A 55,221-nucleotide genomic window follows, 5' to 3' on the forward strand; every position below is an offset into this window, starting at 1 on the left:
ATGCCCCACCAGCGCCGCCGCGTCCAGCAACTCTGGCTCGCCCTTGCTCACACCCTGCACCACACCAGTATCCCAGTCGAGCGTTAGCTCGACCGGGACAACCGCAGTTATTCAGTGCAGTCCTAGGGCACCCTCTTTCTTGCGGGCACCGATACGGTGCGCGTTGTTGAGTGCGGGAGCCGGGGTGACGTCTAGTTCGGTCGCTGGTTGAGGGCCTGCATGACACCACCGCCCCCGGCCCTGTCGGGGCCGCGGACCGGCAACAGGGAGATGCGCCGCAGAGCGCCGGTTCGTGACCGCCCGGGAGCCGGCCTCGTCGCTGCCACCGCAAGGAGCCATGTTGTCTGTTGCGCCGCCCCCCGCGCAGTTGTTCGCCGGACTGGACTGGGCCGCCGGGATCCACGCCGTCTGTGTGGTGGATCATGCCGGCAAGATCGCCGACCGGTTCACCATCGAGCACTCCGCCGACGGGATCGCCATGCTGATCGGCCGCCTGGCCCGCCTCGCCGAGGCCGCCGACGTGCACGTCGGGATCGAACGGCCCAACGGGCGGCTGGTCGACCTGCTGCTGGAGGCCGGGCACCCGGTCGTGCCCGTCAGCCCGAACGCGATCGAGACCTGGCGGGACGGTGAGGTGCTGTCCGGGGCCAAATCCGACGCCGGTGACGCCGCCATCATCGCCGAATACTTGCGGCTGCGTCGGCACCGGCTGCGCGTCGCCGTGCCCTACTGTGACGACACCCGCGCACTGCGGACCGTCGTACGCACCCGCACCGACCTGGTCGAGATGCGGGTCGCGGCCACCAACCAGCTCGCCGCGCTGCTGGAGGACCAATTTCTGACCCGCTACCCGACCCCGGCAGCGGCCCGCCACGTCGGCGGCAAACGCATGCAGGCGTTCATGACCAAGCACGGCTACTCCGGCCGCCGCAGCGCCGCCGACCTGCTGGAACGGCTGCGGTCGGCCCCGGCCGGAGCCACCGGCCAAGCCCTCACCGAGGCCCTGCGCGACGCGGTCCTGAGCCTGGTCACCGTCCTCAGAGCACTCAACACGGCCGTCAAGGATCTCGACCGCTCGACCGCCGCCCACCTCGGGGAGCATCCGGACGGCCAGATCGTCACGTCGCTGCCAAGATCGGGTCAGAGCAACGCCGCCCAGATACTCGCCGAGTGCGGCGACTGCCGCCAAGCCTACGCAACCCCCGACTCGGTCGCGGCCCTCGCAGGCTGCACGCCCGTGACCAAACAGTCCGGCAAACACCGGGCCGTGCACTTCCGCTGGGCCTGCAACAAACGCTTTCGCCTCGCCCTGACCACCTTCGCCGACAACAGCCGGCACGCCAGCCCCTGGGCCGCCCACATCTACAACCAGGCCCGCAAAAAGGGCAAGGACCACCCGCACGCGATCGCACGCGCCTGGATCCGCGTGATCTGGCACTGCTGGCTGGACGGCGTCCCCTACGACCCCGCCCAACACGGGGCCGCAGCCAAGCTCAACAAGCAAGTTGCCGCCTGAGGTTGACACAGGGAGTCATGCGGGCGGGTCGCCTTTACATGTCGGCGTTGGCATCTGGGGGCCGGCGCCCGTGGGTCATCGTTCTTGGGAGAAGGCAGCGGTGACCACGGCCTGGGCCAGGCCGGAGTACGGGGGGTGGAAGGCGGCGAGGGCGTCGTTCTCACCTCGGATGACCACGCCGCGGGCGTTGGAGAATTCGCGGAAACCCTCCACGCCGCGGTGACGACCGTAGCCGCTTGCGCCGCTGCCACCGAAGCCGAGCGAGGGCAGGGCGCCTTGGAGCGCGCAGGTGTTGACGCAGGCGCCACCGGAGATCGTGCGATCCAGGACGTCCCGGGCGATCGTGGCGTCGGGGGTGAAGACATAGAGGCCGAGCGGACGGTCACCGGCGTTGACGTAGTCGATGGCCTCGTCGAGGGACGTGTACGTCTTGACCGGAAGGATGGGACCGAAGATTTCTTCCCGCATCAGGCCCAGGTCGTCGTCCGGGTCGAGGACGAGGGTGAGGGGTATCCGGCGGGTGGCACGGTCGATTTCGGCGCCGGGTTCCAGGGTGATCACCTCGCAGCCGCTGTCCTTCGCCTCGTCCAGCAGAGCCAGCAGGCGGTCGAGGTGGCGGTCGGTGACGATGCCCGTGCAGTCCGGGGACCGGGAGTAGTCGTCGGCCACGTAGGACCTGGCGAGGTCGACGAACTCGGCGGCCTGCGCGGCGGGGACCAGGCAGTAGTCCGGTGCGATGCACACCTGGCCGCTTTTGACCATCTTGCCGCCCACGATCTGGGCGACGGTCTCGGCGTCCACGACCTCGACGATGGCCGGGTTCTTGCCGCCGAGTTCAAGGGTGAGCGGGGTGAGGTTGCGGGCGGCGGCGAGGGCGACCTCGCGGCCGACGGCGGCGTTGCCGGTGTAGAGGAGGTGGTCCCAGGGCAGTGTCGGGAATTGCCTGGCCAGTTGCAGGTCGCCGGTCACGACGGCGACGTGGTCGGGGGCGAAGGTCTCCGCGACCATGTCCCGGAGCAGCGCGGAACTGGCGGGGGTGTGCTCCGACGGTTTGATCAGCACCCGGTTGCCGGCGGCGAGCATGTCGATCAGCGGGCCGAGGGAGAGCAGGAAGGGGAAGTTCCACGGCGAGATGATGCCCGTGACGCCCTTGGGCTGGTACTCGATGGCGGCGGTCGCGGTGCCGGCCAGTGCCGGGTCGGCGGGACGCGGGTCGGGCTCCATCCATCCGGGTAGCTGCTCGATGGTGTAGGCGGCCTGCCCGGCGACGGCGAGCACCTCCGTCATGGCGGTGAGCTGCTCGGGGTGAACGGCGAAGTCCTCGGACATCGCGCGTTCGATACGGGTGCGGTTGGCCATGACCATTTCGGCGATCATGCCCAGATGGTCGCGGCGCTCGTCCAGGGTGGGGGCGGGCCTGCGGGCGGCGCGGCGTTGCGCCTCGAACAGGGATCGCAGGTCATCCATGGAAGTCCTCTTTCGCCAGGAAGTCGAGCAGTTCGGGGACGATGCGTTCGTGGGCGTCCTCCTGGAGGTAGTGGCCGGCCTCGTCCAGACGCACGACATCGGCGTCGGGGAAGGTCTCCAGCCACATCTCCCGCAGGACGTCCGGGGTGAAGCCCGGGTCCCGCATCGCCCAGACGATCTTGACCGGCCGGCCGCGGAAGTGCCGTTCCAGTCCCGCCTCCATCTGCGCGGCGAGCCTCGCCCAGGGCTGCTCGTCGGGCCGGACGGGGATCTCCCGCGGGAACACCAGCACGGCGGTCCGGCTGGACCAGGTGGGATGCGGAGCGAGATAGGCGTGCTTCACCAAAGGGGTCAGCCGCTCGGGGGCCATCACGCCGACCTTGAACAGGAAGAGGCGGTGGAAGGCGGCCAGGCCCTTGACCATCACCTCGCCGACGCCGGGCGCCCGGAACAAGGTGAGCGAGAACGGGACCTTGAACCTGCCGCGCGGGACGTGGACGGCCGTGTTGAGCAGGAACAGCCCGGCAACCCGCTCCGGATGGGCCACCGCCCAGGCCAGGCCGACCGGGCCGCCCCAGTCCTGCGGCACCACGACGGCGCCGTGCAGGTCGAGCGATTCCAGCAGTGCGTCCGCGCGCCGGATGTGCTCGCCGATCCGGTAGAGCGCGGGCCGGTCGGGCTTGTCCGAGCGTCCGAACCCGAGCATGTCCGGGACGATCACCCGGTGTCCGGCGTCCACGAGCGGGCCGATGAAGTTGCGGTAAAGGAATCCCCAGGTGGGGTTGCCGTGCAGCAGCACCACGGGACGTCCGTCGCGTGGGCCCTCGTCCACGTAGTGCAGCCTCCCGTCGGGGGTGTCGAACCATCGCGGCTCGTAGGGCCACAGCCCGCCGAACGTCCAGTCGGTCATCGTCCCTCCCTGTGCGCCAGGTCGAGCAGCTCGTCCACCGACCACTGGTCGTAGGCGTGCTCGCCGTACTTGTACGCCCGCACCCGGCCGTCCCCGCCGATCAGGAAGTCGCCGGGCAGGCCGAAACGGCCGCCCTCGGGGAACAGGGAGGGCACCGGCCGCCGGTGGCGGAGGATCCCCCACAGGCTCAGCAGCACGGCCCGCGCGATCGGCCCCCATACGCGGGGGTTCAGGATCGCCCGGCGCGCGGGCTCCACGCCGAACTCGGCGTACAGCCGTTTGCCCGGGTCGGCCACGACGGCGAACGGCAGGTCACCGGCGTGCTCGCGCAGCGAGTCCACCGTCGAGTGGAAGACCACGACCTCCCGGATGCCCGCCGCCTCGATCTCCGCGTGCCGGCGCACGACCGACCGCAGGTGGAGGTTGCAGACGGGGCATCCGGCGAAGCGCCGCAATTGCAGGTGGATGAGGCGTCCCGGCTCGGGAATCGGGACGGCGGCGCCATGGATGTCGGTCAGCGTCCGCTTTGTCACGACCGCGCCGGGCTTGATGGTCGTCCTGCCGCTCATCGGCTCACCTCTCCGCGCGAAGCACGGCCGTCGCCGCCTCGTCCACCGCGAGGTCATCGCCCGTCTGGGAGATGACGACCCCGTACGCCGCACGGGCCTGCTCCTGCGAGACGTATCCGGCCCGCACGTCGGCCAGCACCTGATCGACCGGACGGTCCTTCGGGTCGCCGTGGCCGCCGCCCCCGCCGAGCTCGATGACGTGGGCGTCCCCGGCGGCCAGGTCGAGCGCGGCGACCTTGCCGTTGGGAAAGGTGACCACCTCGCCGTCGGCGCGCTCGACCTTCACGTGGTTGCCGGCCGCCGCGTGTCCGCCCTCCAGCCCCCATGGTGCACAGGAGGTGCGTTCGATCCAGGTGTCCAGCTTGGCCGCGGTGTGGACGCGGATGCGCAGCCTGGTCCCCAGCCCCCCGCGGTGCCGCCCGGCTCCGCCCGAGTCCTGGACGAGTGCGTACTCCTCGATGGTGACCATCGGGGACTTGGCCTCCACCACCTCGACGGGGGCGTTGTGGGTGTCGCCGTCGTTGATGCACATCGTGGCGCTCTGCCCGTCCGCTTGTGAGGTGGCGCCCCAGCCGCCGCCCTGCGGCCCGCCGAAGAACTGGAAGAAGCGCCCGGTCGCCTCGTCCACGCCGTAGGTGTGCGACATCCCCAGATCGGCGTGGTGGCCGGCGATGGTGACGTCGGGCATGACCTCGGCCATCGCCCGGAAGACGCAGTCGACGACGGTCATCGGATAGGTCATCCACAGCCGCATCGCGGCCGGGCGGACCGCGCTGACGACCGTCCCCGGCGGCAGGACCACCTTCAGCGGGCGCAGCGACCCGTGGTTGATCGGGTACTCCTGCGGCGAGGTGAGGCATTTGAACGCGACCTGGGCGGCGGACCGCCCGGCCGTGGCGCCCGAGTTGAAGTAGCCGGCGACCTGCGGGCTCATCTCGCTGAGGTCAATGGTCATGGTGTCGTGCTCGACCACCACCCGCACCCGGATCGGGATCCGCTCGCCGACCTTCACCGCGTCGTCGTCCATGTGGGCCTCGGCGCGGTACTCGCCGTCCGGGATTCGCAGCACCGCCTGCCGGCTCAGCTCCTCGCCCCGCCGGAACACGTCGGCGATCCCTGCCTTGACGACGTCGGCGCCGTAGCGCTCCAGCATCGCGCGCAGCCGGGTCTCCCCGGTGCGGACGGCGGCGACCTGCGCCCGGAAGTCGCCCATCGCCAGGTCCTGGAACCGGACGTTCAGCGCGATCAGCCGGGTCAGCTCATCGTCCTGGACGCCCTCCTTGAAGATCTTCACGATCGGGACCTGAAGGCCCTCGGAGTAGATGTCGGTGGTGGTGCCGCCGAGCACGCCGCCCACGTCGATCCAGTGCGCCATCGACGAGGCGAACGCGATCAGCTCGCCCTCGTGGAAGATCGGCAGCGTGAAGATCATGTGGTTGAGGTGGCTGCCCATGATGTAGGCGTCGTTGGTGAGCAGGATGTCGCCGGGCCTGATCCCGTCCCGGCCGTAGAACGCCAGCTTCGCCTTGATGGCGTCGGACAGCCCGCCCACGAACATCGGCAGGCCGAGCCCCACCGAGATCGTGTCACCGTTGGCGTCGAACAGCCCCACGGTGAAGTCCTGGGCCTCGTAGATGATCAGGTTGTAGGCCGTGCGCATCAGGTTCGTCTTCATCTCCTCGGTGATCGCGACGAACCCGGCACGGATGATCTCGGCGGTGATCGGGTCGATCGCGCTCGCGTCGGACGCGGCGTCGGTGGTGCTCATGGTCGGGTTCCGATCTCCAGCAGCAGGTTTCCGTAGCCGTCGACCTCGGCGCGGTCGCCGGGGCGCAGCAGCGTGGTGGCGGTGGGTTCCTCGATGACGGCGGGCCCGGCGATCCGGTTGCCGGCACGTAGCGCGTCCCGTGCGTACACCGGGGTCGGGACCGCGCCGTCGGCCGGGACGAAGACGACGTCGCGGACGCCGGTCGCGGCCTCGTCCGGCGGCACCGGCGTCCCCTCGGGGATCTTGGTCAGTTGGGGCTTGCGGAGCCGGCCGACCGCGGAGACGCGCAGGCTGACGATCTGCGCGGGTTCGCCGGGCGCGCTGTGGCTGTAGCGGCGCTCGTGCTCGGCATCGAACGCGCGTTTCACGTCGCCGACATCGTCGAGGCCGGGCGGCACGTGCACGGTGACGGTGTGCTCCTGGCCGACGTACCGCATGTCGGCCGCGCGCAGGAACTCGATGGAGCCGAACTCCAGCTTGCCCTCGGCCAGCGCGCGCCCGCACTCGTCCTCCAGCTCCCGGTACGACGACTCGACCTCCGCTGCCGTCACGTCGCTCAGCGTCCGGACGCCGGTCTGGACGACGTCGATCCGCAGGTCCGCCATGAGCATGCCGAACGCCGAGAACAGGGCGGGGTTCGGCGGCACCACCACCCGCCGGATCGCCAGCTCGCGGGCGACCAGCGACACGTGCAGGGGGCCGTTGCCGCCGTAGGCGACCAGCACGAAGTCCCGCGGATCCAAGCCGCGCTCGGTGGTCACCGCACGGACCGAGTTCGCCATCGCGGCGGCGCCGATGGCCGTGATCCCGGCCGCGGTGGACGCCGTGTCCATGCCGAGCTCGGTGGCCAGGGCGCCCACCGCGCGCCGGGCGGCGTCACCGTCCAGTTCCAGTCCTCCGGCCAGCGTGCCCCGCGGCGCCAGATGCCCCAGCACCACCGAGGCGTCGGTGATGGTGGCCTGCGTGCCGCCCCGGCCATAGCAGGCGGGACCGGGGTCGGCGCCGGCGCTGTGCGGCCCCACGTGGACGCCACCGGCCTGGTCGAGCCAGGCGATGCTGCCGCCGCCCGTGCCGACCTCGACGATGTCCAGGCAGGGGATCCGGATCGGCAGTCCCGTGGCGTAGCCGCCGAGAAAGTAGTCGCTGGCCATCGGGAACGTCAGGTCGCGGATCACCGCCGACTTCGCCGTCGTACCGCCCATGTCGAACGCGATCGCCTCGCGGTGTCCCAGCGCCTCGCACAGCGCGATCGTGCCGACCACGCCTCCGGCCGGGCCGGACTCCAGCATCTGCACGCACTGGCCGGACGCGGTGACCACGTCGGACACGCCGCCGTTGGACTGCATCACCGCCAGGGCCGCGCCGGAGCCGCCCGCCCGCAGCCGGTCCTCCAGGCGTCCCAGGTAGTCGCTCACCAGCGGGCCCACGAACGCGTTGGCCACCACCGTGGACGTCCGCTCGAACTCGCGGTACTCGCGGCTGATCTCGTGGGACAGCGTGACGTACACCCCGGGCAGTTCCGCGCGCAGGATCTCGCCGACGCGGATCTCATGCGCGGGATCGCGGTAGGCGTGCAGCAGCACCACCGCCACCGACTCGACGCCGAGCGCGGCCAGCCGGCGGGCGATCTCCAGGGTGCGCGCCTCGTCGAGCGGCCTGGCGACCGTGCCGTCGGCCCGCAACCGCTCGGGGACCTCGTAGATCATCTCGCGGGGGATCAGCGGGCGATGCTTGGTGAAGGCGAGGTTGAACGCGTCCGGCCGGTTGATCCTGCCGATCTCGTAGACATCGCGGAACCCCTCGGTGGTCAGCAGCGCGGTCCGTGCGCCCTTGCGCTCGATCAGCGCGTTGACCACGACGGTGCTGCCATGGATGGCGAAGGCGAGCTCGTCCACCGGGATGTCGGCGGCGCGCAGGCCGCCGAACACGCCGTCGATGAGATCATGCGGGGTGCTGAGCGTCTTGCCCAGCATCAGCCTGCCCTTGACGTCGTCGTAGCCCACGACGTCGGTGAACGTCCCGCCGATGTCGACGGCGGCCCTAATCGGCATGGATGACTCTCCTTAGTCAGGGATGCCCCGATTTTCAGGGGTGCCTGCGCAGCGCGAGGCGTTCCAGCAGTTCGACCGCGGCGAAGACGAGGACGGCCAGCACGGCCAGGCTGATGACGCACGCGAACAGCAGCGGCACGTTCTGGTTGCCGCTCGCCGAGATGGTCAGGTAGCCCAGGCCCGCCCCCCCGACGATGAACTCGCCCACCACCACGCCGATCACGGCGAAGGTGATGGCGACCTTGAGCCCGGCCAGCACGCTGGGCAAGGCCGTGGGCAGGCGGACGAGCCGGAACAGCCGCCAGCGGGAGGCGCCCATCGAGCGGCCCAGCCGCACCAGGTCCGGGTCGATCGTGGTGAGCCCCAGCACGGTGTTGACGATGATCGGAAAGATGGCCACCGACACGGCGATCAGCACGTTGGTCATCAGCCCGAACCCGAACCACACGATGAACAGCGGGCCCAGCGCCACCTTCGGCACGGCCTGGGTCATCACCAGCAGCGGGTAGCCCAGCCGCTCGACCACCCGGGAAAAGGCCATCGGGATCGCCAGGAGCACGCCGAGCACCGCCGAGATCCCGAAGGCCAGTAGAATCCCGCGGAGCGTGACCCAGCCCTGCTTCAGCAGCGGCTCGCGGTAGTTGGACAGCGCCTCCACGACCTGGGCGGGGGTGGGCAGCAGGTAGTCGGGTGTGCGTCCCACCAGCACCGCCCCCTGCCACACGGCGACGACCAGCGCGATCGCCAGCACGTACCAGAAGGCGGTCTGCCCGCCGATCCACCGGCCGAGGCTAGACATCGGCCACCGTCCCTTCCTCCCGTTCGGCCAGCATGCGGCGGAGGCGGCCGGTGCGGGCGACGAACTCCGGCTCCTCGCGCACGGCCATCGACCGGGGACGCGGCAGATCGATCCGCACCTCACCGGCGATCCGGCCGGGCCGCGGCGACATCACCACCACCCTGTCGGCGAGGAAGGCCGCCTCGTCGATGCCATGGGTCACGAACAGGACGGAGGTCTGGGTGCGCGCGGCCAGCTCGCCCAGTTCGACGTTCAGGCTCTCCCTGGTGAGCGCGTCCAGGGCGCCGAACGGCTCGTCCATGAACAGCAGCGGCGGCCGGTGCACCAGCGCGCGGCAGAGCGCCACCCGCTGCCGCATGCCACCGGACAGCTCCCGCGGGAACCGCCGTGCGAACCGTGCCAGTCCCACCATCTCCAGCAGCTCGCGGGCCCGCCCGCGATAGGGCGCGGTCGGCAGGCCGCGCATCTGGAACTGGAGCAGGATGTTGTCCTCGCAGGTGCGCCATTCCAGCAGCAGGACGCGCTGGAACATCACGCCGGCCTCCAGCAGCGGCCCGGTCACCGCCCGCTCCCCGACCATCACCCGGCCCTTCGTCGGGGTGTCGAGACCGGCCAGGATCGTCAGCATCGTGCTCTTGCCGCAGCCGCTGGGGCCCAGCACGCTGACGAACTCGCCGGGGTCGAGGGTCAGGTCCACCCCGTCCAGCGCGGTGATGGGCCCCTCAGGGGAGGGGAACACCTTGGTCACGCCCGTGGCGCGCAGCGTGCGCGCGGCCGGGCCCGTCCGCCCTGTCATGGCGGTGCGGGCGCGCGCTTCAGCACGTCCCGGTGCCAAGGCCGTTCCCCTTCGTGAACAGGCTGTTGTCGAAGTAGGCCCGGCCGTCGGCGGGGCCCTGGAGACCGGCCGCCTTCCGCAGGCCGGCCACCGTGTTCGACCAGTCGGAAGGGGAGCTCTCCCCGTAGGGACGGCCCCGCTGGGCCGGCGAGCACATGAAGTCGAGCACCGACTTCAGCGTGCCGAGCGACTGCCCGCGATCGAGCTGAGGGTGTTCGGCGAGGATCGCGTCGATCGCCGCCTCCGGGTCGCGCCTGGCCGCCTGGAAGCCGCGCAACGTGGCACGGACGAAGCCGCGGACCACCTCCGGGCGCTCGCCGAGTGTGCCCTTGGAGACGATCAGCGCGTAGTCGGGCGGATTGAAGCCGGCATCCGACTGCATCAGGACGTTCGAGGGCCGCCGTGCCGCCTGGGGCGCGAAGTGCCGCACGGTGTACATCGCGTCCACCTTGCCGCTCACGTACGTCGTGATCAGGGCGTTCGGGTCCGCCACGACCGCCCTGACATCGGACTCGGCCAGGCCCGCCCCCGCCAGCGCCGCGTACATGTTCCGCTCCACCAGCGCCGTCACCGCGATGGACTTGCCGCGCAGGTCCTTGATCGAGGCGATGCCGGAATCCTTGGGGACGAAGAATCCGAAGCTGGTGCGCCCCAGGACGGTGGCCACGCCCGTGACCTGCTGGCCCTGCGCCACCGCCGTGATCAGATTGGTGACCGCGGCCATGCCCACGTCCGAGCCGCCGTTGCCGACATCCGTGATCGCCTGGGTGGAGCCCTTGCTGTCGCGGATCTCGACCTCCAGACCTTCCTGTTCGTAGTAGCCGAGCTTGGCGGCGTAGTAGAGGGGCGCGTCGGCGCCCGACGTCACGAACGGGCCTCGGTACGTGAGCTTGGTCAGTGGCTTCCCACCGGCCTGCCCTCCACCCCCGCATCCCGCGACCGCCAGTACGGCGGCCACCACCAATCCGCCCACCGAGGCTCTCGCTGCGACACCGAGACGACCGCCGTTCCGGCCGATTGCGACCACGGCCTTCACCGCCCTTCCGCTTGAGACTGGCCACAGTGGCTCGAAGACTGTATCCAGTTCTGTCAAAAGAATGTACAGTGGCGTCGCCATGTTGTACAGCGGCGGGTCTCGCCCGCGGCGAAGGGAGGACTCGGTGCGACTGACCACGATCCGTCTGCAGGACGGCGACGGCATGACGACCGCGGCGGGACGGCTCGACGGTGACCTGATCAGCGTCCTGCCGTATCCGGACGTCGGTGCGCTCCTGGCCGCCGGGCCCGACTGGCGAGAGCGGGCGGCGCAGGCCGGCGACCGGACCGTCCCGGTGTCCGAGGCGAGCTTCGCGCCGCTGGTACCGCGTCCCGAGAAGGTGCTGTGCGTCGGGGCCAACTACCGCGACCACATCGCCGAGGCCGGGATGGAGGTCCCGCGGTACCCCACGCTCTTCGCCAAGTACGCCCGTAGTCTCATCGGCCCGTACGACGACATCGTCCTGCCGGCCAACTCCGACGCGGTGGACTGGGAGGTCGAGCTGGGCGTGGTGATCGGCGAGGTCGCCCGGAACATCGACCGGGAGGCGGCGTGGGACGTGATCGCCGGTTACACCATCGTCAACGACATCAGCATGCGCGACTGGCAGCTCCGCACCTCGCAGTTCCTGCAGGGCAAGACGTTCGAGGCCAGCACGCCGGTCGGGCCCTACCTGGTCACGCCCGACGAGGTGGGACACGCGCGAGCGGCCGATCTGACCTGTGCCGTGGACGACGACGTGATGCAGAAGTCGGTGACCAGCGAGCTGGTCTTCTCCGCGGCGGAGATCGTCTCCTACATCAGCTCGTTCATCACGCTGGTGCCCGGCGACCTCATCGCCACCGGGACACCCGGCGGCGTGGGCGCCGCGCGCAAACCGCCGCTGTTCCTGACCGACGGCCAGACCCTCACCTCACGGATCGACGGGCTCGGCGAGCAGGTCAACCGCTGCGTCGCGGAGTCACGGTGAGGAGCGCGCGATGCAAGTGATCGAATTCTTCGACCGGGGCGCCGCCCTCAACCCCGGCGGCATCGCGTTCGTCCGTCCGGACGGGACCGGCGCGCTGACCTACGCCGAGGCCGCCGACCTCACCCACCGGGTCGCGTCCGCTCTGATCGAGAACGGCCTGAGCCCGGGGGCGCCGGTGGGCGTGCTCAGCGCCAACACCACGCGACTTTTCCCGTGCGTGCTCGGGGTGCTGCGCGCCGGCTGCGCATGGGTCGCGCTCAACGCGCGCTCCACGCCCGACGACCTGATCGCACTGCTGGACCTCGTCGGGGCGCGGGCGCTCCTGCACTCCGCGGACCTGGCCGACGTGGCCGAGCGGATCCGCGGGGCCGTGGGCACGCTCGAACAGGTCGTCGCGATCGACGACCTGGAGAAATGGGCGGCCCCGGCGGGCGTCCGCGTCCCACCGCCCCCGCTGGATCCGGAGGCGGTCGCCGGCTACTTCGGCACCGGCGGCACGACCGGCCGGCCCAAGGCGGTCGAGGTCCCCAACCGGGCCTTCGAGACGATGATCCACGCCTTCAACGCCCACATGCCCGAGCGCGATCCGGTGAACCTGGTCGCGGCGCCGATGACGCACGCGGCCGGCGCGCTGGTCTTCCCGGTCCTCGCCCTGGGCGGACGGAACATCGTGCATGACGGCGTCGTACCGGAGGAGATCGTCGAATCGATCGAGCGGAACGCGGTGACCCGCCTCTTCCTGCCGCCGACCGCCATCTACGCGCTGCTCGACCACTCCGGCACACGGCGGCGCGACCTGTCGAGCCTGCGCTACTTCATATACGGGGCGGCGCCGATGTCGGTGGCCAAGCTGGAAGAGGCGATGGACGTCTTCGGGCCGGTGATGGCCCAGTGCTACGGCCAGACCGAGCTCCCCATGATGTGCACCTACTTCGGGCCGGACGAGCACGCCGAGGCACGCGCCCGATCGCGGCTGCGTGCCCGGCTGGCGAGCTGCGGGCGGCCGTCCCTGGTCGCGAACGTGGCGGTCGTGGACGACGATGGCGCTCCCAGGCCCGTCGGCGAGCCCGGCGAGATCGTCGTCCGAAGCTCCCTGAGGATGAAGGGCTACCACAAGGCGCCCGACCAGACCGCGGCCGTCAGCCTCCCCGGCGGCTGGCTCGCCACCGGCGACGTCGGCAGATTCGACGAGGACGGCTACCTCTACATCGTCGACCGCAAGCGCGACCTCATCATCTCCGGCGGCTTCAACGTCTTCCCGAGCGAGGTCGAGCAGGTCCTCCTCGGCCATCCGGCCGTCCGGGACTGCGCCGTCATCGGCCTGCCGGACCGGAAGTGGGGCGAGCGCGTGACGGCCGTCGTGCAGCTCAAGGCGGGCGCCACCGCCGATCCCGACGACCTCATCGCCCTGTGCAAGAGCCGCTTGGGCAGCATCAAGGCACCCAAGGAGGTCATCTTCCGCGAACTGCCGAAATCACCCGTCGGCAAGGTGCTCAAGAGGGCCCTGCGCGATGATTACTGGCGCGGCCGCGACCGCATGGTGTGAGTCTGTGTACAATGCCTTTGAAATTGTGGACAGTAACTGGCATGGCCAGTCCGATCTAGCTGAACAGGGACCTCCGACGTGACCGCCAGTCCCGCGGACTCCAAAGCCGGAGCGGGAACCAGGAACGTGCACGACGTCCTGCGTCGCCTCATCATCGAAGGCGAACTCCCGCCCGGCTCCGAAATCTCCCAGCTCCAGCTCAGCCGCCGGCTCTCGGTCAGCCGCACCCCGCTGCGCGAGGCCCTGCGGCTTCTCGAACGGGAGGGCCTGGTCGAGGACGTCGGTCCGCACCGCTCGGTCCGGATCAGCCCGCTGAGCATGAACGACCTGGACGATCTGTACTCGCTCCGGGTCATGGGCGAGGGGCTGGCGGTCTGGCTCACGGTTCCGATGCTCCGCTCCAAGGATTTCGAGCAGATGGAGTGGGAACTGGAGCGCGCCGCCCCGGACGGCGACACCGAGGCGCACTCTCGCTTCCACGCCATCCTCCGCCAAGGCGCCGGGCCGCGGCTCCGCGACCACCTGGAGCGGCTCTTCGACCACGCCGAACGTTACCAGCGCGCGTTCATGGACCAGGAGCGCAACAGCGCGGTCTTCGACGCCAAGCTCGAGGAGCACCGCAAGCTGCTGGAGGCATGCCGTGCCGGCGACCGGCGGCTGGCGCGCGACCTGCTGGCCGACCACATCGCCGGCACGGCCATCACCCTCATGACCGCACAGCGCCACGCTCCCTTCGCCCTCCCCACCGCCCTCGCCATGGTGAAATCCGCTGAAGACCCCCCACGAACCCTCGGCCTCTGACACGACCGTGGCCCCCACCGGCGCACGTTCGGCCCCTCTTCGCGTCGACGCCGATGGACGGCTCTCCAGCGGACTGGTGCTGCCAGAGAACTCGCAGACCCGGTCGCGCAGGCAACTGCACTCGCAAGCGCACCAAGGCCCTCCGGGCCTACGACGCTTACCTGCGTCGGCCTACGGTGGTTGTCGAGTGGCTGATGTGAGTTAGTGGCCGAACAGGAGTCGCTGGTGGCCCGATGCCTGGGGCCTCGCGGCCCGAGGGCGCTCGTCGGCCGTTCGGGTGTGCTCAGGCGGCGAGGTGTCCCCCCGCGATGAAGGCCGCGAGCAGGAGGTAGACCAGAGTCACCATCACGAGCTTGGGCTGGCCCAGGCGGCCGTGGGTGACCATCGCGCCGACCATCAGCAGAATCCAGCAGATCGCGGTCACCGGCACCATGACCGGTGCGATGTCCAGCGCGGCGGGCAGGATCAGGCCCGCCGCGGCCAGAAGCTCAAGGATTCCCAGGGTCTTGACGAACCCGGCGCTGACGTTCTCCGCCCATTCGCCGCCGTGTTGCGTGGCCAGTTTCTCCTTGGGCACGAACGTCTTGGTGAAACCGCCGACCAGGGCGACCGACGCCAGCAGTCCGGCAGCGATCCACAACGCGACGTTCATGTGCTCCTCCTACTTCGCTCAGTGATTGGTGGAATGCCGTCGCCGTTCAGGGACGGGCGATGTCAAGGGCGTGGCGACCGTTCGGGGAGCCCGGCAGCGGAGTGGAGTCCCGGTACCTGACCTCGTAGACCCGTTCGCTGAACCTCCAGCCGTCGGGAGTCCGCTGGTAGCGGTCGTGGTACAGGGCGTAGTTCAGATGCGAGCCGCCGTCGCGCATCCGGCCGAACTCCTGGATGTACGCGCGGCCTAGGGCGGTGTCGCCGTTGAGCCGGATGATGCCCGGGTGGACGTTCTGCACGAAGAACTCCCACAGCCCCTGCCCCCACTCGATCCCCGCGCGGATCTCCTCCCGGCCGACGAACTCCTTGCCGATGTGCGGCCACCGCATCGCGCCCTGGGGGGTGAACAGCGATGCGACCCGGTCGTAGTCGCGCATCATCACCGCGTCGGTGATCTCTCCGCACAGCGCCTCGATCTCGACGCGATCGGCGATCGCCTGCATGTCGCTCATCTGTTTCCCCGCCTTGTCGATGGGCCCGTCAGACACCTGCGGCCTGTCGGGTGGTGACGCTTCCAGCATCGGCGCAGGTCAGCGGCGGAACAATGTAGAATTCGTGGGGCGATTCATAATGCAGAGGTTATTTATGGAGCTACGGGACATTGAGATCTTCCTGACGCTCGCCGAAGAGCTGCACTTCGGCCGCACCGCCGAACGGCTGCACGTGTCCCAGGCCCGCGTCAGCCAGGCCATCAGCAAGCAGGAACGGCGACTCGGCGTGGCCCTGTTCGACCGCACCAGCCGGCGCGTCGCCCTGACGCCCGTCGGCCGACGTCTCCGCGAAGACCTGCAACAGGCCATCGACCTTCTTCACGAAGGACTCGCCCGCGCCGAAGCGGCCGGGTTGGGCGCGGGTCGGACCCTACGGCTGGGCGTCTTCGGTCATGCCGGACACGAACTACGCCCCCTCATCGACGCGCTCCGAACCCGCCACCCCGGCATCGACGTCCAGTTCAACGAGATCAACGGCAGCGACCCGTTCACCGCTCTGCGCACCGGGGACAGCGATGTGAACGTGCTGTGGCTGCCCGTTGCCGAGCCCGACCTCACTGTCGGCCCCACCGTGCTCACCGGAGCCCGTGTCCTGGCCGTGTCGGCAGACCATCCCCTCGCCGAGCGCGGCACGGCGTCCTTGGAGGATCTCGCCGACAACCACGTCGTCGACCTCGGCCCCAACGCCCCCGAGTACTGGGTCGCGTCCATGGTCCCCACACGTACGCCAAGTGGCCGCCGCATCCCGCGCGGCCCGATCGCGCGGACCTTCCACGAGATCCTGTCCCTGGTCGCCAGCGGACAATGCGTGCACCCGCTGGGGGAGATCGCCGCCCGCTACAACAATCCCCCGGGCATCGTCTTCCTGCCCGTCCACGATGCCCCCACCCTCCAGTGGGCCCTGACCTGGCGTACCACTGACGACAGCCCTACCATCCGAGCACTGGCCCGGACCGCCGCCGAACTCGGCCCCATCTCGCTGTGACGGCGACAACGGACAACCGACCAGCACAGTGTGCGGAGTCCCCGCGCAGGGAGGACGTGGGCGAAGGGCAGCGCCTCCCACACTAAGGGGTCATAAAAATGTGCACGTGACGCGACATGGCCGCCATGCCCGGCGCCGACCTGCCCAGCGGCCAGGGGGTGGAATGGCCGCCCGTGCGGCCGTTCCTGCTGGCCGCGGTCGGGATTTGCGCCTTCACCGGGCTGGAGACCAGCGCCGAGCGGCGCGGCACGCTGAGCCGCTACTGATCGTTTAGAGGACGTGGGCCATCACCGTCCGGCGGACACCTTCGTCCTGCGTGGAAACTGCGCAGGAGCGCTTCGTCGACGCCGACGGGGGCCACATCAGGTTCGCGGACCAGGACGTGTCGGCGACGCCGCCGCATGAGCGGGCGAACCTGGGAATGGGACGAACTTTCCAGACACCACGTCCGCTACCGCGGTGCAGTGTCGAACGCAACGTGCGGATCTCGGCCCTCCACCAGCCCGGCCGCTCGGCGACCGCGCGTGCAGCGCTCCGGGCGACGGGATTGGGGGCCCGCGCCGGCGCCTCCGTCGGCGATCTGGACATCGGGGAACTCCGGCGCCTCGAACTGGCACGGGCCCTGGCCGGTAGGCCCGCCGTCTTGCTGGTCGACGAGATCCTGGCGGGGCTGAGCAGCGACCAGGCGGACGACATCGTGACCCTGTTGCGGGCCATCGCGGATCACGGAGTCGCCGTGATCCTGATCGAGCACACCATGGGCGCGATGCTCCGCCTCGCGGACCGGCTGGTCGTCCTTGAGGCCGGAACGTGATCACTTCCGGGCGGCCCCAGGCCGTCGTCGCGGATAGCCGTGTCGTGGCGGCCTACCTCGGATCCAAGTGGAGCAGCCATGCTTGAAGTCGCGGCACTGTCCGTCAGGTATTCCGGCCTGACCGCGCTCGACCACGTCGGCCTCACCGTGGCCCCAGGCGAGCTGGTGGTCGTGGTCGGCGCCAACGGCGCAGGCAAGTCGACACTGTTCAAAGCCATCTCTGGAACGGTCAGGCCGGTCGCTGGACGGATGTCGTTCGACTGCCGCGACCTTGAGCGGACCTCACCGGCGCAGCGCGCCCGGATGGGCATCGCCCATGTCTTGGAAGGCCGGCGGGTCTTCACCGATATGACCGTGGAGGAGAACCTCGCGGTCGGTGCCATGAGCCGCGGGCGGATCGCGGACCGCCTCCAGGAGATCTACGACCTGTTCCCGATGCTCTACGAGAAGCGGCGTGAGCATGCCGGCCGGCTCAGTGGCGGCCAGCAGCAGATGCTCGCCATAGGACGCGGGCTGATGTCGAGGCCGCGATTGATCCTTCTCGACGAGCCCTCGATGGGCCTGGCGCCCGCGGTCGTGGAAACGATTTTTCAGCGGATCGCGGAGATCCACGCCGCCGGTACCGCGGCCCTCCTGGTCGAGCAACGGGCGGACGAGGCGCTGGAGATCGCCGAGCGCGGCTATGTCCTGGAACGTGGTCGTGTCGTCCTCGAAGGCGACGGCGAGGCGCTCGCCACCGACAGGCGCGTTCAGACCGCCTATCTCGGAGGGTGAGCCGGATGCGAGCGTTCGTCGTCGCGAACCTGGGCGGACCGGAGCAGTTGCGGGAGCGCCCGGTTGACATCGCGCCCTCCACCCTGAGCCACCACTTCCGGGTCCTGCGCGAGGCCGGCATCATCCACCAGAGTCAGCGCGGCACCCGGCGTTGGACCTCCTTGCGGAGTGCGGAGTTCGACGAGCGCTTCCCGGGCCTCCTCCAGGCCGTGATGGCCCAGGAACGGTGAGCACCGGAGGCCGTCTGTAGCCGCCCCGCGCGGCGTGGTCATCGGGTGGAGGCCCGGCGGTGCCGCCGGCGACCACGGCGTCCCCTCCCGCGACCTGGTCGGGAACGCCGTGGCGTCTACGCTTCCGGGCGGAGCGCCGGTCAGTTCGGCCGGTAGTCCGGGGTGATCTTGGCGCGATAGAGGTCCGTGACCGGGACGAGGCCGCCCTTGACCGATGCGTCGACCTTGGTGATGAAGGTCTGGGTCGATGCGGGCGCGCCCGGGACGGTGAAGTCCATCGGGGCCATCAGTCCGCCGGTGTCGACGCTCTTCAGCTTCCGGTAGGCGGCCTGCATCCCCTCGCGGGTCAGGTTCTTGTCCGCGCACGCCTGCTTCAGCACCTCGCCGACCACCTGGGCGGAGGCATAGCCGTAGCCGACCAGCGCGTCGGCCTTGGCGTCCGGGTGCTTCGCCTCGAACGCGGCGGCCACCTCCTTCGGCCCGGGGGCGTCCGCCCCGTAGGGGGCGTAGGACGTCAGGACGGTCAGGTTTTTCTCCAGGCCGTCGCGGACGGGGGTGTCCAGCAGGGCGGGGTCGAAGCCGGGTGCCTGCGTCAGGACCGGCACGTCCATGCCGATCGAGCGCATCACGCCGATGACGGACGCCGTCTGGCGGGCGGAGGCGCTGAGCAGGATCGCCTTGACGCCCTCCGACTTCAGCCTGGTGACCTGGGCGGTGAGGTCCGCGTCGGTCGCCTTGATCTGGACGCCTCGCACGGTCAGGCCGAGCCGCTCCGCCGCCCAGGTGCTCCCCTTGAGCGCGTTCTCACCGTACTCGCCCTCGAAGTGGATGTGGCCGACCGTGTCGCCTTTGGCGAGCCTGCCCTCCTGCACGAAGTAGCCCAGGCCGTTGATCATGTCGATGTCGTAGGTGGTGCCCAGCACCGCCAGGTAGCCGCTCTTCAGCAGGGAGGAGGCGAACGAGGACGGCACGGTGAGCACCTTCTTCGCCTTGATCTCCGGTTCGAGCGCGGCGGTCATCGGCGAGCCGAGCAGGTGCGTGATGGCGAGCACGTCCGGCTCCAGCTCGCTGAACGCCACGGTGGCCTTCTGGACGTCGTAGCCGTGGTCCTTGACCACCAGTTCCAGCCGGCGTCCGCAGATGCCGCCGGCGGCGTTGACCTTGTCGATGTAGAGCTGGTTGCCCCGGATCTGCGTACGGCCGAGCGGGCCGAAGACGGCGCCGGACAGGTCGCTCATCGCGCCCAGCCGGATCGTCTTCGCGTTGACGCCGGGCCCGGTTTTGACGCCGTCGGCGCCCGCGCCGTCGCCGCTCTCAGCGGCCTTGCCGCTGCAGCCCGAGGCGAGGACCGCCAGGCAGAGCGCGCCGAGCACGGTCCAGTACGGTCGTGATCGCATTGGGTCTTCCCTTCTTGGCCGAACTGACGACGAACGCGACGATGGCCGCGCCGTAGAGCATGCGGACGGCGGTGGCGGCGTCGAGGCCGCCCTGGCCGGGCTCGGCGAACAGCCCGATCGCGCCGCTGTAGTGGGAGAGCACGAGGGGCAGGCCCGTGATGAAGGCGGCGCCCACGGCGGCGCCCCGGACCGAGCCCAGTCCGCCGATGACGACCATCGCGAGGTACTCGACCGACAGGACCAGGCCGAAGTGGTCGGGGACGACGCGCCGCGCGGTGAGCGCGAGCAGGATCCCGGCGAGCCCGGCGTACATGGCGGAGAACACGAACGCGCCCGCCCGGTAGCGGCGCAGCGGCACGCCCATGCAGGCGGCGGCGATCTCGTTCTGCCGCATGAGGCGCATGGCGCGGCCCGGCCTCCCGCGGACGATCCGCCGCGCGGCGACGTAGGCGGCCACGGTGCAGCCGAGGGCCACGTACCAGAGGCGCTCCCTGCCCCCGAACGGCACCCCGAGCAGCACCAGCTCGGGCTCCTCGCCGCTCAGCTCGAACCCGAGGACCGACAGCTCGGGGATCGAGCGCCCGTTGTAGCCGCCCGTGACGGGCCGGGCGTTGAACAGGACGTGCTGCCCGAGGAACACCAGCCCGAGCGAGGCGACACCCAGGTAGAGGCCGCTGAGCCGTCCGGCGACCGGGCTGAACGCCAGCCCGGCGCATCCCGCCAGGGCGATGGCGAGCAGCGCGGCGGCCAGGGGCGGCAGACCGGCGCCGGTCGGCGCGGCGCCGGCGGGCTCGCCCGCGAGGAAGGCGTAGCCGTACGCCCCGACGGCCAGGAAGAAGGCGTGCGCCAGCGAGAGCTGCCCGGCCGAGCCCACCAGGACGGTGAGCCCGATCGCGCCGATGATCGCGGCCATCGCGAACGTGCCGGCCTGGAGCCAGAACGCGTCGAGGTAGTAGGGGACGGCGAGCAGGGCCGCGGACACCGCGGCCGTCCCGGCGATGCGCGGGAACCTAGACACGTACGGCCTCCCTGCTCCCGAACAGCCCGGACGGCCGCCACAGCAGAACGAGGATCATCAGCAGGTAGGGCGTCACGTCACCGGCGCCCTGGCCGAGCACGCCCAGCTCGTCGGCGTATCCGGCGACCAGCGTCTCGGTGACGCCCACCGCCACGCCGCCCAGCACGGCGCCCTCGGGGGAGTCCAGCCCGCCGATGATCACGGCCGGGATGGCGCGCAGCGCCAGCAGCCCCGTGTGCGCCTCCACCCCGGTGCTCGGGAACGCCACGAGGAAGAGGCCCGCGAGCGTGGCGAGCGCGCCGCCGATCAGCCAGGAGGCCGCGCGGACGCGCCGCAGCCGGATGCCCATGAGCGTCGCCACCTCGGGATCCGCCGCGGCCGAGCGCCACGAGACGCCCCAGGTGGTACGCCTGAACACCGCGAACAGCAGCCCGATCACCAGCAGCGCCGACAGCAGGGCGGCGATGCGGGAGTGGGGGACGACCAGGCCGCCGAGCCGGGCGACCCCGTCCCCCAGGGGTCCCCTGTCGGCATCACCCGCGAGCCGATGCGACGGGCGAGCTCGGTGGCGAGCAGGACGTCCGCGCCGATGGTGAGGATCGACAGCGTCATGTGGTCGCCCTGCGGGACCAGGCTCACCAGCCCGTACAGCACGAGGCCGCACAGGGCGCCGGCCGCGAGCCCGATGCCGAGCGCGGGCCAGAAGCCCGTGTCCGGGGACAGCGCCGCGACGACGTAGGCGCCGAGCAGCAGGACCGAGCCCTGGGCGAAGTTCACCACCCGGGTGCCTTTGAAGATCACCGCGAAGCCCACGGCGACGAGCGCGTAGATGGACCCGAGCGAGACGCCGATGACGGCGAGCTCGAACAGTCGGCTCATGAGTGCTCTCCCAGGTAGGAGCGGAGGACGTCCGGATGCGTCCGGACGTGGTCCGGCGGCCCGTCCGCGATGACCCGGCCGAAGTCGAGCACCGTGATCCGGTCCGCCAGCCCCATGACGAGCGGCATGTCGTGCTCCACGAGGACGACCGAGACGCCGAGCGACTCGCGTGTCCGCCGGATCAGCGCGACGGTCGCCGCCTTCTCGTGGTGGGTCATGCCGGCGACGGGCTCGTCCAGCAGCAGCACCCGCGGTTCCGCCGCGAGCGCGCGGGCGAACTCGACCCGCTTGCGGACGCCGTAGGGCAGTTCGGCGACCGGGCGGTGCAGCTCGTCCGCCAGCCCGGTGAACTCCGCGATCTCGGCGACCCGCCGGCGGTGCCGGCTCTCCTCGCGGCGGACGCGGCGCAGGTTGAGGGCGGTGGCCGCGAACCCGGCCCGGGTGAGGTGGTGCCGGGCGACCATGAGGTTGTCCAGCACGGTGTCCGCGCCGCCGAGCGCGATGTTCTGGAACGCGCGTGCGACGCCCAGCCCGGCGATCGTGTGCGGCGGGAGCCCGGTCAGCTCCCGGTCGCCGAGGCGGATCGAACCGGCGACCGCGTAGAGACCGGAGATGGCGTTGAAGCACGAGCTCTTGCCCGCGCCGTTCGGCCCGATCACCGCGTGCACGCTGCCGGGCTCGACATCGAAGGAGACGGAGTCGAGCGCCTGCACGCCGCCGAAGCGCAGGCAGACCTCCCGCAGGCTGAGCCTCATGACGCCCACACGCTCAGCGAGCGTCCCTCATGGGTCGCCGCGGCCTCGGGCGCGTGGGGGTCCCCGAGGTACGCGTGGGGGTCCCCGAGGTAGCTGGCCCGCACCTCGTCGGACGCCTCAAGTTCGGCGGCGGAGCCTTCGAGCACCACCGACCCGGCCTCCATCACGTAGGCGTGGCCGGCGATCGACAGCGCCATGGCCGCGTTCTGCTCGACCAGCAGCACGGCGGTGCCCTGCTCCTGGATCTCGGAGATCACCCGTCCGATGTGCGCGACCATCTTGGGGGCGAGCCCGAGCGACGGCTCGTCGAGCAGCAGCAGGTCAGGCTCCGACATCAGGCCCCGGCCGATGGCGAGCATCTGCTGCTCGCCGCCCGACAGCAGGCTCGCCCGCTGCGCGCGGCGTTCGGCCAGGACCGGGAACAGGGCGTACACGCGCTCGTACGCCTGGGCGCGCACGGCACGCGAACCCGCCCGCACCGCTCCGGCCCGCAGGTTGTCCTCCACGGTCATCTCTGTGAAGACCCGCCGGCCCTCGGGGACCTGGACGACCCCCGCCGCCACGATGGCGGCCGGGTCGCGGCCGCTGATCACCTCCCCGCGGAAGCTGATGCGCCCCTGCGCGATGCGGCCGCCGTGGTGGTCGAGCACCCCGGAGATCGCCCGCATCAGCGTCGTCTTGCCTGCTCCGTTGCTGCCCAGCACCGCCACCACCCCCGAGGCGCGGCACGCGAGCGTGCATCGCCTGAGAGCGGTCATGTGCGGTCCGTACCGCACGGTCAGGTCCGTGACTTCCAGCATCTGGACAAGCCCTCCTCCACGGGGAGTACCTGGCTGTTCTGGAGACCGACTGTGAAGGAGCGCCCGAAACGGAGAAAGCGGATGTGCCGCTATGTGGCACGCGTGCGGGCATGCCTGGTGTGAGCAGGGGCTAGGGCCGCCGCGGGAGCTTCGTCGTGGCGGCCAGCGTGCGCGACGCCTGGTGCGCGACCCGACGCAGCGCCGGGGCGATCCGGCCCGGGTCGAACCTGCGGTCCGTGGTGGCGACGGAGAGCGCCGCGACCGGCCGTCCCCCGGCGCCCAGGATCGGGGTCGCCACGCAACTGAGGCCGACCACGGTCTCCTGGCGGTCGAACGCGATCCCGTTCTCCGCGACGCGCCGCAGTTCCCGCCGCAGTTCCTCGGGGGTGCGGATCGTGTACGGGGTGTACGCGGCGAGGGGTTCCGCGAGGACGGCTTCGGCCGCGTCGTAGTCGAAGGCGAGCAGGGCCTTCCCGATGCCGGTGGAGTGCGCCGGCATCCTGCCGCCGATCTCGGACGGTGCACGGGCCGCTCGGTGCCCGTGGAGCTTGTAGACGTACAGGACCTCGGTGCGGTGCAGCACGGCGAGATGGACGGTTTCGCGCGTCATCTCGTACAGGTCCACCAGGTGGGGGAGCAGCCGTTCGCGGAGCAGGCGGGGCGTCGGGCCGTAGGCGCTGGTGCCGATGTCGAGCAGCCGCAGGCTGAGCCGGTAGCCGCCGCTCGCCCGCTCGACGAGCCCGTTGCGCTCCAGGATGCCGAGCAGCCGGAAGGTGGTGGACTTGCTCAGCCGGGTGTGCCGGGCGAGCTCGCTCCCCGCGATCTCGGTGCCGTGCTCGGCGATCGACTTCAGCAGCATGACGGCCTTGTCGACCGCCGTCCGCCTGTCCTCGCAGGCGTCCTTCGCGGCGGTGACCAGGGAGAGGAGGGGTTCCCGGTCGGCCGCCCGCGGTCCCCCGCCGTCGGCTGCGACGCGTTGTCGAAGAGGTCCGGCCGCCATGGGGCATCACTTCCATCAGGCTGTCCGGCTTGCCGCACGTGCCGGCGCGCTGCGGGATCTCGTCAGCGGACCGTCCGTGGCGTGTGCCGGCCTGTTTCGGGGTGGTCAGGGAAGGGAGCCGGGGGAGGCAGCGCTCCTGTGCGGTCCGGGCGGGTGCCGTGCCGCGCGCACCCGCCCGTCCGCGTTCTCTCAGCGGGGCTCGGCGACCGGGGTCGGCCGCCCGTCCTCCGCCTCGACGGACGCGAGCACGGGGTGTCTGCGCAGCGCGATCCGGTCGATCTTGTTGGCGGGTGTCCGTGGCAGTTCGGGCAGGACCAGGATCCGGGCCGGCTGCTTGTACGCGGCGAGGTGCTCGGCGCAGTGGCGTTCGAGTTCGCTCACGTCGAGCGGCGTGTCGGGTGTGGTCGACACGAACGTGACGGGCCGTTCGCCCTTCCGCTCGTCCGGGACGCCGATGGTGGCGGACTCGGCCACCGCGGGGTGGGAGAGCAGCGTGTCGTCGATCTCGCGGGGGTAGACGTTGAAGCCGCCCACGATGATCATGTCTTTCACCCGGTCGACGATGCGCAGGTAGCCGTCGTCGTCGAAGCGTCCGATGTCCCCGGTGGGGAACCAGCCGTCCCGGTGCGCGGGGATGATCTCGCCGTCCAGGCCGCGGTAGTGGCGCAGCATGTGGGCGGCCTTGACCCTGATCTCGCCGGCCTCCCCGGGAGGAACGGGCATGCCGGTGTCGAGGTCGACGACCTCGACCTCGACGAGGGGTGAGGGGATCCCGACCGAGCCGGGGCGCGGCGGCCGCCCGACCGGGTTGTAGGTGATCGGCGCCAGCTCCGTCATCCCGTACGCCTCGTAGATCGGCAGCCCGGTGGCCGCCTGCCAACGTTCTTGCAGGTCGGCGGGGATGGCCGAGCCGCCGCCCTGGCACAGGCGCAGCGCCGTCAGGTCGGCGCGGGAGAGCTCGGGGGCGGCGAGGACGCCGCCGTAGATGGCCGCAGGCCCGCCACTGAAAACCGTCACGCGGTGCCGTTCCATTTCGGCCACGACCGTCGCGGGGACGAACCGCGGCACCATCACCAGTCCGCCGCGGCGGTAGACGGCGTGCAGGAAACCGATCGCCAGGCCCCAGATGTGGAACATCGGCGCCACGTTGAGCCAGATCTCCTCGTCCGGGCGCGTCGGCCAGCACATCTCGGCGCCCTCCACCGTGGTCAGCAGCGTCTCGTGGGTGTACTCCACGCCCTTCGGCAGACCGGTGGTGCCGCCGGTGAACAGCACCGCGGCCATGTCCTCGGGCGCGGGGCCCTCCGCCGGGACCGCCGGGTCCAGGGTGTCGGCCGGCCGAAGGTCGGCGTCGGTGACCCGCAGGACGTCCAGGCCCAATTCGGCGGCGGCCGCGAGCGGACCGGTCGCGGTGGCCTCGGCGTCGGTGAGGACGAACGCGGGCGCGGCCCCTTTCAGCAGGGGGACCAGCTCCGCCGGGGTGTAGCCGGGGTTGAGACAGGCGATGCTCCCGCCCGCCGTCCACACCGCGAAGATCGCGACCCCCATCCGGGGGCTGTTGGGCATGGCGATCGCGACCGTCGCTCCGCGCGCGCCCGCCGCGGCGAGCCGCGCGGCGAGGGCGTCGACCGCCCTGCCGTACTCGGCGTAGGTCAGCGTCTCGGCGCCGCAGGTCACGGCCGTGCGGTCGGGGGCCAGGGCGACGGCGTCGCGCAGCGCAGCCACCATCGTGGCCGGCCGACGCCCGCGCGTGCTCGAGGGGACGGTTCCATCCAGGGCATGCATGGCTGCACTCCTCTCAACCGGAGTGCTTTTTTCTATCGGTCTATCGATAGAACGTCAATAGCCCAGTTCAAAGCGGTGATGCCCGAAGGGGAGCGGGGAGCCGTCAGTCCCCGTTCGGCAGGCCGATCAGATCACAGAAGGCGGCGGCGACCTGATCGGGGTGGAACTCGTCCGGCTTGTACCACCAGTGCATCCAGCTCATCATCCCCAGGATCCCCTCGCTGATGATCCGGGTCGGATGCTCGGCCGGCAGGACGCCCTCCTTCTGCGCACGGGAGACGACCTCTTCGACTCGGGTGACGAAGTCACGCTCGTGCCCGCTGACCTCACGGCCGACGTCTTCCGGGAGGGCGCGGAACTCCTTCCAGTACACGGCGAACGTGCGCTGGTTGATGGCGAGGGAGCGGACGAAGGCGTCGATGACGCGGCGAAGCTGGGTCGCCGAGTCGGCGGGCACCGCGAAGGCGTCGTCCAGCGCCTTGGTGAAGTCGCGGTCGACCTGGCGGGCGATCTCCGACATGAGGACTTCCTTGGAGCCCACGTAGTGGTAGATCGTCGGCTGGCTCATCCCCGCGCGCTCGGCGATCTCCTTCGTCGTGCCCCGCTCGTAGCCGCGGATGAAGAAGACCTCCGCGGCGACGTCCAGGATCCGGCGCCGCTTGTCCTCCCAGTCGTCGTTGCGGCTGCCGGGCCTGCGCCCCGGGCGCCTGCGCGTCGTGGTCTCGCCCTGCCGTGCCGTGTCCTCTGCTGTCACGTCCCGATGGTAGCGGATCGGTCGATCGGCCGATCGACCGTGGTTGCGGTCCGGTGGCCCGGCTGGTACAGTCCGCGATTAAATCGATTGACCGATCGAATGAATGGGGGATGTCGTGGTGGGAGACCTACTCCTCGACCAGGGCGCCCAGGTGCACCGGATCCCCGCCGCGGGGCACCGGACCGCCTACCACGAGGCCGGCGACGGGCGGCCCGTCGTCCTGCTCCACGGGTCCGGCCCCGGCGTCACGGCCTGGTCGAACTGGTCCGGGGTGCTGCCCGCGCTCGCCGAGGGCCACCGGGTGCTCGCGCCCGACATCGCCGGGTTCGGCGGGACCGTCTTCCAGGAGGGGGCCGAGTACGGGATCAAGCTCTGGACACGGTGGCTCTTCGAGTTCCTCGACGCCCTGGACATCCCGTCCGCCGTGCTGGTGGGCAACAGCTTCGGCGGCGGCCTCGCGCTGGCCGCCGCCCTGCGCGACCCGTCCCGCGTGGACGGCCTCGTCCTGCTCGGCACGCCCGCCGGGACGTTCACGATGACCGAGGGGCTCCGGGCGGGCTGGCACTACGAGCCGGATCCGGACGAGATGAGGCGCGTCCTGCGGCTCTTCCCGTACGACAAGGACCTGGTCACCGACGAGATGGTGCGGGTGAGGTACGAGGCCAGCGCCGTTCCCGGCGCCCAAGAGGCGTACCGGAAACTGATCCCGGAACCGGGCCCTGGGGACACGCCGGTGAAAGGCGTCCCCGAGGACAGGCTCCGCACGATCGGCAAGCCCACGCTCATCGTCCACGGGCGCGAGGACCGGGTCATCCCGGTCGAGCTCGGCTGGCGCCTCGCCCGTTCGATCCCGGACTCCGAGCTCCACGTGTTCGGGCGATGCGGCCACTGGGTGCAGCTCGAACGGCCCGCCGCGTTCATCGCCCTCGTCCGCGACTTCGTCGGGAGGCTGCCATGAGCCTGAACGGCGTCGAGAAGGCGCTCTACGACCTGAACGTCGACCGGCGCGCCCGGGAGACCTTCATCGCATCCCCCGACCGGTTCGCCGGCCGGTACCGGCTGACCGAGGAGGAGGCGGCGATGCTGGCCGACCGGGACGTCCGCGGCCTCGCCGCGCTGCACGCGAACCCGATGCTCGTGTGGGGCTTCTGGCTGATGCTCGCGCCCAAGGGGGAGCGTGGCACGCCGGCCTACCTGGCCAGGCTGCGCGGTGAGACGCCCGCCCGGCGACCCGCCCGCGCGTCCGGTGACTCGGAGGGAGACTGACCATGGGCGCGATCGTCGGCGGCTTCCTGCTGCCCCACGACCCGATGATGTTCACGCACCCGGACGCGCCGGACGAGCCGGTGCGCGACCGCGTGCACGAGGCGTACCGGGAGATCTCCCGGCGGCTCGCCGCGCTGGACCCGACCACGGTCTTGATCATCGGCACCGACCACTACATTCTGTTCGGCCCCGGCTGCCTGCCCCAGTTGCTCATCGCCACCGGGGACCTGGACGGCCCGGTCGAGCGGCTGCCCGGCCTGGCGCGCGGCCCGCTGCCGGACAACGCGCCGCTGGCCCGGCACATCGCCGCGCACGGGCACCGGAACGGCGTCGACTGGGCGGTCGCGCCGACGTTCACCGCGGACCACTCCGTGGTCATCCCGTACCACCTGGTCGCCGAGCCGCTCGGCCTGCCGGTGATCCCCGTCTACCTCGCCTGCGGCGTCGAGCCGCTGCTGCCGCTCGCCCGCGCCGCCCGCGCCGGAGAGGCGATCCGGGAGGCGGTCGAGGCCGCCGGGGACGACGAGCGCGTCGCCGTCATCGGCAGCGGCGGCATCAGCCACTGGGTCGGGACCGCCGAGATGGGCCGGGTCGACACCGGCTTCGACCGGATGGTGCTCGACCGCGTCGCCGCCGGCGACACCGCCGCGCTGGCCGGCCTGGACGACGCCGAGATCCTGGCCCAGGCCGGGAACGGAGCGCTCGAAGTGCGCACGTTCGTCGCGGCGATGTCGGCCGTGGGTCCCTGCCGCGGGGACGTCATCGCCTACGAGGCCGTCCCGGAATGGATCACGGGTCTCGGGTTCGCCGAGCTGGTCCCGCTGGAGGCCGCCGATGTCCGCTGACCTCAAGAGCGCCGGACGCCGCGCGGTCCTGTGCGCGGCGGACGACGTGCCGCCCGGGCGGATGCTGCGCGTCCCCGTCGGCGACGAGGGGCCGCTGCTGGTCGCGAACGTGGACGGCACGATCCACGTCACCGACGACACCTGCACCCATGCCGAGGCGTCGCTGAGCGAGGGCGACCTGGAGGGGGGCCGGGTCGTCTGCCCCGTCCACTGGGCGGAGTTCGACCTGGCGACGGGCGAGGCCCTGTGCTTCCCCGCGTCCAAGCCGCTCGCCGTGCACCAGGCGGCCGTCGAGGACGGAATGGTCGTCGCGTATCTCGCGCGGAGGACGGGATGAGCGGCGTGCTGAACGACGAACTGCTCGCGCTGTACGACCTGGACGACGGCTGGCTCGACCGCCGCGTCTTCTGGGACCGGGACGTCTACGAGCTGGAGCTGGAGCGGATCTTCGCCCGGTGCTGGCTGTTCGTCGCCCACGAGTCCCAGCTGCCCAGGCCCGGTGCCTTCCTCACCACCTGGATGGGCGAGGACAACGTGCTCGTCGTCCGGCGGCGGGACGGCTCCATCGGCGCCTACCTCAACAGCTGCCCCCACCGCGGCAACCGCGTGTGCACCGCCGAGGCGGGGACGGCCCGCGGGTTCGTGTGCAACTATCACGGCTGGTCGTTCGGCCTCGACGGCGGGCTCACCGGCGTGCACGAGTCCGCGGCGTTCGGCCGGGAGCCGACCTTCGACCGCTCCCGGCTCGGGCTCACGCCCGTCGCCCAGCTCGACACCTACAAGGGGCTGGTGTTCGCCACGTTCGACCCCGCCGCGCCGCCGCTGCGGGACTACCTCGGCGACTTCGCCTTCTACCTCGACGTGATGCTCGACAACGACGAGGGCGGCACGGAGTTCGCGGGCGGCTCGATCAAGTCCGTCCTCGGCTGCAACTGGAAAATCGCGGCGGAGAACTTCGCCGGCGACGCGCTGCACGCCGGCTGGACCCACGCGTCCGGCGCGCAGGCCATGCTCGGCCGCGACGTCGCCGAGCTGGGCGCCGAGGACGCCGAGAGCTACCACGTCAACGTGAACGGCCACTGCTGGGAGTTCAACCTGGACGGCGTCGGGAACGCCGCCACCCTCGCCGACCCGCTGGTCATGGCCTACCTGCGCGACAACGAGAAGCGCTTCGCCGAGCGGCTCGGCCCCCTGCGGGCGCGGATGGTCGGCTCGATCAGCTCGGTGAACGTGTTCCCGAACTTCTCGTTCCTGCCCGGCCAGAACACCTTCCGGACATGGCAGCCGAAGGGGCCGCACCGCACCGAACTGCACACCTGGGTCCTGGTGAACCGGAACGCCCCGCAGGAGGTGAAGGACGCCTGGCGCAAGGGAGCCATGATGACCTTCTCCCCGTCCGGCGTCTTCGAGATGGACGACGGCGAGAACTGGGAGCTGTCCACCCGGTCCAACCAGGGCGTGGTGACGCGGAGGCAGCGGCTCTACTACGGCCTCGGGTCCGGTACGGCGATCGAGCACCCCGAACTCCCCGGCAATGTGCACCGCGGCCAGATCAACGACGCCAACCAACGGGCGTTCTACCGGCGCTGGTCGCAGCTCCTCCGCGCCCGCACCTGGGACGAGGTGGCGTCATGACCACGATGGAGACGTACTGGGAGGTCCAGACGTTCCTCGCCTACGAGGCGCGGCTGCTCGACGAGGAGCGGTACCCCGAATGGCTCGATCTCTTCACGGAGGACGCGCACTACTGGGTGCCCGGCGTGGAGAACCGGGGCCGGTCCGACGCGGAGGGCCCCTACGCGCCGTCCCGGATGGCCTACTTCGACGACCGCATCGAGGACCTGCGCCGCCGCGTCGTCCGTTTCACCGCGCCCACCGCGTGGGCGGAGGACCCGGCGACCCGGCACCTGCACGTCGTGTCCAACATCGAGGTGGAGCCGGCGGAGACGCCCGGTGAGCTGCTCGCCCGGTCGGTGATCGTCAACTACCGGGGCCAGGGCGACACCGACTCCGCGACCCTGTACGGGCGGCGGGAGGACGTCCTGCGCCGGGTCTCGGGCGAACTGCGGATCGCCCGTCGGCTCGTCCTCCTGCGGCACGCCGTCCTCCCCGCCAAGAACATCAACACCTTCTTCTAGGGACTTCCAGGGACCGCCACGAGATGACCGCGACAGGAACGGCACGGCTCGACGGCCGGGTCGCGCTGGTGACCGGCGGCGGAAGCGGCATCGGCCGCGCCGTCGTCGACCGCTTCGTCGCCGAGGGGGCCCGCGTGGGCGTTCTCGAACGCGACCCCCGCCGGGCCGAGGCGCTGACCCGCGACCACGGCGACCGGGTCACGGTCGAGGTCGGGGACGTCAGGGCACCCGAGGCGCACGCCGCTTCGGTGGCCCGCACGCTCGACGTCCACGGCCGCCTGGACGCCTATGTCGCCAACGCGGGCGTGTACGACTACTCGGCCCGTTTCGAGGAGCTCGGCGAGGACCGCATCATGGCCGGTTTCGCCGAGCTGTTCGAGACGAACGTCCTCGGCTACATGCTCGGCGCGAACGCGGCGCTCTCCGCGCTGCGCGACAGCGGCGGAAGCCTCATCTTCACCGTCTCCTCCAGCGGCCTGTACGCGGGCGGCGGCGGGGCGTTGTACGTCGCGTCCAAGCACGCGGTGGTCGGGCTGGTCCGCCAGCTCGCCCACGAACTGGCCCCCGACGTCCGGGTGAACGGCGTGGCCCCGGGCGCGACGCTGACGGCGCTCGGCGGGCTGGCCGCGCTCGGCACCGCCGACCGGCGCCTGGACGCCGACGTCGGCGGGCTCGGCCGGCACATCCCGCTGGGCTTCGTCAGCGACCCCGCCGACCACGCCGGCCTTTACGTCCTGCTCGCCGACCCACGCGACTCCGGCTTCATGACGGGTGCGATCCTGCCGAGCGACGGCGGACTCGAGGTCCGCGGCGCGGCGCGTCGAGCGAAAGGCGACCGATGAACGCGAAGCTGACGGTATCGCTCGGGCTGTGGCAGGACAGGCCCCCGCGGGAGGCGCTGGACACGGCCGCCCTCGCCGACGCGCTCGGCTTCCCCGAACTGTGGATCGGCGAGATGGCCACCTACGACGCGTTCGCCCTCGCGGTCGCGGTGGCCGCCCGGACGTCCTCGATCGGGCTGACGCCCGGCCCGCTGCCGGTCGCCGTCCGCGACCCCATGATGATCGCGATGGCGACGGCGTCCCTCGCCGACCTGACCGGCCGTGCCGCCGGCGTCGCGATCGGCAGCTCCAGCCCGCACGTCGTGGAGCGCTGGCACGGCCGCGAGCGCCGCGATCCACCGGCGGCCCTCGCCGAGTCCGCCGAGGTCCTGCGGCACCTGCTCGCCGGGGAGCGCGCGGCCTTCGACGGCCGCACCGTCCGCGTCCAGGACTACCGGCTGCGCCTTCCGGCGCCCCGCACCCCCATCACGATCGCCGCGTTCGGGGCCGCGGCGATCCGCGTCGCCGCTCGCCACGCCGATCGCATGGTGGTCAGCCTGGTCACGGCGGAGTCGGCGGGACGGCTCGCGGCGCGGCTGCACGCGGAGGCCGACGCGGCCGGCACCGGCGCGCCCCCGGTGGCGGCGTGGGTGCCGGTGGCCGTGGACGGCGGCCCGCAGGCGTGTGAGCAGGTCCGCCGGGCCGTCGTCGGCTACCTTGCCGCACCCGGGTACGCGCGGATGTTCGAGGAGGCGGGCTTCGGCGACGTGGTCGCCCTGGCGCGCCGCCGCCCCCACCCGTCCGAGCTGCTGGCCGCCGTCCCGGACGACCTGGTCCACGCGGTCGCGGCGCTCGGCGGGCCGGAGGAGGTCGCCGCGCGGCTCGCGTCCTACGCCGTCGACGAGATCGCCGTCCTGCCGTGCTGCACCGACGAGGACCCGGCGGGTGAGCACACCCTGCGCACCCTGGCCTCCTGGAGAACGCCGTGAACCGGCCCGCCCTCCGCCGGATCGTCGTCGTGGGCGGCGGCCTCGCCGGGCACACCGCCGCGACCACTCTGCGGGCCGAAGGCTACGACGGCGATCTGGTCCTGCTCACCGACGAGCCGTGCCCGCCCTACGACCGGCCGCCGCTGTCGAAGGAACTGCTCGCCGGGACGGTCGACGACACCGCGCTTCGCATCGATCACGACATCGAGGTGCGCACCGGCTCATGTGCCCTCCGGCTGTTCCCCGACGCCGTCGAGAGCACGACCGGCACCGAACCCTACGACGGGCTCGTTATCGCCACGGGCAGTTCCCCCGTCCGGCTCGCCGACCCGTCGCCGCGCGTCCACGAGCTGCGCACCGCGTCCGACGCGCTGCGTCTCCGGGAGGCGCTGCGCACCGCCTCCTCGGTGGCGGTCGTCGGCGCGGGCTGGATCGGCAACGAGGTCGCCACCCGGGCCGCGGCGCTGAACCTCAAGGTCACCGTGATCGACGCGGCGTCCGCCCCGCTCGCGCGGGCGCTTCCCGCCGCGCTCGCGGAGCACCTCGTCCCCTGGTACGCCGACCTTGACATCGACCTGCGCCTGAACACCCCGGTCGACGGGGTCGACGAACGCGGCGTGCACCTGGCCTGCGGCGGGCGCGTCGATGCGGATCTCGTCGTCATGGGGGCCGGCGCGCGTCCGGCCACCGCCTGGCTGCGCGGCAGCGGCGTCCCGCCGGCCCTCGACGGCGCCGTCGAGGCCGACGCGACCCTCCGCGCAGGCCCGGGTCGCGTCTTCGCCGCCGGGGACATCGTCCGCTGGCCGTCCCGGCTGTTCGGCGCCCGGCTCCGCGTCGAGCACTGGGAGCACGCCGCGGCCTCCGGCCGGGCCGCGGCCCGCAACCTCCTCGGCCTGGCCGAGCCCTATGACCCGGTGCCCTACTTCTGGTCGGACCAGCTCGGGCACCGGATCCAGTACGTGGGCCATCACCGCCCGGCGGACACCTTCGTCCTGCGGGGGAACCCCGCAGGAGCGGCCCCGTGGGCGGCCCTGTGGTTCGAGGGTCCGCGCCTGCGCGCCGCGCTCTGCATCGACGACCCGCGCACCGCCAGGGACGCGCGACGCCTCATCGCCGACCGTGTTCCCCTCTCCATCGACCGGGCCGCGGACCCGGACGTCCGCCTGAACCAAACCGCCCTCTAGTACGGAAGGCGCGTGGACATGGAGCGCGCACGCCGGGACGGCCGTTGGCGCGGCAGCGGCCGTCCCGGCGTGGCGCGGTCAGAAGATCGCGATTCCCGCGAGGGTGGACACGATCAGCCCGGCCATCACCGGCACGAACGAGCGGCGGACGAGGTCCAGCGCCGAGACCCGGGCGAACCCGGCCACGGCCAGCAGTGAGGACCAGGCGATCAGCACGCCGCCGCCCGACCAGATGCAGCCCATCTGGCCGATGGCGGCGAGCAGGGCGGGGTCGATCCCGGACGCGGGGCCGAGCGTTCCGGCCAGCGAGCCGGTGAGCGGCAGCCCGGAGAAGCCGGAGCCGTCCAGGCCGGTGATGATCCCGACCAGCAGCAGCGCCAGCCCGACGATGACGCCGCTGTGGGGGATCGCGCCCTCGATCTTCGCGGTCAGGTCGAACAGGAAGCCGGGGGCCTTCGCGTCCTCGCCGAGCGCCATGATCCGCCCGGCGAAGTCGGCGTTGCCGAGGAAGAAGAACCCCGCGATGGGGATCACGACGCCCATCGCCTTCATCGCGAAGACCAGCCCGTCCACCACGTGCTCGCCGCAGGACTCCAGGGCGTGCATCCGGTCCCGGGACAGCGCCGCGGCGACCAGCAGCAGGACGGCGGTGCCGCCGACGAGGGCGGCCGCGTCCGAGCCGGTGACCTCGGGGACGAGGCCGGTGAACTTGCCGAGCAACATGTAGCCGAGCAGCCCGGCCAGCACCACCGGGACGACGATCGCGTACACCTTCGACTTGAGGACGTGGCTCTCGTCGGGGGCGCTCCCGGCCGGACCGTCGTCGCCCGTCCCGCCGGGACCCGAGCCCGAGCCGCCGTCCAGGGCCGCCTGGGTCATGGCGTCGCCCGCCGGAGCCTGCGAGGCGTCCTTCTCGATCACCTCCTTGGTGGCGGCCGCCACGCGGCGCGGGGACAGCAGGCGCCGCCGGGGCCGCTCGGGCGTCGTGTCGGCGCCGGCCTCCCAGCGGGCCAGCAGCGCGACGTCGGGGGTGCGCATCTCGCCGCGGGTCATCAGGTAGCCGAGGACCAGCGCGACCACACCGGTGATGATCGACAGCACCATGGCGCGGTCGGCGACCTCCGGGGTGCCGACGCCCGCCGCCTTGGCGGACAGGCCGGGTGCCACCTGGAGGACGTAGTCGCTGGACAGCGCCATGCCCTGACCCGCGATCGCGATCGCGACCCCGGCCGAGATCGGGGGCAGCCCGGCGGCGATCGCGGCGGGCAGCAGCACGGCGCCGATCAGCGGCACCGCCGGGGTGGGCCAGAAGAACAGGCTGATCACGTAGGTGATGCCCGCGATGACCCAGAAGGAGGAGTGGCCGTTGCGCATGACGCGGCGGAACGGCGCGATCATCCGCCGGTCCGCGCCGATCCCGCGCAGCGCGCCCAGCAGCGCCGTGACCAGCGCGATGATCAGGAAGATGTTGAACAGTTCGGTGGCCGCGACGAGGCTGGCGTTGAACACGGCCTGGAGCCCGCGGACGGGGCTGCCGTCGTAGGCGAGCGCGGTGCAGAACGTGGCGACGATCGCGGGGATGACGACGTTCTTGCGGGCGATCATGACCGCGATGATCACGATGATGCCGGAGAGGAAGACCCAATGGGCGGCGCCTAGCTGCACGCCACCACCTCCTTGTCGACCGGACGGGGGGTAGGAGGCCCTGGCTGGTCAGGTTGCAGTGACCTTCCCTGATCGCCGGACACCGGACAATGAGGAAGCTGCACAGCGCATCCATGAGCGTTTTGTGCAGCGTGACGTGTGCGCTCCGAGGGGAACGGCGGCCTCCGGGACGCGGGCCAGCGGATTGTGCGACCTGCCCACGGATCATCGGCGATCTTCAGCGAAGCGTCCATTCCGGATGTCCGTGACCGATCCGGACACTGGGAACATGCACCCACCGCCGCCAGGCCACCCGGACGCCTCCGACCAGGCGCGAGCACCGGAACGCGGGCCGACGCTGTCGACTCGCGGGATGGTCGCGTCCAGCCACCCGGCGGTCAGCCAGGCCGGGGTCCGCGTCCTGGAGGACGGCGGCAACGCCGTGGACGCCGCGCTCGCCATGGCGGCGATGTCGTGGCTCGTGCTGCCCGGGCAGTGCGGGATCGGCGGTGACGCGTTCGCGCTGGTGCGCCGTCTTGACGGGACGGTCACCGCGTTCGGCGGCAGCGGCTTCGGCCCGGACGGCGGCGAACCCGCCTTCTACCGCGACCAGGGCCTGGACGCACTTCCGATGGACGGGCCGCTCGCCGTCGCCGTCCCGGGAGCGGTCGCCGCGCTCGCCGCGTTGCACGCCGACTCGGCGTCCTGGGAACTGACCAGGCTCTGGGGACCGGCCGCCGACCACGCCGAGCGCGGGCTGCCCTGCACCTACAAGACCCGGGGCGACATCCTCGAACGGCGCGCGGCCCTGTCCCGGGACGCCGGCACCGCGTCCGTCTTCCTCCCGGACGGCGTACCGCCGCGCGTGGGCGCGCCGCTCCGGCAACCGGAACTGGCCGCCACGATCCGCCGCGTCGCCGCCGATCCCTCGTCGTTCTACACCGGTGAGCCCGCCGAACGCGCCGTCGCCGCGCTGAACGAAGGCGGCGCCCCGTTCAGCGGCGAGGAGTGGGCCGCGTCCGGCGAGGCGCTCACCGGCGACGCCCTCACCTGCGTCTACCAGGGCCTGACCCTGCACCTGACGCCGCCTCCCACGCCCGGCTGGATGGTGATCCAGCAGGCGTTGCTGAACGACGGCGTCCTCGCGGAGGCGCCCTGGCTGTCGGCCGAGGCCGTCGGACGGGCCGCCGACGCCGCGCGGCTGGCCTTCGCCGACCGGTTCGCGGGGTGCGGATCGGACAACGACCACTGGCGGACGCTGCTCACCAAGGACGCCGTGGCCGCGGCGCGCGAACGCCTAGCCGCCCGTGACCTCCCGGCGCCCGCACGCCCGCACGTCCCGGTGGACGGCGACACGACCTCCATGGTCGCGGTCGACGCCGACGGCATGGCGGTGAGCCTGATCCATTCGCTCGCGTTCACGTTCGGCGCCCGCTTCACGGTGCCCGGGACGGGGATCGTCCTGAACAACCGGCTGGGACGCGGCGCGTACCTGATCGACGGCCATCCCAACGAGGTGCGGCCGCGCCGCCGTCCCCTGCACACCCTCAACGCGTGGCTGGTCACCGGCCAGGACGGCGCGCTCCGCCACGTCGGCAACACGCCCGGCGGGGACGGCCAGGTCCAGTGGAACATGCAGCTGATCTCGCATCTCCTCGACCATGGCCTCGACCCGGCCACGGCGGTGAGCGCGCCCCGCTTCACCGTCCACCCCGGCAGCGACGCCGACGTGGTCGGCGAGCCGCCGGAGCTGCGCGTCGAGTCCCGCCTCGGGACGGAACGCGTGGAACGGCTGCGCGAGCTGGGGCACGACGTCCGCGTCCAGGGGCCGTGGGCGGGCGGCGGAAGCGCGCAGGTCGTCTCGGCCGACCCCGGCACGGGCGCGCTGCTCGGAGCCTCCGATCCTCGTCAGGACGGGGTGGCGCTCGGTGTCCTCTGACGAATCCCTCGCGGCCCCGCGCCCGCAGGGCGACTACGTTCCGGCGGTCGTCGTCCCGTACGCCCCGGGTCTGCGCCTGGTGACCAGCGCGGGCATGACGCCGCGCCGCGACGGCGTGCTGACCGTGACGGGCCTTGTCGGCCACGAGGTCGATCCGGCCACGGCACGCGATGCCGCCGCGCTCGCCGCCCGCAACGCGGTCGCCGCCGTCGCGTCGGCCGCCGTCGCGTCGGCCTCCGGGCGGCCGGCGGCCGGTGGACGTGAACTCGTCCGCGCCTGGCTGCGCATGACCGTCTATGTCGCCTGCGTGGACGGCGTCACCGGACTGTCGGCCATCGCGGACGGCGCGTCCGCGACCCTCGCCTCCCTCACCCCGGACGTGCCGTTGCCCGCGCGCAGCGCCATCGGCGTCCGCGCCCTCCCCGGCGGCGCGCCCGTGGAGATCGAACTGACCGCGCTCGTCGCAGGCGACGAGCGACCCGGAACGGAGAACCGCTGAGCATGCCCTACAGCCGACCGGAGACCCGGCCACCGCACTCCGGGCTCAACCTCGTCGCGGGCGAGTGGACGCCCGCCGCCGACGGACGCCGGTTCGAGCGCCGCAACCCGGCCGACCTGAGCGACCTGGTCGGGACGTTCCCCGACTCGTCCGCCGACGACATGGCCGCCGCGATCGGAGCGGTGGAGGAGGGCGCGGAGGAGTGGGCCGCCGCGTCCCCCGAGCGTCGCGCGGGCGTCCTGGAGGCCGCGGCGCGCTGGCTGGAGGACCGGGCGGACGAGCTCACGGTCGAGCTCGTCCGGGAGGAGGGCAAGACCCGCGCCGAGGCCGCGATGGAGACCGGCCGCACGCCCAAGAACCTGCGGTTCTACGCGGGCGAGGCGCTCCGCATCACCGGGCGCAGCTACCCGGCGGACGACGGCGGCCTCGTCTACACGCGGCCCGAACCGGTCGGGGTGGTCGGTGCGATCACGCCGTGGAACTTCCCGCTGAACATCCCGTCGCGCAAGCTCGGGCCGGCGCTCGCCGCCGGGAACGGGGTGGTGTTCAAACCGTCACCGGTCACCCCGCTGCTCGCGCAGCGGCTGGTGGAGGCGCTGCTCGCGGGCGGGCTGCCGCCGCGTGCGATCGCCCTCGTCCAGGGCGGCGCGGCTCCCGGTGCCGCGCTCGCCGCCGACCCGCGCGTGGCGGCGGTGACGTTCACCGGCTCGACCGAGGTGGGACGCGCCATCCACGCGAGCGTCGGCCCGTCCCGGCGCGTCCAGTTGGAGATGGGCGGCAAGAACCCGGTGATCGTCCTGGACGACGCCGACCTCGACCGCGCCGCGCAGATCGTCGCCAAGGGCGCCTTCGGGCTCGGCGGCCAGGCGTGCACGGGCACCAGCCGCGTCATCGTCCACGAGTCCGTCCACGACGCGCTGCTGGAGAAGGTCGTCGCGCTCGCCGAGTCCCGGACGGTCGGCAACGGCCTGCACGACGGCGTCACCATGGGGCCGCTCGCCGCGGACTTCCAGCTCGCGAAGGTCCTGGAGTATGTCCGGATCGGACAGGACGAGGGCGCCAAGCTCGTCACCGGCGGCGCCAGGCTGGACGACGAAGCCGGATACTTCGTCTCCCCGGCGGTCTTCACCGACGTCACCCCGGAGATGCGGATCGCCCGCGAGGAGATCTTCGGCCCCGTGCTGGCGTTCCAGCGCGTGTCCGGCCTGGACGAGGCGATCGCGCTCGCCGACGCCACCCCCTACGGGCTGTCCGCCGGCATCGTCACCCGCGACATCGAGCGCGCCTTCGCCTTCGCCCGCCGGATCCGCACCGGCCTCGTCAAGATCAACCAGCCGACCACCGGAATGGCGATGACCGTTCCCTTCGGGGGCTTCAAGGAATCCAGCACGCAGACGTTCAAGGAGCAGGCCGGGGACTCGATGATGCTCTTCTACACGCAGGAGAAGAGCGTCTATCTCTCGCCGTGAGCGCCGCTGAACGGCCGCTGAACTCCCTGGTCGGGACGGTGCACAGTGCACACGGCGGTCCCGTCTCCGTGTGCGTTCCGGCCATGGCGGGCGCGCGCCGCCCACCCCTAGCGTGACACTGCGGAGAAAGGTCGAGAAAGGAGCCTTGAAATGGCGGAACTGCTGGCCAAGGAAGAATTCCGTGCGGAACTCCAGAATGCCATCAAGGGCCGGGAGGCGAAGAACGCCTCGTTCAGCCGCGCCTGGGCGGACGGTGAGCTGAAGCGCGAGCACTTCGCCCGCTGGGCGGAGAACCACTACCACTACGTGGGACCGTTCGCGGACTACCTGGCCTACGTCTACGCCAACATCCCCGACGAGTGCACCGGGGCCAAGGACTTCACGCTTCAGAACATGTACGAGGAGGAGCTGGCCGACATCCGGCACACCGACCTCCTCATCCGATTCGCCGAGGCGTGCGGCACCACCCGGGAGCGTGTCGAGGACCCGAACAACATGAACCCGGTCACCCGCGGCCTCCAGGCGTGGTGCTACTCGGTCGCGATGCGCGAGCACTTCGTCGTCGCCACCGCCGCGCTGGTGGTGGGGCTGGAGTCGCAGGTACCGAGCATCTACCGGAAGCAGATCGTGCCGCTGCGCGAGGTGTACGGGTTCACCGAGGACGAAATCGAGTTCTTCGACCTGCACATCACCTCGGACGTGGTGCACGGCGAGCGCGGCTACCAGATCGTGCTCGACCACGCCGACACCCCGCAGCTCCAGCAGCGCTGCCTGCAAATGTGCCGGTGGGGCGCGGAGATGAGGTTCTCCTACACGCAGGCCCTCTACGACACCTACGTCAAGCCCGACCTGGTCGGCGCCGAGGGCTGACCCGTCCGGTGACGCCCGGCGGCGGGACGCGCACCGCTCCCGCCGCCGGGCGTCCCGCGACCGCGAAACGCACGCGAAGGAACGACAGGGAGAGCGATGACGACGGACCACTGGGTGGAGGCCGCCGCCCTCGCGGACGTGCGGCGCCGCAAGCGGCTCGCGGTCACCGTGGAGGGACGGGACATCGGGCTGTTCCTGGTCGGCGAGACCGTGTACGCGCTGGACGACGTCTGCGTCCACAAGCAGCGGCGGCTGACCAAGGGGACACTGCTGGCCGGCCGGGTGATCTGCCCCGGGCACCAGTGGAAGATCGACCCCGCCACCGGCGAGATCGAGGACCGCGACGAGTGCCAGCCGACCTACCCCGTCCGCGTCGACGACGGCGTCGTCTACGTGGACCCGGGACCGCGCGCCGCCGCCCCCGCCCCCGCGCCCCAGCCCGTGTCCGCGCTCACAGAGGAACAGTCATGATCGAGTCCGTCATCGTCGTGGGGGCCGGGCAGACCGCCGCCGTGGCCGCCCGCACGCTGCGCCGTCGCGGTTTCGACGGCCGGCTCACCATCGCCGGGGACGAGCCCGAGCGCCCTTACCAGCGTCCGCCGCTGTCCAAGGAGTACCTGGCCGGCGACCACGACCGGGACGAGCTGTTCCTGCTCACCCCGGAGTGGTGCGAGGACAAGTCCATCGACCTGCGCGTGAGCACCCGGGTGACCGGTGTGAACCCCGCCGGCCGCGCGGTCGAGTACGCCGACGGGACGTCCGAGACCGCCGACGCCGTCCTGATCGCGACGGGCGGACGGCCGCGCCTCCTGCCCGGTGTGGAGGGCGCCCGCGTCCGGTATCTGCGGACCCTCGCCGACGCCGACCGGCTGCGCGCCGAGCTGCGCCCCGGTACCCGGCTGATCGTCATCGGGGCCGGATTCATCGGCTCGGAGATCGCGTCCACGGCGCGCGAGCTGGGCGCCGCCGTCACCGTGATCGAGCAGGCCGCCCAGCCCCTCGCCGCGACGATCGGCCGGACGATGGGGGACGCCCTCGCCGCCCTCCACCGCAGCGCCGGGGTCGACCTGCGCACGGGGGAGAAGGTCGAGTCGTACCGGGAGACGGGCGACGCCGCACTGGTCACCACGTCCGGCGGGACGACCGTCGAAGGCGACCTGGTGCTGGTCGGTATCGGCATGGTGCCCAACTCCGAGTTCCTCGCCGGCACGTCCATCGAGCTCACCGGCGACGGCGCCGTGGCGGTCGACGAGTACTGCCGCACGAATCAGCCGGGGATCTACGCGGCCGGTGACGTGACGGCCTTCCACCATCCGCTCTTCGGCCGGCGCGTCCGCGCCGAGCACTTCGACAACGCCAACGCCCAGGGCATGGCCGCCGCCAAGAACATCCTGGGAAGGCCGGCCGCGCACGCGACGTCCCCCTGGTTCTGGTCCGACCAGTTCGGACGGAACCTCCAGTACACCGGGCACCCGTCCGGCGCCGACCGGATGGTGGTGCGCGGCCGGGTCGACGACTTCGACTTCGTGGCCTACTACCTGGCCGGGGGCGTGCTGACGGCCGCCTTCGGCATCGACCGGGGTGGTGAGATCGCGGTCGCGCGCGAGCTGATCGCCGCCCGGCTGGCCCCCGACCCGGACGTCCTGCGCGACGAGGACGCCGACCTGACCGAACTGCTGGGCTGAGGGGCTCTCAACGTGGAGAACGAGCTGGAATTCCTGTACGTGGCGCGCTCGGGCCAGGTGCCCGAGGGCGTGGTGCGCCGCTTCTTCGTCGGGGACGACGACCAGTGGGAGATCGCCGTGGCCCGCTCCGAGGGCGAGGTGCACGCGATGTCGAACTACTGCACGCACCTGGACTGCCTGCTGTCGTCCGGCCGGGTCACCGAGGACGGCCTGCTGTGCTCCTGCCACGGCAGCGTCTTCGACTACGCCGACGGTGAGCCGCTCTCCCCGCCCGCGACCAAGCCGATCGAGATCTACCCGATCAAGGAGGAGGACGGGAGGATCTGGGTCGCGATCCCGCCGGGCACCCGCCCACCCGGCCCGCGCAGGCGGCGGGCGGGCAGTGGTCGCTGACGACCTCGCCGTGGAGGGCGGGCCGCGGAAGGGGCGCCCGGCGGCCCGCTGGACGGCGCTGCTCCCGCTGTCGCTCGCCACCTTCACCGGCACGCTCGCCAACACGATCGTCAACGTGCCGCTCAGCATGATCATGGACGAGCTGGGCGTGCCGGTCCCGGCGGGCTCCCTGCTCGTGGTCGGGTTCACCGTCACGTTCGCGGTGCTGCTGCCGATCTCCGGCTGGCTGGGCGACCGGTACGGGCACCGCCGCGTCCTCGTGGCCGCGACCGCCCTCCTGGGCCTGGCCTCGGCGACCGCCGCCCTGGCACACGGCCTTCCCGCGCTGGTCGCGATCCGGGCGGCGCAGGGCGCCGCGACCGCCGCGATCCTGCCGACCGTGATGTCGCTGATCGCCCAGCTCTTCGAGGGGGCGGGACGGGCACGGGCGCTGAGCGTGTGGGCCGCGATGAACGGCATCGGCCAGGCCGCCGGGCCGACGGTCGGCGGCACCCTCGCCACCGCGCTCGGCTGGCGCGCGGTGTTCTGGCCGATCCTGCCGCTCGGCCTGGCCTCGGCGGTCATGGCGTTCCGCCTGGTGCCGCGGGACCGTCCCCGTGCCGTCCCGCTCGAATGGCGGGGCGCGGTGCCCCTCACGCTCGCCGCCGGGTTCGGCCTGATGGCGGCATCGGCGGTGGCGCCGCTGGGGCTGGCCTCCCCGGCCGTCTGGGGCGGAGCGCTGGCGGGCGTCCTGGCCGGCGTGGTGTTCCTGCTGGCCGAACGCGGGCGCAAGGACGCCTTCCTCCCGCCCCGCCTCCTCCTGGAAGTCCGCTACCTGCGTTCCTGCCTGACCGTGCTGGCGCAGATGTTCTGCCTGGGCGCGTCACTGCTGGGCGTCCCGCTGTACCTGACGACCGAACGGGACGTGCCGACGATGACCGCCGGCTTCCTGCTCCTCTGCCTGCCCCTGGCGATGTCCCTCCTGGCCCCGGTCGTAGGGATCCTGCTGGGACGCCTGGGCGCGCGCCCCGTCCTGCGCACGGGCCTGGTCCTTCTGGCCGGAGGGCAGGCGCTCGCCGGCGCCGTCCTCACGACCCTGTACGGCGTGCCGCTCCTGCTGGCGGCGCTGCTCGTCACCGGGACGGGCGTGGCGCTGGTACAGACCCCGGCCGCCAACGGCGCGACCCGCTCCCGCGCCGGCCGGTACGGCGCGGGCCTCGGCCTGTTCAACCTGCTGCGCTTCGGCGGCTCGGCCCTCGGCGCGGCGTGGGTCGCGGCCGTCCTCGACCAGGGCCTCGGCTACGGCGTCGTCTTCGCGGGCTGCGCGGCGATCGCCGCCCTGGGCCTCCTCGGCTCCTTCGCGGGCGCCGACCCCGCCTAGCCTCAGCGCCGCGGGGCGGGCGGGGCCAGCTCGTCCGCCAGGCTCTGCGTCACCGAGCTGAGCGTCTCGATGTGGTGGGCCAGCCAGAACATGAACTGTGTCTCGGCCGCGCGGATGTCCATGCGGAGCGCCCGCGACGCCCGGTCCAGCTTGTAGAGCATCGTGTTGCGGTGCAGGTTCAGTGACCGGGCCGCCGCGTTCAGGTTCCCGGCCGCCTTGATGTAGGCCAGCACGATCGGTTCGAGGTCGCCGCCGCCCGCCTGCCGCAGCGGGGTGAGGGTCTCGGCCGCGAACGCCCGTGCCTCCGCGCTGCCCGCGACCTCCTTCAGCGCCGCGAACACCCGCAGGTCGTCGTAGCCGCAGACGTTCTCCGCGCCGGTCTGCCAGGCCAGCCCCATCGCCAGCCGCGCCTCGTAGTAGCTGGTCGCGACGCCTGCCGCGCCCTGTCCGGGACGTCCGTGCGTGACCCGCACGTCCTCGCCCAGCGCGGGCACCAGCCGGCGCCGCAGCCGCTGCGCGAACCGGCCCGCCTCCTGCCGTCCCTCCAGGGGTTCACCGGACGCGGCCACCTGCCGGATCACCACGATGTTCGAGCCGATCGCCGCCGTCAGGGTGATGCCGTCCGGCTCCATCGCCTGCGCGATCCGGATGGCGGCGACCTTGCGGCGCATGTAGTCGCGCCCGACCGGCAGCAGATCGGACGCCGCGACCACGTGCACCGCGTAGTGCCCGCCGACGTCGAAGCCGTGGTGCCGGGCCCGGGCGCCCAGCTCGTAGGGGTCGGCGAACCGGCCGTGCACCAGCGCCTCGACGAAGTCGCCGCGCGCCCGCTCCTCGGCGACCCGGACGGAGTGCTGGCGCAGCATCTCCGAGCCGGTCAGCGTGGCGCCGTGCTCGGCGATCACGCGGTGCTGGGCGAGGTCGTGGGCGTCCGGCGGCCAGGACCGTTCCACCAGCACCAGCCGCCCGTACGGGTCGCCGCCGAACACGATCGGCGTCACCAGCACCCGCACCGGGTCGGCGTCCGGGTCGGGACGCAGGTCGAGCTCGGCGGGACGGCCGTCCTCCCCGGTCACGTCCGGCGGGAGCACCACGAGGAGCGGATCGGGGTCGAACGGTTCGTCGCAATGGGGCTGCTCGCAGGCCAGGCGCTCGCCGTCGTCGTCCAGGATGAGCACCGGGCAGCGGGCCATGGTGGCGATCGCCCGCGCCATGGCCGGGACGCCCGCGCCCTGCGACAGCACGTCCCCCAGCGTCCGGTGCACGCGCGCACCGTACTCCAGGACGTGCGACGCCTGCGCCAGCGCCTTCTGCCCGACCAGCCGGCTCACCGCCCGGTAGTCGGCCTCCTCGCGCAGCGACAGCAGCGGCAGCCCGAGCCGGTCGGCGGTGCGGGCGGCGGCCTCCAGGTCGCACCGGATGCCCGGCTGCTGCCAGGCCAGCACCGCCGCCGCCCCGCGCCGCCACAGCTCACCGATCAGGGCGCTTGCGTCGTCCGCCGCCGCCAGCATCGGCGCGGGCAGATGGATCGCGATGCCACCGAGATCGGGGGAGCCGGCGTCCTCGGCGTACCGGCGGGTCTCCGACAGCGGCAGGCACCACGACACCGTGCGGTGCAGACCTTTCTCGCCCGCCACCAGCCCGCCCCGCAACAGCGGCTCGGCCAGCAGCGCCTCTACCGTGATCCCCCCGTCGCCCGCCCCGTCGGCGTGGTCGGTTTGTGCCATGTGCCCCCATCCCATCCCGGTGGTTCGGCAGAGTGTACATAGTCCGGTTTGACCGAAGTCCCGGAGACTTGCTGCCGTGGCCGCCCGACGGCGGGGCGCGGTGATGGAGGCGCATCCTTTTCATCGCCCTCCCATAATGCGGCACACATTAATGCCGGGCAATAGTCGAAACAAAAAGGAAACGGCGGCGAAACGGCGCCGGCCCGGCAATTGTCGGTGCGCAGAGGAAGAATGGATGGAGGACTGATGCAGACCGTTCATCGGCTGACCCTGGAGGACGCCCTGGTCCTGCTGGAGGCCGCCGAGGCCGAGGCGGAGCGGATCGGGGTCGCGGAGACGATCTGCATCGCCGACGACGGTGCGCACCCGATCGCGCTGCACCGGATGACCGGGGCGCGGCTCACCGGCGTCGAGATCGCGATCGCCAAGGCGTTCACCGCCGCCGGTCACCAGCGCGACACCCACAAGTTCAACGAGCCCCCGAACGGTCCCGCGCTGCCCGGCAACGAGGCGTTCGGCATCAACCAGATGCATCCCGGCAAGTTCGCGATCTTCGTGGGCGGCTTTCCGATCGTGTACGAGGGCCAGGTCATCGGGGCCGTCGGCGTCAGCGGCGGCAACGGCGAGCAGGACAAGGCCGTGGGCGCGGCCGCGCTGAAGGCGTTCGAGGAGAAGATCGCCCCGAAGGCCGCCACCACCTGAGGACCGCGCCGCGGGTCAGCGCCGCGGTGCCACCGAGGCCGAGGCCGGCGCCGCGGCCGCGGCCAGGACGCGCTCCGAGGCCGCGGCCGCGGCCAGGACGAGCGCGTCCTCGTGGCGGCGGCCGACGATCTGCAGGCCGACCGGGGCGCCGCCCGCCCACCCCGCCGGGACCGAGACCGCCGGATGCCCGGACAGGTTGAACGGGAACGTGACCGCCAGCGCGCCCCAATGGTCCACCGGACGGCCCGCGATCTCGGTCGGCATCGGGCCCTCGGCGGGAAATGCGGGCACCTGCGTCGCCGGGGTCAGCAGCAGGTCGAAACGCCCGAACGCCTCGGCCAGGGTCGCGACGAGCCGGTTCCGTGCCCGGTGCGCGTCCACCAGCGCGTCGGCGGTGAAAGCCGCCGCCGCGTCCCCGTAGCCGCGCACCGTCGGATGGACGTCCGCCAGCGTGCCGGGCGGGGCCGCGCGCAGTTCGGCGTGCACGTCCGGGACGGACAGCGTCCGGTACGCGGCACCGCACGCGCCGTCCACCCGCACATCCGCCGCCACGCGACGCATGCCCGTGTCCGCGATGAGCCTCCCGGCCGCCGCCTCGACCACGGCGGCCACCTCGGGATCGCAGGGCGCGTTGCCCAGGTCGGGCGTCCACGCCACGCGCAACCCGGCCAGTTCGACGCCGCTCAGCGACGCCTCGAACGGTTCCGAGGGCGCGGGCAGCGAGGCCCGGTCGTAGTCGTCCGTGCCGCACACGCAGTCGAGGACGCGAGCGGTGTCGGCCACCGTTCTCGTGAGGACGCCGCAGTGGTCGTTGTCCGCCGTCCCCCAATGGCGAGGGCCTCGGGGGACGCGTCCGAACGTCCCCTTGAACCCGACGAGCCCGCAGTACGAGGCGGGGATGCGCAGCGAACCGGCCCCGTCCGTGCCCGTCGCGACCGGGACCATCCCGGCGGCCACGGCGGCGGCCGAGCCACCGCTGGAACCGCCGGGCGTCAGGTCCCGGTTCCACGGGTTGCGGGTGACGCCGTGCAGTGCGGACGCGGTGAACGACGCGCGCCCGAACTCCGGTGACGCGGTCACCCCGACCGGGACGGCCCCGGCCGCGACGGCCCGCGCGACCAGCGTGGACGTGTGATCGGCGATCCGCCCGGCGTGCAGCGTGCTGCCCATCGCGAACGGCCAGCCCGCGACCGCGTGCAACTCCTTCACCCCGAGGGGGACACCGGCCAGCGGCCCGGGGTCCTCGCCCCGGGCCACCCGCTCGTCGATCTCGCGCGCCCGGGCGAGCGCGCCCTCCGCGTCCACGTGGACGAACGCGTTCAGCCCGGGGTCCAGCTCGGCGATCCTGGCCAGGGCCTCCCGGACGGCCTCGCGGGCGCCCAGCCTCCCGGCCCTGACCAGCTCCGCCGTCTCGATCACGGTGCGGCCCGCGGCCCTCTCCATCACGGGATCACCGACACGATCGCGGTCGCCACCACCAGCCCGGTCACCACCGGGACGAACAGCCGCCTGGCCAGGTCGACCACCGACACCCCGGTGAGCCCGGCGACCACGATCAGCGAGGACCAGATGACCAGCGTGCCGCCGCCCGTCCAACTGGCGCCGTTCTGCGCGATCGCGGCCAGGGTCGCCGGGTCGGCGCCCGAGCCGTCGCTCAGCGAGCTCGCGAGCTGACCGGTGAACGGCAACCCGGGCCAGCCGTTGCCGTCCAGGCCGATCACCATCCCGACCAGCAGCATGGCGAACGAGGCGACCAGCGGCACGTCCGGGATGTGCGGCTGGACGCGCGCGATCGCGTCCAGCAGGAAGGCGGGCGCCTTGGCGTCCTCCGGCAGGCCGAGGATCTCGCCGGAGTAGTCCGACAGGCCCACATAGACGAAGCCGGCGATCGGGATCACCATGCCCATCGTCCGGAACGCGAAGGCGATGCCCTCGGTGAAGTGCGAGCCCACCTCCTCCAGCCACCCCTTCCGGTTCGCGATGATCGCGATCACCACCAGTGCCAGCGCGGACGTGCCACCGACCAGCGGCGCCCCCGCGCCGTCGTCGATGTTCGGCACCAGCGAGGTGAACCGTCCCAGAAGCATGAACACCAGCAGGCCCGCGAACAGCACCGGCACGGCGATCGCCACCGTCCGCGCGGCCTTGGACGGGCGCACGGGTTCGCCGTCCCCGGACGCCACGTCCGGCCTGGTCAGCGTGGCGGTCCCGCCGCCCTCGCCGCCCGTCGCCACGACCGTCCCGGACACGGTGTTCTTGGACGCGGTCCCCGTACCCGCGGCGCCTCCGGTGGCCGTGGTCTCGGAGACCGGCAGGGTGATGGCGGCGGAGGCGATCGGATCCAGCATCTTCGTGCGCACGTCCCGCAGGTAGGCGACGGTCAGCGCGACCACCCCCGCGATCAGCGAGATGACCAGCGCCCGGTCGGCGATCGTCCCGGCCGCGACGTCCGCGCCCTCGGCGGACAGGCCCGGCGCCACGCCCATGATGTAGTCCGAGCCGAGCGCCATGCCCTGCCCGGTGATCGCGATGGCCAGGGCGGCGCCGAACGGGGCAAGCCCCGACCGCACGGCGGCGGGCAGCAGGATCGCGGCGATCAGCGGCAGCACGGGCGTCGGCCAGAACGACAGCGACAGCAGGAACGTCACCACCGCCAGCACCACGTACGAGATGTGCCCGTTGCGGAACAGCCCCCGCAGCGGGCGGATCATCAGGACGTCCGCGCCGAGCCCCCGCATCGCCCCCAGCATGGCGGTGACCGGCGCGATGATGATGAAGATGGACAGCAGTTCACGGGTGGCGACGATCGCGCCGGTGAAGACGGCGCCCAGCCCCGTGACGGCGCTGCCGGCATAGGCGGTGGCCGTGACGAAGGTGGCGACCACGGCGATGGCGACGACGTTCCGCTTCGCGACCACCGTGGCGATGATCGCGGCGAGTCCCAGGAGATAGATCCAGTGTGCTGCTGACAAGGCTTCACCTGTCCAAGTCGGGGGGAGGAGGCAGGGGCGCGGTCAAAGCCGAGTTGCGGGCGTGTTACGTTGGGTTTCGAGGGGGCTGGACGGAATTACTGTGGTGCGGTGACTCTCGCGGATCACTTTATCCGGCGACCATAAGAAAAACGCACAAAAGAAGCCCCGTGAATTGTGCATTATGCCGATGGTGCGGCCGGCGCGGGTTGTTCGCGAATGGAGCGCGAGCCGTCCCAGGCCACGGCTTCAGGTCGACATCAAGGACTCCGAGGAAGCGAGACGATTCGCGCGGATCGCCGGGCACAGGCCCACGATCGCGCCGACGCCGCCGTGGCGCCGACGCCGCCGGCGAGGACCCACGACGGCACGGTCGCGGGCCACCGCCGCATCATGGCGTACGTTCCCGTCACGAGACAGCCGAGCAGCGACTTTCGTGGCGCCGAGCGATCGATGCAGGTCGATCTTCGAGCGTTGTCTTGCCGGGCGGCGCGGTCGGCATGTCGGTGCCGAGTTTGGCGAGTGCTGGTCGAGGTCGGTGTTGCTGGAGGCGGAGATGCCGACCGCTGCGGTCATCGCGGCGCTGTCGATTGCGGTGCCCAGCGCTGAGGGCATGGCCCGCAGCGGACGCGACCGCAGGCGGTACCCGGCGAGCCGCGCCAGGTCCGACGTTCCGGTCCCGAGACAGCCGAGCAGCGACTTTCGTGGCGCCGAGCGATCGATGCAGGTCGATCTTCGAGCGTTGTCTTGCCGGGCGGCGCGGTCGGCATGTCGGTGCCGAGTTTGGCGAGTGCTGGTCGAGGTCGGTGTTGCTGGAGGCGGAGATGCCGACCGCCGCGGTGATCGCGGCGCTGTCGATTGCGGTGCCCAGCGCTGAGGGCATGGCCCGCAGCGGACGCGACCGCAGGCGGTACCCGGCGAGCCGCGCCAGGTCCGACGTTCCGGTCCCGAGACAGCCGAGCAGCGACTTTCGTGGCGCCGAGCGATCGATGCAGGTCGATCTTCGAGCGTCGTCTTGCCGGGCGGCGCGGTCGGCATGTCGGTGCCGAGTTTGGCGAGTGCTGGTCGAGGTCGGTGTTGTTGGAGGCGGAGATGCCGACCGCTGCGGTCATCGCGGCGCTGTCGATTGCGGTGCCCAGCGCTGAGGGCATGGCCCGCAGCGGACGCGACCGCAGGCGGTACCCGGCGAGCCACGCCAGGTCCGATGGGCGCAACCGGGCGGGCCGTAGCGGGCCTTCCGCCCGAGGGGACGGGGCTCAGACCACCTGTCCATCGCGCATCGACACCCGCCGCGGCAGGTCGTCCGCGATCTCGTGGTCGCGCGTGATGACCAGGATCGTGGTGCCCGCCTCGTTCAGCTCGCGCAGCACTTCCATCGCGCCGGCGCCTGAGGCCGAGTCGAGGTTTCCGGTCGGCTCGTCGGCGAGCGGCAGCGGCGGTTCGCCCGCGACCGCCCGGGCGATGGCCACCGTAAAGCCGGTGAGGGCGGTGGGTGAGCCGGTCGCCCAGTCCGATTCGCGCCAACGCGCTCCTGGCGCGCCACTCGCGTTCACCCTTGCCTAGGCCGGTGTAGAGCAGACCGTCGGCAAACGCCTGCGCGAGGCGGTCGAGGAGGCTGCCGATGTGTGTCCCATGCAGGTCATCACGATCGACGGATAGCCCTCGCGGGCCGTGAACAGCTGTCAGAATCTTCGACAATTCATTGACGCTAATCAACAAATGTGTATAACTTCACGCCATGAGGCTCTCCACGGTCGCGATACCCGTCGACCACGCCTGGACCTCGCCGTTCGTGCGCTGGCAAGGATCCCTCTCCGAGCAGAGCTCCATCGATCTGGCGGTCGACGTGACCGCCAGGGCACTGCGCGAACGGGGCCTCGATCCCGAGCCGATCTCCTTCACCGCGTTCGGGTCGACGGTGCCGCGGCTCGACCGCTTCTCCCTGGTCCCCACGTTCACCGTCCGGCTCGGAACCGCCGCGGTGACCGGAGGCCGCCCGGGTGCCAAAGGCCCCCGTGCCTGCGGCGCTGGCCGACGGGGGACTGAAGCGCGATGCCGTGGGCGCGGTGGTCACCCACAACCCGTTCGCGGTGAACGACGCCTACTTCTCGCGCGCGACAGGCTTCCCCATGGACTGGATGAACGTAGCCAGTTCCAGCCTGATCTATGGGCATCCGCAGGGTCCCACGGGCGCGCGGGCGGTGGCGGAGCTCATCGAGATCCTGCGGGCCAGGGGCGGCGGCATCGGGCTGTTCACCGGCTGCGCCGCCGGGGACACCGGGTAGCGCTCGTCCTGCGTGTGCGGGACTGACATGGGATCGGGACAGGTCCGAACCCTTTCATATGAGACAGATTCCTTGGCGGACGTCAATATCGCTGCGGACACCCCCCGGAGGTAAGTGATGGACCTGTTCGCGATACCCGAGACGCTGGCCGAACGGCGGGATGACGGCTCGGTCGTGCTGACTTCGGCCCTGCCGTTGGGGTCGTACTGGACGAACATGGTCGAGCCGTTTCGCGACACGGCGAGCGCCCATCCGGACCGGCTGCTTGCGGCGGACCGTGTCGGGGACGGCTGGCGGCGGGTAACCTACGGTGAGGCGGCGCGGCAGGTGGACGGGCTGGCCCAGGCCCTGCTGGATCGGGAGGCCGCCGGCCGCCCGGTGATGATCCTGTCGGGCAACTCGGTCGAGCACCTGCTGCTCACGCTGGCCTGCTACACGGCCGGGTCGCCGGTGGTGCCGGTGAGCACGGCGTACTCGCTGCTGGACGGCTCGCACGCCAAGCTGCGCCACATGGCCGCGCTGACCGAGCCCGCCGTCGTGTTCGCCGACGACCCGGATGCCTACCACGACGCGCTCGACGTCGTGCGCGGCATGACCGGCGCCCAGGTCATCGCCGGCCGGGAAGAGTTGGCGCGGTGGGCGTCGACACCATCGACGGCGGCCGTGGCGGAACGGCTCGCCGCGCTGGACGGTGACTCCGTGGCCAAGATCCTGTTCACCTCGGGGTCGACCGGCCTGCCCAAGGGTGTGATCAACACTCAGCGGATGCTGTGCGCCAACCAGCGGATGCTCCAGCGCATCTGGCCGTTCCTGACCGGGGAACCGCCGGTGCTGCTGGACTGGCTGCCCTGGAGCCACACCTTCGGCGGCAACCACAACCTCGGGCTGGCCCTGGCCAACGGCGGCACCATCTACATCGACGATGGCCGTCCCGGCCCGCAGATGATCGAACGCACGATCCGGAACCTGGCCGACGTTCACCCCACCGTGTACTTCAACGTTCCCGCTGGATACGCCTCGCTACTGCCGCACCTGGAGGCCGACCGCAGCCTGGCCGAGGCGTTCTTCGCCCGGATGCGGTTCGTGTTCTTCGCCGCGGCGGCGCTGCCGCAGACGTTGTGGGACGGGCTGTCGAAGCTCGCCGCGTCGGTGGGGTCGGCGGCGCCGATGACCACCTCCTGGGGCTGCACGGAGACCGCACCGGCCGCCACCTCCGCCTACTTCCCCTCCGGCCGCAGCGACTGCATCGGCGTCCCGCTGCCCGGGGTGTCGATCAAGCTGGCGCCGGTCGGGCCGAAACTGGAGATCCGGGTGAAGGGGCCCGCGGTCACCCCCGGCTACCACCGGGCGGCCGAGGTGACCGCGGCGGCCTTCGACCAGGAGGGCTACTACCGCACCGGCGACGCCGTCCAGATGGTGAACCCGGACGATCCTGGGGCCGGGCTGGTGTTCGACGGCCGTATCAGCGAGGACTTCAAGCTGTCCACCGGCACCTGGGTCAGCGCGGGCACCCTGCGCGCGGCCCTGCTGGCCTGCTCGCACGGGCTGATCCAGGACGCGGTGCTCACCGGCCACGACCGTGACCACATCGGCGCGCTGTGCTGGCTCAACCCCGCCGTCGCCCGCAAGGTCGCCGGAACCGACGAAGGCTTGACCTCCTCACTCGCCGTCCGCGACGCGCTCGCCGCCGCGCTGGCCCGGCTGAACACCGGTGCCACCGGCAGTTCCCGCCGCATCACCCGGGCCCTGATCCTGGACGAACCCGCCTCTCTGGCCGAGGGCGAGATCACCGACAAGGGCTACATCAACCAGCGCGCCGTCCTCGACCGCAGGGCACACCTGGTCGATCTCCTGCACACCGAACCCGTCCCGGAACAAGTAATCCTCCCCGCGCCTCAGATCGGCGGCTGAGCCCACGGCCGCCACCGGCTCAACGCCAATCGATCACCCTGCCGTCCAGGGCTGGGACCGGCGACCCGTACGGACATGGGGTCAGCGTCACCGAGCCGGGCCCGGTCGCGCGATCGCCCTACCGCTCGGGCTCGGTGGCTGAGCCGCGTAGCGCCGACAGGTCCCTGAGCTGCCGGAACGAGGTGATGCCGACCCTGTGAAAGATGTTGCGCAGTGGGCGAGGGTGCGCGGGCTGATGAACAGGCCACGCGGCGCTTGGAGGTGGCAGCGCCCGCGACCAGGCGGGCGATGTACGCCTCCCGAGTGGTGAGGTCGTCGATGCAGCCCGACGCGCGCAACTCGGCGGCGGCGCGGGCGGCGAAAACCGTCATGCCGATGTCGGACAGCCGCTCGTGGGCGGTGCACAGCTCCCGGCTGGCGTCACGCCGCCTGCCTTGATGGCGCAACCACTCGCCGTAGAGCAGGTGGTACGGGGTGAACGTGCTCGCCTCAAGGTGTCCGACGGCCGTGCGGAAGTCGTCCTCGTAACCGGTGACGAGCGCGCGGGCGTAGGCGGCGACGCCCAATGCCCACGGTGTGTCGCTGCTCTCGGTGCGTTCGGTGAGTTCCGCCAGCGCCGTCGCGGCCGCGTCGTCCTCGCCGCAGCGGACCCGCGGCCTCGACAAGTTCCGGCAGTGCGATCGCGGCGACGAACGGGTCCCCGCCCCGGCCGCGGCGAGGGCCGCCGGGTAGTAGGCGAGTCCGTTGCTCAGGACGGCCGTGGCCCAGTCGGCCTTGGTGATCGTCTGCCTGGCGCCACTCGCGGTTGCCTCGGCGGTGAACGACCTGACCAACGCCCGCGCTTCGGCCGGACGGCCGCGGAGCGCGGCAAGGTGCAACTGCGGATACGCCAGCGGAGCCAAGCCGACCGCGTCCGCCACCGCCTCCTCCTTGGCGATCGCCGAGGAGGAGGCGCCGACCAGGAATCGGAACCGTCCCAAGGGACTGCCCCATCACATGATCACGGGACAGTCCCCAACGGTCGGCTAGCCGCTGTGCCCTCCAAGCCGTGGGACAGGAGCTCGGTGGAGCGATCAACGCTCGAACGCCGACCTTGCGTGCCACGAGCATCAGCCCTGCCGCGAACTCTCCGGCATGCTCCGCGGCCCTGTCGACGTGGCCACGCGCACACGAAACGGAGGAGCAGGCCATGACCACAACCCTCGCCGAACGCGTCACCGGGCATCTACAGATTGTCGTGAATCGCCCGCCGCTGCCGTCGTCCGAGCCGTGCGCGACCTCGATGTCCCGCAGTCGGCCCGCGGCAGGTCAGAACGCCACGGTGACCGCGTACGTCACCTGCCACATCCAGGCGCCGTTTGGCATGTCCAGGACACCGGCCCGCCGGATCGGGCCATTGCCGAATAGCCCTCATCAAGGCACTCGCCGATCCCACCCGCATTCAGATCGTGTCCCTGCCGGCAACGGCCGATGACCGTCAGAGAGACCGTCAAGAAGGTCCAGGTAGGCCAATCCACGGTTCCGCGCACCTCAAAGTGCTGGCAGACGCATCAACGCACCACCGAGTGCAAGACCGTGGACATGAGCGTACCGGTATCGGTTATGTGGGCCGGTCCTGGTCGGCGTCGGCCTTCGGCGCGTACAGCGTCGCCGTCTACTGTCCTCTCGGTAGAGGAGCCAGCAGCCGACCGCCGGGATAACCGATATGACGACGCGAATACAACGGCAGAAAAGCTTGGCCGCGTCCAGGCGGGTGGTGTATGAGAAGGCCACCTCGCGATCTATTGATTAGTTAAGCACTGATTGCCTCAATTGTCACATCAGCATCATTGGTGTCGCTTTCGTGGCCGACTTTCTGGCAGGC

At 71.7% G+C, this 55,221-nt stretch carries 57 protein-coding genes; 31 read left to right on the plus strand and 26 right to left on the minus strand.

Going from position 1 to position 55,221, the window contains the following annotated elements; genetic code table 11:
- Nucleotides 1-337 precede the first annotated feature (337 nt).
- Nucleotides 338-1,516, plus strand: a complete 1,179-nt coding sequence (locus QSK21_RS32425) for an IS110 family RNA-guided transposase (RefSeq protein WP_285701380.1) — start codon at nucleotides 338-340, stop codon at nucleotides 1,514-1,516.
- Between the two features lie 75 nt (nucleotides 1,517-1,591).
- On the opposite strand, the gene QSK21_RS32430 is transcribed toward QSK21_RS32425, so the two are convergent.
- The 8 genes from QSK21_RS32430 to QSK21_RS32465 are packed head-to-tail and all read right to left on the minus strand — an operon-like array spanning nucleotide 1,592 to nucleotide 10,888.
- Entirely contained in the window at nucleotides 1,592-2,983 is a 1,392-nt protein-coding gene (locus QSK21_RS32430; protein ID WP_285701381.1) for an aldehyde dehydrogenase family protein, read from the minus strand.
- Entirely contained in the window at nucleotides 2,976-3,893 is a 918-nt protein-coding gene (locus QSK21_RS32435) for an alpha/beta fold hydrolase (RefSeq protein ID WP_285701382.1), read from the minus strand. Before QSK21_RS32435 ends, QSK21_RS32430 begins: the two co-directional genes overlap by 8 nt.
- On the minus strand, nucleotides 3,890-4,462 hold the full coding sequence (locus tag QSK21_RS32440) for a peroxiredoxin-like family protein (RefSeq protein ID WP_285701384.1): 573 nt from the start codon (nucleotides 4,460-4,462) through the stop codon (nucleotides 3,890-3,892). Before QSK21_RS32440 ends, QSK21_RS32435 begins: the two co-directional genes overlap by 4 nt.
- Before the next feature lie 4 nt (nucleotides 4,463-4,466).
- Complete coding sequence (locus QSK21_RS32445; protein ID WP_285701385.1) at nucleotides 4,467-6,230, minus strand: hydantoinase B/oxoprolinase family protein; 1,764 nt, start codon at nucleotides 6,228-6,230, stop codon at nucleotides 4,467-4,469.
- The gene (locus QSK21_RS32450; protein ID WP_285701387.1) at nucleotides 6,227-8,281 is read right to left on the minus strand and encodes a hydantoinase/oxoprolinase family protein; all 2,055 of its coding nucleotides are present in this window, start codon (nucleotides 8,279-8,281) and stop codon (nucleotides 6,227-6,229) included. Before QSK21_RS32450 ends, QSK21_RS32445 begins: the two co-directional genes overlap by 4 nt.
- Nucleotides 8,282-8,315: 34 nt before the next feature.
- The gene (locus tag QSK21_RS32455; RefSeq protein WP_285701388.1) at nucleotides 8,316-9,080 is read right to left on the minus strand and encodes an ABC transporter permease; all 765 of its coding nucleotides are present in this window, start codon (nucleotides 9,078-9,080) and stop codon (nucleotides 8,316-8,318) included.
- The gene (locus tag QSK21_RS32460) at nucleotides 9,073-9,876 is read right to left on the minus strand and encodes an ABC transporter ATP-binding protein (protein ID WP_285701389.1); all 804 of its coding nucleotides are present in this window, start codon (nucleotides 9,874-9,876) and stop codon (nucleotides 9,073-9,075) included. Before QSK21_RS32460 ends, QSK21_RS32455 begins: the two co-directional genes overlap by 8 nt.
- 19 nt (nucleotides 9,877-9,895) lie before the next feature.
- A complete protein-coding gene (locus QSK21_RS32465) occupies nucleotides 9,896-10,888 on the minus strand; it encodes an ABC transporter substrate-binding protein (protein ID WP_285701391.1) in 993 nt (330 codons plus the stop codon).
- Nucleotides 10,889-11,075: 187 nt separating this feature from the next.
- Between QSK21_RS32465 and QSK21_RS32470 the strand changes: the two genes are divergently transcribed.
- From QSK21_RS32470 to QSK21_RS32480, 3 genes are all read left to right on the plus strand, one after another.
- Nucleotides 11,076-11,921, plus strand: coding sequence for a fumarylacetoacetate hydrolase family protein (locus tag QSK21_RS32470; protein WP_285701392.1), 846 nt, complete (start codon nucleotides 11,076-11,078; stop codon nucleotides 11,919-11,921).
- Between the two features lie 10 nt (nucleotides 11,922-11,931).
- Nucleotides 11,932-13,467 (plus strand): AMP-binding protein, encoded by a 1,536-nt coding sequence (locus QSK21_RS32475; protein WP_285701394.1) that lies wholly within the window; start codon nucleotides 11,932-11,934, stop codon nucleotides 13,465-13,467.
- A 78-nt stretch (nucleotides 13,468-13,545) separates the two neighbouring features.
- Entirely contained in the window at nucleotides 13,546-14,268 is a 723-nt protein-coding gene (locus QSK21_RS32480; RefSeq protein WP_285701396.1) for a GntR family transcriptional regulator, read from the plus strand.
- Nucleotides 14,269-14,551: 283 nt separating this feature from the next.
- Here the strand turns inward: QSK21_RS32480 and QSK21_RS32485 are convergent, their stop codons facing one another.
- Both QSK21_RS32485 and QSK21_RS32490 read right to left on the minus strand, forming a co-directional pair.
- Nucleotides 14,552-14,920 carry a DoxX family protein gene (locus tag QSK21_RS32485; RefSeq protein ID WP_285701397.1) on the minus strand — a complete coding sequence of 123 codons (369 nt, stop codon included), beginning with the start codon at nucleotides 14,918-14,920 and terminating at the stop codon, nucleotides 14,552-14,554.
- Nucleotides 14,921-14,966: 46 nt separating this feature from the next.
- Nucleotides 14,967-15,431 carry a nuclear transport factor 2 family protein gene (locus QSK21_RS32490; RefSeq protein WP_285701399.1) on the minus strand — a complete coding sequence of 155 codons (465 nt, stop codon included), beginning with the start codon at nucleotides 15,429-15,431 and terminating at the stop codon, nucleotides 14,967-14,969.
- 133 nt (nucleotides 15,432-15,564) lie between these two features.
- Here QSK21_RS32490 and QSK21_RS32495 point away from each other — a divergent pair, with 133 nt between their 5' ends.
- The 6 genes from QSK21_RS32495 to QSK21_RS32515 all read left to right on the plus strand — a co-directional run bounded on the left by QSK21_RS32495 (nucleotide 15,565) and on the right by QSK21_RS32515 (nucleotide 18,273).
- A complete protein-coding gene (locus tag QSK21_RS32495; RefSeq protein WP_285701400.1) occupies nucleotides 15,565-16,455 on the plus strand; it encodes a LysR family transcriptional regulator in 891 nt (296 codons plus the stop codon).
- Between the two features lie 116 nt (nucleotides 16,456-16,571).
- Nucleotides 16,572-16,721 carry a hypothetical protein gene (locus QSK21_RS32500; RefSeq protein WP_285701401.1) on the plus strand — a complete coding sequence of 50 codons (150 nt, stop codon included), beginning with the start codon at nucleotides 16,572-16,574 and terminating at the stop codon, nucleotides 16,719-16,721.
- 50 nt (nucleotides 16,722-16,771) lie between these two features.
- Entirely contained in the window at nucleotides 16,772-17,269 is a 498-nt protein-coding gene (locus tag QSK21_RS32505) for an ATP-binding cassette domain-containing protein (protein ID WP_285701402.1), read from the plus strand.
- On the plus strand, nucleotides 17,266-17,355 hold the full coding sequence (locus QSK21_RS36275) for an ABC transporter ATP-binding protein C-terminal domain-containing protein (RefSeq protein WP_352231357.1): 90 nt from the start codon (nucleotides 17,266-17,268) through the stop codon (nucleotides 17,353-17,355). The genes QSK21_RS32505 and QSK21_RS36275 overlap by 4 nt, the downstream gene beginning before the upstream one ends.
- A complete protein-coding gene (locus QSK21_RS32510) occupies nucleotides 17,348-18,043 on the plus strand; it encodes an ABC transporter ATP-binding protein (protein ID WP_285701403.1) in 696 nt (231 codons plus the stop codon). The genes QSK21_RS36275 and QSK21_RS32510 overlap by 8 nt, the downstream gene beginning before the upstream one ends.
- Nucleotides 18,044-18,048: 5 nt before the next feature.
- On the plus strand, nucleotides 18,049-18,273 hold the full coding sequence (locus QSK21_RS32515; RefSeq protein WP_285701405.1) for an ArsR/SmtB family transcription factor: 225 nt from the start codon (nucleotides 18,049-18,051) through the stop codon (nucleotides 18,271-18,273).
- Nucleotides 18,274-18,413: 140 nt separating this feature from the next.
- Here the strand turns inward: QSK21_RS32515 and QSK21_RS32520 are convergent, their stop codons facing one another.
- The 9 genes from QSK21_RS32520 to QSK21_RS32560 form a co-directional block, all read right to left on the minus strand.
- On the minus strand, nucleotides 18,414-19,670 hold the full coding sequence (locus QSK21_RS32520) for an ABC transporter substrate-binding protein (protein ID WP_285701406.1): 1,257 nt from the start codon (nucleotides 19,668-19,670) through the stop codon (nucleotides 18,414-18,416).
- Nucleotides 19,588-20,688 carry a branched-chain amino acid ABC transporter permease gene (locus QSK21_RS32525; protein WP_285701408.1) on the minus strand — a complete coding sequence of 367 codons (1,101 nt, stop codon included), beginning with the start codon at nucleotides 20,686-20,688 and terminating at the stop codon, nucleotides 19,588-19,590. The genes QSK21_RS32520 and QSK21_RS32525 overlap by 83 nt, the downstream gene beginning before the upstream one ends.
- On the minus strand, nucleotides 20,681-21,127 hold the full coding sequence (locus tag QSK21_RS32530) for a branched-chain amino acid ABC transporter permease (protein WP_285701409.1): 447 nt from the start codon (nucleotides 21,125-21,127) through the stop codon (nucleotides 20,681-20,683). Before QSK21_RS32530 ends, QSK21_RS32525 begins: the two co-directional genes overlap by 8 nt.
- Nucleotides 21,124-21,567, minus strand: coding sequence for an ABC transporter permease subunit (locus tag QSK21_RS32535; RefSeq protein ID WP_285701410.1), 444 nt, complete (start codon nucleotides 21,565-21,567; stop codon nucleotides 21,124-21,126). Before QSK21_RS32535 ends, QSK21_RS32530 begins: the two co-directional genes overlap by 4 nt.
- Complete coding sequence (locus QSK21_RS32540) at nucleotides 21,564-22,322, minus strand: ABC transporter ATP-binding protein (RefSeq protein WP_285701411.1); 759 nt, start codon at nucleotides 22,320-22,322, stop codon at nucleotides 21,564-21,566. The genes QSK21_RS32535 and QSK21_RS32540 overlap by 4 nt, the downstream gene beginning before the upstream one ends.
- On the minus strand, nucleotides 22,319-23,122 hold the full coding sequence (locus QSK21_RS32545) for an ABC transporter ATP-binding protein (RefSeq protein WP_285701412.1): 804 nt from the start codon (nucleotides 23,120-23,122) through the stop codon (nucleotides 22,319-22,321). The genes QSK21_RS32540 and QSK21_RS32545 overlap by 4 nt, the downstream gene beginning before the upstream one ends.
- 130 nt (nucleotides 23,123-23,252) lie before the next feature.
- Complete coding sequence (locus QSK21_RS32550; protein WP_285701413.1) at nucleotides 23,253-24,122, minus strand: IclR family transcriptional regulator; 870 nt, start codon at nucleotides 24,120-24,122, stop codon at nucleotides 23,253-23,255.
- Between the two features lie 189 nt (nucleotides 24,123-24,311).
- Nucleotides 24,312-25,850 carry a class I adenylate-forming enzyme family protein gene (locus QSK21_RS32555; RefSeq protein ID WP_285701415.1) on the minus strand — a complete coding sequence of 513 codons (1,539 nt, stop codon included), beginning with the start codon at nucleotides 25,848-25,850 and terminating at the stop codon, nucleotides 24,312-24,314.
- Nucleotides 25,851-26,010: 160 nt separating this feature from the next.
- Nucleotides 26,011-26,661, minus strand: a complete 651-nt coding sequence (locus tag QSK21_RS32560) for a TetR/AcrR family transcriptional regulator (protein WP_285701416.1) — start codon at nucleotides 26,659-26,661, stop codon at nucleotides 26,011-26,013.
- A gap of 118 nt (nucleotides 26,662-26,779) precedes the next feature.
- On the opposite strand from QSK21_RS32560, the gene QSK21_RS32565 reads away from it, so the two are divergent.
- Genes QSK21_RS32565 through QSK21_RS32605 form a run of 9 tightly spaced genes read left to right on the plus strand, consistent with a single transcriptional unit; the run spans nucleotide 26,780 to nucleotide 33,904 of the window.
- Nucleotides 26,780-27,619: an alpha/beta fold hydrolase gene (locus tag QSK21_RS32565; protein ID WP_285701418.1), complete on the plus strand. Its 840-nt coding sequence runs from the start codon at nucleotides 26,780-26,782 to the stop codon at nucleotides 27,617-27,619.
- Nucleotides 27,616-27,927 carry a hypothetical protein gene (locus tag QSK21_RS32570; RefSeq protein WP_285701419.1) on the plus strand — a complete coding sequence of 104 codons (312 nt, stop codon included), beginning with the start codon at nucleotides 27,616-27,618 and terminating at the stop codon, nucleotides 27,925-27,927. The genes QSK21_RS32565 and QSK21_RS32570 overlap by 4 nt, the downstream gene beginning before the upstream one ends.
- Nucleotides 27,928-27,929: 2 nt before the next feature.
- Nucleotides 27,930-28,772, plus strand: a complete 843-nt coding sequence (locus QSK21_RS32575; protein WP_285701421.1) for a DODA-type extradiol aromatic ring-opening family dioxygenase — start codon at nucleotides 27,930-27,932, stop codon at nucleotides 28,770-28,772.
- Nucleotides 28,762-29,109 (plus strand): non-heme iron oxygenase ferredoxin subunit, encoded by a 348-nt coding sequence (locus tag QSK21_RS32580; protein ID WP_285701422.1) that lies wholly within the window; start codon nucleotides 28,762-28,764, stop codon nucleotides 29,107-29,109. The genes QSK21_RS32575 and QSK21_RS32580 overlap by 11 nt, the downstream gene beginning before the upstream one ends.
- Nucleotides 29,106-30,407, plus strand: coding sequence for an aromatic ring-hydroxylating oxygenase subunit alpha (locus QSK21_RS32585; RefSeq protein ID WP_285701423.1), 1,302 nt, complete (start codon nucleotides 29,106-29,108; stop codon nucleotides 30,405-30,407). Before QSK21_RS32580 ends, QSK21_RS32585 begins: the two co-directional genes overlap by 4 nt.
- Nucleotides 30,404-30,910 (plus strand): 3-phenylpropionate/cinnamic acid dioxygenase subunit beta, encoded by a 507-nt coding sequence (locus QSK21_RS32590; protein ID WP_285701424.1) that lies wholly within the window; start codon nucleotides 30,404-30,406, stop codon nucleotides 30,908-30,910. Before QSK21_RS32585 ends, QSK21_RS32590 begins: the two co-directional genes overlap by 4 nt.
- A gap of 23 nt (nucleotides 30,911-30,933) precedes the next feature.
- The gene (locus QSK21_RS32595) at nucleotides 30,934-31,752 is read left to right on the plus strand and encodes an SDR family NAD(P)-dependent oxidoreductase (protein WP_285701425.1); all 819 of its coding nucleotides are present in this window, start codon (nucleotides 30,934-30,936) and stop codon (nucleotides 31,750-31,752) included.
- Nucleotides 31,749-32,720: an LLM class F420-dependent oxidoreductase gene (locus QSK21_RS32600; protein WP_285701426.1), complete on the plus strand. Its 972-nt coding sequence runs from the start codon at nucleotides 31,749-31,751 to the stop codon at nucleotides 32,718-32,720. The genes QSK21_RS32595 and QSK21_RS32600 overlap by 4 nt, the downstream gene beginning before the upstream one ends.
- The gene (locus tag QSK21_RS32605; RefSeq protein WP_285701427.1) at nucleotides 32,717-33,904 is read left to right on the plus strand and encodes an NAD(P)/FAD-dependent oxidoreductase; all 1,188 of its coding nucleotides are present in this window, start codon (nucleotides 32,717-32,719) and stop codon (nucleotides 33,902-33,904) included. Before QSK21_RS32600 ends, QSK21_RS32605 begins: the two co-directional genes overlap by 4 nt.
- A gap of 78 nt (nucleotides 33,905-33,982) precedes the next feature.
- Here the strand turns inward: QSK21_RS32605 and QSK21_RS32610 are convergent, their stop codons facing one another.
- On the minus strand, nucleotides 33,983-35,569 hold the full coding sequence (locus tag QSK21_RS32610; RefSeq protein ID WP_285701428.1) for a hypothetical protein: 1,587 nt from the start codon (nucleotides 35,567-35,569) through the stop codon (nucleotides 33,983-33,985).
- 352 nt (nucleotides 35,570-35,921) lie between these two features.
- Between QSK21_RS32610 and QSK21_RS32615 the strand changes: the two genes are divergently transcribed.
- The 8 genes from QSK21_RS32615 (at nucleotide 35,922) to QSK21_RS32650 (ending at nucleotide 43,763) form a co-directional block, all read left to right on the plus strand.
- Entirely contained in the window at nucleotides 35,922-37,487 is a 1,566-nt protein-coding gene (locus tag QSK21_RS32615; protein WP_285701429.1) for a gamma-glutamyltransferase, read from the plus strand.
- Complete coding sequence (locus QSK21_RS32620; RefSeq protein WP_285701430.1) at nucleotides 37,477-37,986, plus strand: RidA family protein; 510 nt, start codon at nucleotides 37,477-37,479, stop codon at nucleotides 37,984-37,986. The genes QSK21_RS32615 and QSK21_RS32620 overlap by 11 nt, the downstream gene beginning before the upstream one ends.
- Nucleotides 37,987-37,988: 2 nt before the next feature.
- Nucleotides 37,989-39,455 carry an aldehyde dehydrogenase family protein gene (locus tag QSK21_RS32625; protein WP_285701431.1) on the plus strand — a complete coding sequence of 489 codons (1,467 nt, stop codon included), beginning with the start codon at nucleotides 37,989-37,991 and terminating at the stop codon, nucleotides 39,453-39,455.
- Between the two features lie 150 nt (nucleotides 39,456-39,605).
- A complete protein-coding gene (locus QSK21_RS32630; protein WP_285701432.1) occupies nucleotides 39,606-40,325 on the plus strand; it encodes an iron-containing redox enzyme family protein in 720 nt (239 codons plus the stop codon).
- A gap of 96 nt (nucleotides 40,326-40,421) precedes the next feature.
- The gene (locus QSK21_RS32635; RefSeq protein ID WP_285701433.1) at nucleotides 40,422-40,796 is read left to right on the plus strand and encodes a Rieske (2Fe-2S) protein; all 375 of its coding nucleotides are present in this window, start codon (nucleotides 40,422-40,424) and stop codon (nucleotides 40,794-40,796) included.
- Nucleotides 40,793-42,010 carry an NAD(P)/FAD-dependent oxidoreductase gene (locus QSK21_RS32640; protein WP_285701434.1) on the plus strand — a complete coding sequence of 406 codons (1,218 nt, stop codon included), beginning with the start codon at nucleotides 40,793-40,795 and terminating at the stop codon, nucleotides 42,008-42,010. The genes QSK21_RS32635 and QSK21_RS32640 overlap by 4 nt, the downstream gene beginning before the upstream one ends.
- Before the next feature lie 12 nt (nucleotides 42,011-42,022).
- Nucleotides 42,023-42,403, plus strand: a complete 381-nt coding sequence (locus tag QSK21_RS32645; protein ID WP_285701436.1) for a Rieske (2Fe-2S) protein — start codon at nucleotides 42,023-42,025, stop codon at nucleotides 42,401-42,403.
- Complete coding sequence (locus tag QSK21_RS32650) at nucleotides 42,393-43,763, plus strand: MFS transporter (RefSeq protein WP_285701438.1); 1,371 nt, start codon at nucleotides 42,393-42,395, stop codon at nucleotides 43,761-43,763. Before QSK21_RS32645 ends, QSK21_RS32650 begins: the two co-directional genes overlap by 11 nt.
- Before the next feature lie 2 nt (nucleotides 43,764-43,765).
- On the opposite strand, the gene QSK21_RS32655 is transcribed toward QSK21_RS32650, so the two are convergent.
- Complete coding sequence (locus tag QSK21_RS32655; protein WP_285701439.1) at nucleotides 43,766-45,490, minus strand: helix-turn-helix domain-containing protein; 1,725 nt, start codon at nucleotides 45,488-45,490, stop codon at nucleotides 43,766-43,768.
- 246 nt (nucleotides 45,491-45,736) lie between these two features.
- Between QSK21_RS32655 and QSK21_RS32660 the strand changes: the two genes are divergently transcribed.
- Complete coding sequence (locus QSK21_RS32660; RefSeq protein ID WP_285701440.1) at nucleotides 45,737-46,192, plus strand: GlcG/HbpS family heme-binding protein; 456 nt, start codon at nucleotides 45,737-45,739, stop codon at nucleotides 46,190-46,192.
- A 15-nt stretch (nucleotides 46,193-46,207) separates the two neighbouring features.
- On the opposite strand, the gene QSK21_RS32665 is transcribed toward QSK21_RS32660, so the two are convergent.
- From QSK21_RS32665 to QSK21_RS36280, 4 genes are all read right to left on the minus strand, one after another.
- The gene (locus QSK21_RS32665; protein WP_285701448.1) at nucleotides 46,208-47,635 is read right to left on the minus strand and encodes an amidase; all 1,428 of its coding nucleotides are present in this window, start codon (nucleotides 47,633-47,635) and stop codon (nucleotides 46,208-46,210) included.
- Nucleotides 47,635-49,164 (minus strand): hypothetical protein, encoded by a 1,530-nt coding sequence (locus QSK21_RS32670; protein WP_285701441.1) that lies wholly within the window; start codon nucleotides 49,162-49,164, stop codon nucleotides 47,635-47,637. Before QSK21_RS32670 ends, QSK21_RS32665 begins: the two co-directional genes overlap by 1 nt.
- Nucleotides 49,165-49,410: 246 nt before the next feature.
- A complete protein-coding gene (locus QSK21_RS32675; RefSeq protein WP_285701442.1) occupies nucleotides 49,411-49,776 on the minus strand; it encodes a hypothetical protein in 366 nt (121 codons plus the stop codon).
- Between the two features lie 641 nt (nucleotides 49,777-50,417).
- Nucleotides 50,418-50,630, minus strand: a complete 213-nt coding sequence (locus QSK21_RS36280) for an ATP-binding cassette domain-containing protein (RefSeq protein WP_352231358.1) — start codon at nucleotides 50,628-50,630, stop codon at nucleotides 50,418-50,420.
- Nucleotides 50,631-50,754: 124 nt separating this feature from the next.
- Between QSK21_RS36280 and QSK21_RS36285 the strand changes: the two genes are divergently transcribed.
- From QSK21_RS36285 to QSK21_RS32690, 3 genes are all read left to right on the plus strand, one after another.
- A complete protein-coding gene (locus tag QSK21_RS36285) occupies nucleotides 50,755-50,820 on the plus strand; it encodes a hypothetical protein (protein WP_352231359.1) in 66 nt (21 codons plus the stop codon).
- A gap of 356 nt (nucleotides 50,821-51,176) precedes the next feature.
- On the plus strand, nucleotides 51,177-51,446 hold the full coding sequence (locus QSK21_RS32685) for a beta-ketoacyl-[acyl-carrier-protein] synthase family protein (RefSeq protein WP_285701443.1): 270 nt from the start codon (nucleotides 51,177-51,179) through the stop codon (nucleotides 51,444-51,446).
- A gap of 117 nt (nucleotides 51,447-51,563) precedes the next feature.
- Entirely contained in the window at nucleotides 51,564-53,357 is a 1,794-nt protein-coding gene (locus QSK21_RS32690) for a feruloyl-CoA synthase (protein WP_285701445.1), read from the plus strand.
- Here the strand turns inward: QSK21_RS32690 and QSK21_RS32695 are convergent.
- On the minus strand, nucleotides 53,342-54,277 hold the full coding sequence (locus QSK21_RS32695) for a hypothetical protein (RefSeq protein WP_285701446.1): 936 nt from the start codon (nucleotides 54,275-54,277) through the stop codon (nucleotides 53,342-53,344). The two genes, QSK21_RS32690 and QSK21_RS32695, sit on opposite strands and share 16 nt — an antisense overlap.
- Nucleotides 54,278-55,221: the final 944 nt, after the last annotated feature.

Source organism: Actinomadura sp. NBRC 104412 (assembly GCF_030269515.1).
Taxonomy (GTDB): domain Bacteria; phylum Actinomycetota; class Actinomycetes; order Streptosporangiales; family Streptosporangiaceae; genus Spirillospora.

Bases quoted from the DNA above. Each gene is read 5' to 3' on its own strand.
- QSK21_RS32425 (WP_285701380.1), top strand. From the start codon at position 338: ATGTTGTCTGTTGCGCCGCCCCCCGCGCAGTTGTTCGCCGGACTGGAC.
- QSK21_RS32430 (WP_285701381.1), bottom strand. From the start codon at position 2,983: ATGGATGACCTGCGATCCCTGTTCGAGGCGCAACGCCGCGCCGCCCGC.
- QSK21_RS32435 (WP_285701382.1), bottom strand. From the start codon at position 3,893: ATGACCGACTGGACGTTCGGCGGGCTGTGGCCCTACGAGCCGCGATGG.
- QSK21_RS32440 (WP_285701384.1), bottom strand. From the start codon at position 4,462: ATGAGCGGCAGGACGACCATCAAGCCCGGCGCGGTCGTGACAAAGCGG.
- QSK21_RS32445 (WP_285701385.1), bottom strand. From the start codon at position 6,230: ATGAGCACCACCGACGCCGCGTCCGACGCGAGCGCGATCGACCCGATC.
- QSK21_RS32450 (WP_285701387.1), bottom strand. From the start codon at position 8,281: ATGCCGATTAGGGCCGCCGTCGACATCGGCGGGACGTTCACCGACGTC.
- QSK21_RS32455 (WP_285701388.1), bottom strand. From the start codon at position 9,080: ATGTCTAGCCTCGGCCGGTGGATCGGCGGGCAGACCGCCTTCTGGTAC.
- QSK21_RS32460 (WP_285701389.1), bottom strand. From the start codon at position 9,876: ATGACAGGGCGGACGGGCCCGGCCGCGCGCACGCTGCGCGCCACGGGC.
- QSK21_RS32475 (WP_285701394.1), top strand. From the start codon at position 11,932: ATGCAAGTGATCGAATTCTTCGACCGGGGCGCCGCCCTCAACCCCGGC.
- QSK21_RS32485 (WP_285701397.1), bottom strand. From the start codon at position 14,920: ATGAACGTCGCGTTGTGGATCGCTGCCGGACTGCTGGCGTCGGTCGCC.
- QSK21_RS32490 (WP_285701399.1), bottom strand. From the start codon at position 15,431: ATGAGCGACATGCAGGCGATCGCCGATCGCGTCGAGATCGAGGCGCTG.
- QSK21_RS32495 (WP_285701400.1), top strand. From the start codon at position 15,565: ATGGAGCTACGGGACATTGAGATCTTCCTGACGCTCGCCGAAGAGCTG.
- QSK21_RS32500 (WP_285701401.1), top strand. From the start codon at position 16,572: ATGGCCGCCATGCCCGGCGCCGACCTGCCCAGCGGCCAGGGGGTGGAA.
- QSK21_RS32510 (WP_285701403.1), top strand. From the start codon at position 17,348: ATGCTTGAAGTCGCGGCACTGTCCGTCAGGTATTCCGGCCTGACCGCG.
- QSK21_RS32515 (WP_285701405.1), top strand. From the start codon at position 18,049: ATGCGAGCGTTCGTCGTCGCGAACCTGGGCGGACCGGAGCAGTTGCGG.
- QSK21_RS32520 (WP_285701406.1), bottom strand. From the start codon at position 19,670: ATGCGATCACGACCGTACTGGACCGTGCTCGGCGCGCTCTGCCTGGCG.
- QSK21_RS32535 (WP_285701410.1), bottom strand. From the start codon at position 21,567: ATGAGCCGACTGTTCGAGCTCGCCGTCATCGGCGTCTCGCTCGGGTCC.
- QSK21_RS32540 (WP_285701411.1), bottom strand. From the start codon at position 22,322: ATGAGGCTCAGCCTGCGGGAGGTCTGCCTGCGCTTCGGCGGCGTGCAG.
- QSK21_RS32545 (WP_285701412.1), bottom strand. From the start codon at position 23,122: ATGCTGGAAGTCACGGACCTGACCGTGCGGTACGGACCGCACATGACC.
- QSK21_RS32550 (WP_285701413.1), bottom strand. From the start codon at position 24,122: ATGGCGGCCGGACCTCTTCGACAACGCGTCGCAGCCGACGGCGGGGGA.
- QSK21_RS32555 (WP_285701415.1), bottom strand. From the start codon at position 25,850: ATGGTGGCTGCGCTGCGCGACGCCGTCGCCCTGGCCCCCGACCGCACG.
- QSK21_RS32570 (WP_285701419.1), top strand. From the start codon at position 27,616: ATGAGCCTGAACGGCGTCGAGAAGGCGCTCTACGACCTGAACGTCGAC.
- QSK21_RS32575 (WP_285701421.1), top strand. From the start codon at position 27,930: ATGGGCGCGATCGTCGGCGGCTTCCTGCTGCCCCACGACCCGATGATG.
- QSK21_RS32580 (WP_285701422.1), top strand. From the start codon at position 28,762: ATGTCCGCTGACCTCAAGAGCGCCGGACGCCGCGCGGTCCTGTGCGCG.
- QSK21_RS32585 (WP_285701423.1), top strand. From the start codon at position 29,106: ATGAGCGGCGTGCTGAACGACGAACTGCTCGCGCTGTACGACCTGGAC.
- QSK21_RS32590 (WP_285701424.1), top strand. From the start codon at position 30,404: ATGACCACGATGGAGACGTACTGGGAGGTCCAGACGTTCCTCGCCTAC.
- QSK21_RS32595 (WP_285701425.1), top strand. From the start codon at position 30,934: ATGACCGCGACAGGAACGGCACGGCTCGACGGCCGGGTCGCGCTGGTG.
- QSK21_RS32600 (WP_285701426.1), top strand. From the start codon at position 31,749: ATGAACGCGAAGCTGACGGTATCGCTCGGGCTGTGGCAGGACAGGCCC.
- QSK21_RS32615 (WP_285701429.1), top strand. From the start codon at position 35,922: ATGGTCGCGTCCAGCCACCCGGCGGTCAGCCAGGCCGGGGTCCGCGTC.
- QSK21_RS32625 (WP_285701431.1), top strand. From the start codon at position 37,989: ATGCCCTACAGCCGACCGGAGACCCGGCCACCGCACTCCGGGCTCAAC.
- QSK21_RS32630 (WP_285701432.1), top strand. From the start codon at position 39,606: ATGGCGGAACTGCTGGCCAAGGAAGAATTCCGTGCGGAACTCCAGAAT.
- QSK21_RS32635 (WP_285701433.1), top strand. From the start codon at position 40,422: ATGACGACGGACCACTGGGTGGAGGCCGCCGCCCTCGCGGACGTGCGG.
- QSK21_RS32640 (WP_285701434.1), top strand. From the start codon at position 40,793: ATGATCGAGTCCGTCATCGTCGTGGGGGCCGGGCAGACCGCCGCCGTG.
- QSK21_RS32655 (WP_285701439.1), bottom strand. From the start codon at position 45,490: ATGGCACAAACCGACCACGCCGACGGGGCGGGCGACGGGGGGATCACG.
- QSK21_RS32660 (WP_285701440.1), top strand. From the start codon at position 45,737: ATGCAGACCGTTCATCGGCTGACCCTGGAGGACGCCCTGGTCCTGCTG.
- QSK21_RS32665 (WP_285701448.1), bottom strand. From the start codon at position 47,635: ATGGAGAGGGCCGCGGGCCGCACCGTGATCGAGACGGCGGAGCTGGTC.
- QSK21_RS32675 (WP_285701442.1), bottom strand. From the start codon at position 49,776: ATGCCCTCAGCGCTGGGCACCGCAATCGACAGCGCCGCGATGACCGCA.
- QSK21_RS32690 (WP_285701445.1), top strand. From the start codon at position 51,564: ATGGACCTGTTCGCGATACCCGAGACGCTGGCCGAACGGCGGGATGAC.